This is a genomic window from Streptococcus sp. oral taxon 431, assembly GCF_023110115.1.
Taxonomy (GTDB): Bacteria; Bacillota; Bacilli; order Lactobacillales; family Streptococcaceae; genus Streptococcus.
The window spans coordinates 54,676-112,346 of sequence record NZ_JALDVP010000004.1 but is presented as its reverse complement, the minus strand read 5'-3'; the positions used below and the strand labels follow the sequence as shown (position 1 = coordinate 112,346).

49 protein-coding genes and 3 tRNA genes (2 of these 52 only partly in view) are annotated in these 57,671 nt (G+C 38.5%); 42 read left to right on the top strand and 10 right to left on the bottom strand.

The features are described from left to right. On the bottom strand, positions 1-661 hold the 5' portion of the coding sequence (locus M1F91_RS06740; RefSeq protein ID WP_247913092.1) for a S1C family serine protease. It extends 515 nt beyond the left edge of the window; only the first 661 of its 1,176 coding nucleotides appear in the window; its start codon is at positions 659-661; the stop codon falls past the left edge of the window. Between the two features lie 183 nt (positions 662-844). Here M1F91_RS06740 and rlmH point away from each other — a divergent pair, with 183 nt between their 5' ends. From rlmH to M1F91_RS06705, 7 genes are all read left to right on the top strand, one after another. Further along, positions 845-1,324 (top strand): 23S rRNA (pseudouridine(1915)-N(3))-methyltransferase RlmH, encoded by a 480-nt coding sequence (rlmH, locus tag M1F91_RS06735; RefSeq protein ID WP_247913091.1) that lies wholly within the window; start codon positions 845-847, stop codon positions 1,322-1,324. Between the two features lie 41 nt (positions 1,325-1,365). After that, positions 1,366-1,439, top strand: a tRNA-Arg gene (locus M1F91_RS06730). A 164-nt stretch (positions 1,440-1,603) separates the two neighbouring features. Beyond that, positions 1,604-1,729, top strand: a complete 126-nt coding sequence (comC, locus tag M1F91_RS06725) for a competence-stimulating peptide ComC (RefSeq protein ID WP_247913090.1) — start codon at positions 1,604-1,606, stop codon at positions 1,727-1,729. 17 nt (positions 1,730-1,746) lie between these two features. Continuing rightward, positions 1,747-3,066, top strand: a complete 1,320-nt coding sequence (comD, locus tag M1F91_RS06720) for a GHKL domain-containing protein (protein WP_247913089.1) — start codon at positions 1,747-1,749, stop codon at positions 3,064-3,066. Next, complete coding sequence (gene comE / locus M1F91_RS06715; RefSeq protein ID WP_247913088.1) at positions 3,063-3,815, top strand: LytTR family DNA-binding domain-containing protein; 753 nt, start codon at positions 3,063-3,065, stop codon at positions 3,813-3,815. The genes comD and comE overlap by 4 nt, the downstream gene beginning before the upstream one ends. A gap of 51 nt (positions 3,816-3,866) precedes the next feature. Next, a tRNA-Glu gene (locus tag M1F91_RS06710) sits at positions 3,867-3,938 on the top strand. Positions 3,939-3,943: 5 nt separating this feature from the next. Then, a tRNA-Asn gene (locus M1F91_RS06705) sits at positions 3,944-4,017 on the top strand. Positions 4,018-4,056: 39 nt separating this feature from the next. Here the strand turns inward: M1F91_RS06705 and M1F91_RS06700 are convergent. Further along, positions 4,057-4,599, bottom strand: a complete 543-nt coding sequence (locus M1F91_RS06700; RefSeq protein ID WP_004250951.1) for a TetR/AcrR family transcriptional regulator — start codon at positions 4,597-4,599, stop codon at positions 4,057-4,059. A 128-nt stretch (positions 4,600-4,727) separates the two neighbouring features. On the opposite strand from M1F91_RS06700, the gene M1F91_RS06695 reads away from it, so the two are divergent. After that, entirely contained in the window at positions 4,728-7,382 is a 2,655-nt protein-coding gene (locus tag M1F91_RS06695) for a YhgE/Pip domain-containing protein (RefSeq protein ID WP_247913087.1), read from the top strand. Between the two features lie 192 nt (positions 7,383-7,574). On the opposite strand, the gene M1F91_RS06690 is transcribed toward M1F91_RS06695, so the two are convergent. Then, a complete protein-coding gene (locus M1F91_RS06690) occupies positions 7,575-9,197 on the bottom strand; it encodes an ATP-binding cassette domain-containing protein (protein WP_006152836.1) in 1,623 nt (540 codons plus the stop codon). Positions 9,198-9,404: 207 nt separating this feature from the next. Here M1F91_RS06690 and trpS point away from each other — a divergent pair, with 207 nt between their 5' ends. After that, the gene (gene trpS / locus M1F91_RS06685) at positions 9,405-10,430 is read left to right on the top strand and encodes a tryptophan--tRNA ligase (protein WP_004250956.1); all 1,026 of its coding nucleotides are present in this window, start codon (positions 9,405-9,407) and stop codon (positions 10,428-10,430) included. A gap of 162 nt (positions 10,431-10,592) precedes the next feature. Next, on the top strand, positions 10,593-12,071 hold the full coding sequence (gene guaB, locus M1F91_RS06680; protein ID WP_247913086.1) for an IMP dehydrogenase: 1,479 nt from the start codon (positions 10,593-10,595) through the stop codon (positions 12,069-12,071). Positions 12,072-12,127: 56 nt separating this feature from the next. On the opposite strand, the gene recF is transcribed toward guaB, so the two are convergent. Beyond that, positions 12,128-13,219 carry a DNA replication/repair protein RecF gene (gene recF / locus M1F91_RS06675; protein ID WP_247913085.1) on the bottom strand — a complete coding sequence of 364 codons (1,092 nt, stop codon included), beginning with the start codon at positions 13,217-13,219 and terminating at the stop codon, positions 12,128-12,130. A 2-nt stretch (positions 13,220-13,221) separates the two neighbouring features. Next, positions 13,222-13,590 (bottom strand): S4 domain-containing protein YaaA, encoded by a 369-nt coding sequence (gene yaaA, locus M1F91_RS06670; protein ID WP_006153329.1) that lies wholly within the window; start codon positions 13,588-13,590, stop codon positions 13,222-13,224. Positions 13,591-13,749: 159 nt separating this feature from the next. On the opposite strand from yaaA, the gene M1F91_RS06665 reads away from it, so the two are divergent. The 12 genes from M1F91_RS06665 (at position 13,750) to tsf (ending at position 24,911) form a co-directional block, all read left to right on the top strand. Continuing rightward, a complete protein-coding gene (locus tag M1F91_RS06665) occupies positions 13,750-15,000 on the top strand; it encodes a pitrilysin family protein (protein WP_247913084.1) in 1,251 nt (416 codons plus the stop codon). Beyond that, entirely contained in the window at positions 14,997-16,277 is a 1,281-nt protein-coding gene (locus M1F91_RS06660; RefSeq protein WP_247913083.1) for a pitrilysin family protein, read from the top strand. Before M1F91_RS06665 ends, M1F91_RS06660 begins: the two co-directional genes overlap by 4 nt. Before the next feature lie 42 nt (positions 16,278-16,319). Continuing rightward, positions 16,320-17,147: a cytoskeleton protein RodZ gene (gene rodZ, locus M1F91_RS06655; protein WP_247913082.1), complete on the top strand. Its 828-nt coding sequence runs from the start codon at positions 16,320-16,322 to the stop codon at positions 17,145-17,147. 11 nt (positions 17,148-17,158) lie between these two features. Continuing rightward, on the top strand, positions 17,159-17,698 hold the full coding sequence (gene pgsA / locus M1F91_RS06650; RefSeq protein WP_247913081.1) for a CDP-diacylglycerol--glycerol-3-phosphate 3-phosphatidyltransferase: 540 nt from the start codon (positions 17,159-17,161) through the stop codon (positions 17,696-17,698). 2 nt (positions 17,699-17,700) lie between these two features. Then, complete coding sequence (locus M1F91_RS06645) at positions 17,701-18,528, top strand: energy-coupling factor ABC transporter ATP-binding protein (RefSeq protein WP_247913080.1); 828 nt, start codon at positions 17,701-17,703, stop codon at positions 18,526-18,528. Continuing rightward, a complete protein-coding gene (locus tag M1F91_RS06640) occupies positions 18,513-19,352 on the top strand; it encodes an energy-coupling factor transporter ATPase (protein ID WP_247913079.1) in 840 nt (279 codons plus the stop codon). The genes M1F91_RS06645 and M1F91_RS06640 overlap by 16 nt, the downstream gene beginning before the upstream one ends. Further along, positions 19,345-20,139, top strand: coding sequence for an energy-coupling factor transporter transmembrane protein EcfT (locus M1F91_RS06635; protein ID WP_247913078.1), 795 nt, complete (start codon positions 19,345-19,347; stop codon positions 20,137-20,139). The genes M1F91_RS06640 and M1F91_RS06635 overlap by 8 nt, the downstream gene beginning before the upstream one ends. Positions 20,140-20,170: 31 nt before the next feature. Next, complete coding sequence (gene mreC, locus M1F91_RS06630) at positions 20,171-20,992, top strand: rod shape-determining protein MreC (protein WP_247913077.1); 822 nt, start codon at positions 20,171-20,173, stop codon at positions 20,990-20,992. Then, on the top strand, positions 20,989-21,483 hold the full coding sequence (gene mreD, locus M1F91_RS06625; RefSeq protein WP_247913076.1) for a rod shape-determining protein MreD: 495 nt from the start codon (positions 20,989-20,991) through the stop codon (positions 21,481-21,483). Before mreC ends, mreD begins: the two co-directional genes overlap by 4 nt. A 93-nt stretch (positions 21,484-21,576) precedes the next feature. Further along, complete coding sequence (locus M1F91_RS06620; RefSeq protein WP_247913075.1) at positions 21,577-22,785, top strand: CHAP domain-containing protein; 1,209 nt, start codon at positions 21,577-21,579, stop codon at positions 22,783-22,785. A gap of 224 nt (positions 22,786-23,009) precedes the next feature. Continuing rightward, on the top strand, positions 23,010-23,792 hold the full coding sequence (gene rpsB / locus M1F91_RS06615; protein WP_004250981.1) for a 30S ribosomal protein S2: 783 nt from the start codon (positions 23,010-23,012) through the stop codon (positions 23,790-23,792). 78 nt (positions 23,793-23,870) lie between these two features. Continuing rightward, entirely contained in the window at positions 23,871-24,911 is a 1,041-nt protein-coding gene (gene tsf, locus M1F91_RS06610) for a translation elongation factor Ts (RefSeq protein WP_247913074.1), read from the top strand. A 98-nt stretch (positions 24,912-25,009) separates the two neighbouring features. On the opposite strand, the gene cysK is transcribed toward tsf, so the two are convergent. Both cysK and M1F91_RS06600 read right to left on the bottom strand, forming a co-directional pair. Continuing rightward, positions 25,010-25,936, bottom strand: a complete 927-nt coding sequence (gene cysK, locus M1F91_RS06605; RefSeq protein WP_006149073.1) for a cysteine synthase A — start codon at positions 25,934-25,936, stop codon at positions 25,010-25,012. Positions 25,937-26,091: 155 nt separating this feature from the next. Further along, positions 26,092-26,727, bottom strand: a complete 636-nt coding sequence (locus M1F91_RS06600; protein WP_247913073.1) for a YigZ family protein — start codon at positions 26,725-26,727, stop codon at positions 26,092-26,094. Between the two features lie 55 nt (positions 26,728-26,782). Here M1F91_RS06600 and M1F91_RS06595 point away from each other — a divergent pair, with 55 nt between their 5' ends. The 9 genes from M1F91_RS06595 to polA all read left to right on the top strand — a co-directional run bounded on the left by M1F91_RS06595 (position 26,783) and on the right by polA (position 37,521). Further along, on the top strand, positions 26,783-28,081 hold the full coding sequence (locus tag M1F91_RS06595; RefSeq protein ID WP_247913072.1) for a DEAD/DEAH box helicase: 1,299 nt from the start codon (positions 26,783-26,785) through the stop codon (positions 28,079-28,081). Next, on the top strand, positions 28,078-28,740 hold the full coding sequence (locus tag M1F91_RS06590) for a ComF family protein (protein ID WP_247913071.1): 663 nt from the start codon (positions 28,078-28,080) through the stop codon (positions 28,738-28,740). The genes M1F91_RS06595 and M1F91_RS06590 overlap by 4 nt, the downstream gene beginning before the upstream one ends. A gap of 79 nt (positions 28,741-28,819) precedes the next feature. After that, positions 28,820-29,368 (top strand): ribosome-associated translation inhibitor RaiA, encoded by a 549-nt coding sequence (gene raiA, locus M1F91_RS06585; RefSeq protein ID WP_006153348.1) that lies wholly within the window; start codon positions 28,820-28,822, stop codon positions 29,366-29,368. Between the two features lie 152 nt (positions 29,369-29,520). Further along, complete coding sequence (locus M1F91_RS06580) at positions 29,521-31,494, top strand: DHH family phosphoesterase (RefSeq protein WP_247913070.1); 1,974 nt, start codon at positions 29,521-29,523, stop codon at positions 31,492-31,494. Continuing rightward, positions 31,491-31,943 carry a 50S ribosomal protein L9 gene (gene rplI, locus M1F91_RS06575; protein WP_247913069.1) on the top strand — a complete coding sequence of 151 codons (453 nt, stop codon included), beginning with the start codon at positions 31,491-31,493 and terminating at the stop codon, positions 31,941-31,943. The genes M1F91_RS06580 and rplI overlap by 4 nt, the downstream gene beginning before the upstream one ends. 42 nt (positions 31,944-31,985) lie before the next feature. After that, positions 31,986-33,344 (top strand): replicative DNA helicase, encoded by a 1,359-nt coding sequence (gene dnaB, locus M1F91_RS06570; RefSeq protein ID WP_247913068.1) that lies wholly within the window; start codon positions 31,986-31,988, stop codon positions 33,342-33,344. Then, entirely contained in the window at positions 33,341-33,607 is a 267-nt protein-coding gene (locus M1F91_RS06565) for a Veg family protein (RefSeq protein WP_004250994.1), read from the top strand. Before dnaB ends, M1F91_RS06565 begins: the two co-directional genes overlap by 4 nt. Before the next feature lie 94 nt (positions 33,608-33,701). Continuing rightward, entirely contained in the window at positions 33,702-34,823 is a 1,122-nt protein-coding gene (locus M1F91_RS06560) for an SH3 domain-containing protein (RefSeq protein WP_247913067.1), read from the top strand. A gap of 64 nt (positions 34,824-34,887) precedes the next feature. Next, complete coding sequence (gene polA, locus M1F91_RS06555; RefSeq protein ID WP_247913066.1) at positions 34,888-37,521, top strand: DNA polymerase I; 2,634 nt, start codon at positions 34,888-34,890, stop codon at positions 37,519-37,521. A gap of 105 nt (positions 37,522-37,626) precedes the next feature. Here the strand turns inward: polA and M1F91_RS06550 are convergent, their stop codons facing one another. Continuing rightward, positions 37,627-39,075, bottom strand: coding sequence for an amino acid permease (locus M1F91_RS06550; protein WP_247913065.1), 1,449 nt, complete (start codon positions 39,073-39,075; stop codon positions 37,627-37,629). A gap of 428 nt (positions 39,076-39,503) precedes the next feature. Further along, a complete protein-coding gene (locus M1F91_RS06545) occupies positions 39,504-41,588 on the bottom strand; it encodes a GH92 family glycosyl hydrolase (RefSeq protein ID WP_247913064.1) in 2,085 nt (694 codons plus the stop codon). Between the two features lie 147 nt (positions 41,589-41,735). Here M1F91_RS06545 and M1F91_RS06540 point away from each other — a divergent pair, with 147 nt between their 5' ends. From M1F91_RS06540 to M1F91_RS06490, 11 genes are all read left to right on the top strand, one after another. Further along, a complete protein-coding gene (locus M1F91_RS06540) occupies positions 41,736-43,121 on the top strand; it encodes a hypothetical protein (RefSeq protein WP_247913063.1) in 1,386 nt (461 codons plus the stop codon). Positions 43,122-43,248: 127 nt separating this feature from the next. Beyond that, complete coding sequence (locus tag M1F91_RS06535; RefSeq protein WP_247913062.1) at positions 43,249-44,529, top strand: glycoside hydrolase family 125 protein; 1,281 nt, start codon at positions 43,249-43,251, stop codon at positions 44,527-44,529. Positions 44,530-44,715: 186 nt separating this feature from the next. Then, positions 44,716-47,361 carry an alpha-mannosidase gene (locus M1F91_RS06530; RefSeq protein ID WP_247913061.1) on the top strand — a complete coding sequence of 882 codons (2,646 nt, stop codon included), beginning with the start codon at positions 44,716-44,718 and terminating at the stop codon, positions 47,359-47,361. A gap of 84 nt (positions 47,362-47,445) precedes the next feature. After that, positions 47,446-48,315 (top strand): ROK family protein, encoded by an 870-nt coding sequence (locus M1F91_RS06525; protein ID WP_247913060.1) that lies wholly within the window; start codon positions 47,446-47,448, stop codon positions 48,313-48,315. Continuing rightward, entirely contained in the window at positions 48,309-50,189 is a 1,881-nt protein-coding gene (locus M1F91_RS06520) for a beta-N-acetylhexosaminidase (RefSeq protein ID WP_247913059.1), read from the top strand. Before M1F91_RS06525 ends, M1F91_RS06520 begins: the two co-directional genes overlap by 7 nt. Positions 50,190-50,301: 112 nt before the next feature. Then, positions 50,302-51,417: a DUF4767 domain-containing protein gene (locus tag M1F91_RS06515; protein ID WP_247913058.1), complete on the top strand. Its 1,116-nt coding sequence runs from the start codon at positions 50,302-50,304 to the stop codon at positions 51,415-51,417. 212 nt (positions 51,418-51,629) lie between these two features. Further along, positions 51,630-52,559 carry a sugar ABC transporter permease gene (locus M1F91_RS06510; protein ID WP_036756348.1) on the top strand — a complete coding sequence of 310 codons (930 nt, stop codon included), beginning with the start codon at positions 51,630-51,632 and terminating at the stop codon, positions 52,557-52,559. A gap of 13 nt (positions 52,560-52,572) precedes the next feature. Continuing rightward, on the top strand, positions 52,573-53,493 hold the full coding sequence (locus M1F91_RS06505) for a carbohydrate ABC transporter permease (RefSeq protein WP_247913057.1): 921 nt from the start codon (positions 52,573-52,575) through the stop codon (positions 53,491-53,493). A gap of 106 nt (positions 53,494-53,599) precedes the next feature. Next, positions 53,600-55,084, top strand: coding sequence for an ABC transporter substrate-binding protein (locus M1F91_RS06500; RefSeq protein WP_247913056.1), 1,485 nt, complete (start codon positions 53,600-53,602; stop codon positions 55,082-55,084). Between the two features lie 294 nt (positions 55,085-55,378). Then, positions 55,379-56,365 carry a rhodanese-related sulfurtransferase gene (locus tag M1F91_RS06495; RefSeq protein ID WP_247913055.1) on the top strand — a complete coding sequence of 329 codons (987 nt, stop codon included), beginning with the start codon at positions 55,379-55,381 and terminating at the stop codon, positions 56,363-56,365. Between the two features lie 121 nt (positions 56,366-56,486). Then, positions 56,487-57,347 carry a DUF4299 family protein gene (locus tag M1F91_RS06490; RefSeq protein ID WP_247913054.1) on the top strand — a complete coding sequence of 287 codons (861 nt, stop codon included), beginning with the start codon at positions 56,487-56,489 and terminating at the stop codon, positions 57,345-57,347. 105 nt (positions 57,348-57,452) lie between these two features. On the opposite strand, the gene M1F91_RS06485 is transcribed toward M1F91_RS06490, so the two are convergent. Further along, positions 57,453-57,671, bottom strand: the final stretch of a protein-coding gene (locus M1F91_RS06485) for a DUF6574 domain-containing protein (protein ID WP_247913053.1). It continues 786 nt past the right edge of the window; 219 of the gene's 1,005 nt are visible here — the last part of the coding sequence; the start codon falls outside the window, past its right edge; it ends in the stop codon at positions 57,453-57,455.

The window sequence follows — 57,671 nt, the reverse complement described above, 5'->3', positions numbered from 1 at the left end:
TAGCATTTGTTGAAATAGCTTGACCATCTTCAGATTTTAAAGAAACGTGTCTATTCAAGCTTGATACAATCCCTTGTGTAACTGTATTTGCATATTCTGAACCTAAAGGACTACCGATTGCGATAGCTGTTTCTCCAACAGCTAATTGACTTGAGTCACCAAACTCAGCTACTGTAGAAACCTTTTCTGAAGAAATTTTTACTACTGCAATATCGGAATAGGTATCAGAACCAACGATTTCACCAGGAACTTTTGTTCCGTCAGCTAAACGAATGTCAAGTTTTTTAGCTCCGTTAATAACGTGAGTATTGGTCACGAGGTAGGCATTATTATCATCTTTTTTATAGATAACCCCAGAACCTTCACTGTTAACTTGTTCAGTATTCGAATCTGTATCAGTATCATCAGATCCAACAAAACTACTTTGGGAATTTCCTGAGTAAGTGATAATAGAGACAACTGCGTCCTTAACTTTATCGACTGCTTGTGTAATTGAGTTTTCATTTTTTACAGCTGTCTTACTGACAGTAGTGGTAGTTGTCGTACCACTATTTTGTTTTTGACTGAGCTGCAATGTTGTAAAAGTACCTAAAATACCACTAAAAAAGCTAATGAGAATGACTAATAAAAGTTGTCCACATTTTTTTAAGTTTTTCTTCATAGAAGAATCCTCCAAATTTATTTTATAAAATTATAAAATTATTAACTTAATCCTAACTTAAAAAAGTTTAAATTTTTCACAATCTGTGGAAAATTGTTAAAAACTTGTGAATTTATCACTATTTTCCCTGTTTTTATTTGTGAATAAGATGTGAATAAAATACGATTGTGATAAAATAGAAGCATGAAAATTAAAATTGTAACAGTTGGAAAACTAAAAGAAAAGTATCTCAAAGATGGAATTGCTGAGTATTCTAAGAGAATTTCTCGTTTTGCTACTGTCGAAATGGTTGAATTAGCTGATGAGAAGACACCAGATCGTGCTAGCGATTCAGAAAATGAAAAAATCTTAGATTTAGAGGGAAATCGAATTCTTTCCAAAATTGGGGATAGAGAATTTGTTGTCGTTTTAGCTATTGAAGGGAAAACCTTGTCTTCTGAAGAATTCAGTAAACAGTTAGAACAAGCATCTATTAATGGTTATTCAACCTTAACATTTGTGATTGGTGGGAGTCTGGGTCTTTCTCCTCAAGTAAAAAATCGAGCGAATCTATCCCTTAGTTTTGGTAGACTGACTCTTCCGCATCAATTAATGCGTCTAGTTCTTGTAGAACAGATATACCGAGCCTTTACCATCCAACAAGGTTCTCCTTATCATAAATAGGATTGACTATTCTCGATTATTTTGATAAGATAAACTAGTTAGGTCTCATAGCTCAGCTGGATAGAGCATTCGCCTTCTAAGCGAACGGTCGCAGGTTCGAATCCTGCTGGGATCATATACTAGATTTAACGCTGGGGAAACCCAGCGTTTTTTGTAAAAATTAACAGTTCAGGTACAAAAATGTGCAGTTGAGAATGAAATGTTTTAAAACAGACTCCGTTTTGTATAATAGTTTTGTAAGTTAATTTACAAGAAAAAAACAATAAAGGAGAATTTAATATGGAAAAAACAGTTAAATTAGAGCAGTTCAAAAAACTTACAGAAAAAGAATTACAGGAAATCCAAGGTGGGGATTGGAGATTTTTAGGCTCAATACGTGAACTTATATTTCCAAAGAAAAAATAAATAAAAGGTAAAGAGTAATGGATTTATTTGGATTATTTATAGCTATTTTCTATTTTTTTATAATTAGCAAAAGTTATAGACGGATATGTAAAGTAACTAGAAAAGAACAATTTATTTTTCTATGTTATACACTTATTTCAGTGTTATTACTTGAGGAATTTATTAGTCTATTAAACTTAGGTGGCTTTGGTATATCTAAATTTTTATTTCCATTACTTATTTCCATTTACCTGATAAAATTAAAGAGATACAATAAGTATAAGGGGATATTTATCAGTCTGCTATTGTCTTTACTATATCATAGTACTCATACTTTTATAGCAGTAACCATATCTTCTATAACAGGTGATTCTTTTGTAACAAAATATGAAGATTTGTTTTTTGTAGTAGTTTTATTAATAACTTATTTTATTATTAAAAAAATTATTACTTATTTTCATCTTGAACTTAATTATTTTGACAAAGATTACCTTTATCCATTTTTAAAAAAAGTTATACTTGCTTTCTTTACTTTACATATTCTATCATTCATTTCAGATATGGTGAGTACTCATGCGCATTTTAATAGTTTTGGTAGTATTTTAGCAACAATTGTCTTTATTTGTTTACTACTAATCTTCTTTGCTATGAATTCTCATAAGGTACGGGTTGAAAAAGAAATTGCCCTAAAACAGAAAAAATTTGAACAAGAACATTTACAGACTTATACAGATGAAATTGTTGGTTTGTATAATGAAATTCGTGGTTTTCGGCATGATTATGCAGGTATGCTTGTTAGTATGCAAATGGCAATTGACAGTAGTGATTTACAGGAAATTGACAGAGTTTACAATGAAGTTCTAGTCAAAGCTAATCAAAAATTACGTTCAGATAAGTATACATACTTTGACTTAAACAACATAGAAGACTCAGCTTTACGAAGTTTGATTGCTCAATCTATTGTATATGCCAGAAATAATGACGTAGAGTTTACACTAGAAGTAAAGGATATTATCACAAGGTTGTCAATTGATTTGCTTGATCTTGTGCGTATTATGAGTGTTTTGTTGAACAACGCTGTCGAAGGTGCTGCAGAAAGTTACTCGAAACAAATGGAGGTTGCAGTGATTAAGATGGATTTAGAAACAGTTATCGTGATTCAAAATTCGTGTAAAATTACTATGACGCCTTCAGAAGACTTGTTTGAACTAGGTTTTTCTACTAAAGGTAGAAATAGAGGAATTGGTCTTAATAATGTCAAAGAGATTTTGGATAAGTATGAAAATATCATTTTAGAGACAGAGATGGAAGATAGTAAGTTTAGACAGATTGTTAGATTTAAGAGAGAGTTTGAATGAAAGTATTAATTTTAGAAGATGTTATTCAACATCAAGTCAGATTAGAAAGAACCTTGGATGAAATTTCAAAGGAATTGAATATTCCTATTTCTTATAAAACAACAGGTAAAGAACGAGAATTTAAGGAATATATCGAAAATGATGAAGTAAACCAGCTTTATTTTCTAGATATTGATATTCATGGCGTTGAGAAAAAAGGATTTGAGGTAGCACAGTTTATTCGTCGTCACAACCCCTATGCAATTATCGTATTTATCACTAGTAGATCAGAATTTGCTATCTTAACTTACAAATATCAAGTATCAGCCTTGGATTTTGTTGATAAAGATATCAATGATGAATTATTTAAAAAACGTATCGAACAGAGTATCTTATATACCAAAAGTATGCTGCTTGAAAATAAAGATGTTGTGGATTATTTTGACTATAATTACAAGGGAAATGATTTGAAAATTCCCTACCATGATATTTTATATATTGAAACAACAGGAGTATCTCATAAGTTAAGGATTATTGGTAAGAATTTTGCCAAAGAATTTTATGGTACTATGGCGGATATTCAAGAAAAAGATAAAGATACTCAAAGATTTTATTCTGCTCATAAATCATTTCTTGTCAATGTAGGAAATATTAGGGAAATTGATCGAAAAAATTTAGAAGTGGTTTTTTATGAGGATCATCGTTGTCCAATTACCCGTCTAAAGGTACGGAAATTAAGAGATATTCTGGAGAAAAAATCTAAAAAGTGATTGACAATTAGTAATAAATTGATATAATGGTTATATCTGCTACAGATAGATGGTCCGTTGGTCAAGGGGTTAAGACACCGCCTTTTCACGGCGGTAACACGGGTTCGAATCCCGTACGGACTATATTATCCGCCATAGCTCAGTTGGTAGTAGCGCATGACTGTTAATCATGATGTCGTAGGTTCGAGTCCTACTGGCGGAGTTAAACAAAAAGAACACCATTGGTGTTCTTTTTTTGTCTCTAATTTGCATCTCCCAACATTTTCATAAGAAAATTTGTCATTTCTTGTGGACTTTCTTTTTTTCCATGAGCAATCCAGGTTTGGCATACACCAAATAGAGCGTTTGTTAGATAAATACTGCTATACTCTAACTCAATATTGTTTAAATTTAATTGCATAAAGCGTTTTTGGAGGTCAGTGCTAAGCATAATGTGAAGTTTATTTCTCAGGAAGTTTTGTATCTCTTTTGTACCATTTTCAGATAGAAGAGCAGCTAGTAAAGGTTCAGACTCTAAGTATTCAAACACTTCTAGAATAGCATCTCTTTTATGGTTTGCGTGTTTTTGGAAAATATACTCAAAGGTATGAAAAAGCTTACTTTGGTAATGTTCAATCATATCATACTTATCTTTGTAATGAGTATAAAAACTAGAACGACTAATTCCGGCTTTTTCTGCCAGCTTAATAGTGCTAATTTGATCAAATGGTTGTTCCGTTAATAATTGAACCATGGCGTTCTCAATAGTACGTTTGGTTTTTAAGCGTTTGTTGCTCTCTTTCATAGTTCCTCCTTGTGAACAAAAATAGACTCAGTGTCTAAAAATGATAATTTTGACTTGTAAATAAGAATTTTTAATGTATAATCTATTATATCAAAATTTTAGACAATATGTGTAAAAAAGGAGACAATATGTTTAAAGAATGGAAAGCAATTTTTAAAAAACCAACCTTTATCATTGTAATGATAGGGATTTCTCTTATTCCTGCTTTATACAACATCATATTTTTATCATCTATGTGGGATCCATATGGCCAATTATCTGAGTTGCCTGTAGCGGTCGTTAATAATGATAAAGAAGCATCTTATAATGGAAACACAATGACTATTGGAAAAGACATGGTGTCCAATTTAGAGCAAAATAAATCATTAGATTTTCATTTTGTCAGTGAAGAAGAAGGTAAGAAGGGTCTAGAAGACGGTGATTACTATATGGTAGTAACTTTACCAAGTGACTTATCTGAAAAGGCTGCTTCTATTCTATCAGATCACCCAGAACAAATGAATATTAACTATCAAACTTCTAGCGGGCATAGTTTCATTGCTAGTAAGATGAGTGATTCTGCCATGACACAGTTAAAACAAAATGTTTCTGCTAATGTAACCGAAACCTATACGAAAGCTTTATTTCAAAAGATGGGAGATTTAAAATCTGGTTTAACGAAGGCAGCTGATGGAAGTGAACAATTGGCCAATGGGGCTAGTCAGTTAGCTGTAGGAAGTCAGACATTGTCTTCTAATCTTGATACTTTAGCTAGTTCAAGTTTAACCTTTTCTGATGGCACAAATCAATTTACAAAAGGGTTGACAACGTATGTAACAGGAGTAAAGCAACTGAATAGTGGTTTAGGTACATTTAATGATGGTTTACAGAACTATACAAGTGCAGTTTCACAGGTTGACACTGGACTTAATCAATTATCTTCCAAGACTCCAGAATTAGTAGCAGGTGTCAATCAGCTAAATACTGGAATGAAGTCATATGTAGGAGGAGTTTCGCAACTGAATACAGGTCTCAATCAATTTTCAGTTGGTGTCAATGCTTACACAAGCGGTGTTGACAAACTATCTATTGGGGCAAATCAATTATCTAGTCAATCAGATACATTGAGAGACGGTATTACCCAATTAAATAAAGGGATTAAAGAAATTTCGACTCAATTGAATACTTCATCTCAACAAAAAGAGGAAATCACTCAATTAGCAACTAGTTTAGATGAATTGAATAAAGCACTTCAAGCTGTAACTATTTCAGATAATACTGAACTTAAAAGTACAATATCTAATGATTTAACGAATATATCTACTCTTGCTCAAACTATTGTGACTAATAGTCAAACAGAGCAAGAGAAAACTCTTACCAATCTTCAAGCAACAGCAACTTATCAATCTCTTACTGATACTCAGAAGCAAGAACTGACTGCAGCTGTTTCAAATAATTCTAATTCTACGATAGAGTCAGCAAAAGCAATTTTAACGACGGTAGGAGATTTAAAAGAAAATTTGGGGAGTGTAAACCAACCAGTCTCTAATCTTTCTACTTTACAGACTAAAGCAAATCAAGTATTACCTGTGGCGTCTAGTTCCTTGACATCTATGTCAAGTGGATTTACACAGTTGCAAAATGCTGTAGATAATCAGTTAGTTCCTGGAAGTCAATCGATTGAAAATGGAGTTAATGATTATACTAAAGGGTTGGATACTATTTCTTTAGGTGTAAACCAACTAAGTGAAAAGAATACAACTTTAACAACAAGTTTGGATCAATTGGTTTCTGGATCAAGTAAGTTGACAAAAAACTCTTCAACCTTGACAACTGGTTTGGATTCGCTAGCTGGGAAAACTCCAGAATTAGTAACAGGTATCGAAAAACTCTCATCTGGTTCTAATCAATTAAACAGTAAGAGTTCAGATTTAATTGCTGGACTTGATAAGATACAGCTAGGTTCTAGTCAATTAACAGACAAATCAAATCAATTGCTTTCAGCTAGCTCTCAGTTAGGAAGTGGAGCAGTGAAAATTGCTGATGGTGCTGGAAAACTAGCAGATGGTGGAACAACTTTAACTGCTGGTATTGAAAGTTTACAAGTAGGAGCTACTAGACTAGAACACGGATTGAACACTGCTAGCAATCAACTAAAAACAGCATCAACAGAGTCTAATAATGCAGAAGTATTATCTGAGCCCTTGAGTCTTTCAAAAACAGACAATGATCAGGTTCCTGTAAATGGGATTGCTATGGCTCCTTATATGATATCTGTGGCCCTCTTTGTTGCTGCGTTATCAACAAATATGATTTTTGCTAAGTTACCTTCAGGTCGTCATCCTGAAAGTCGTTGGGCTTGGGTTAAATCTCGTTTCGAAATAAATGGAGTTATAGCTGTTTTAGCAGCTGTCTTAGTCTATGGAGGAGTTCATCTTATCGGTCTAACGGCAAATCATGAAATGAGAACCTTGTTCTTAATCATCATCGCAAGTTTGACCTTTATGTGTATGGTAACCGCGTTAACGACATGGAATAGTCGCTTAGGTGCTTTCTTCTCTCTTATTTTACTATTATTACAATTAGCATCAAGTGCAGGAACTTATCCGCTTGCTTTGACTAATGATTTCTTTAAGGCTGTTAATCCTTGGTTACCAATGAGTTATTCAGTTTCAGGATTGAGACAAACGATTTCTATGACAGGGAATGTTCATTATCAGGTAATTTTCCTTCTCGTAACTTTGGTTTTATTCATAGGATTAGGTATGCTAGCTTATCAACCTAAAAAAATGGAAGAAGATTAAAAAAATCGACCAATTTGGTCGATTTTTTATGTGCATAAATCTTGTCAAGAATTTATCAGTCTCATAATAGAATGTTTCACGTGAAACAATGAATAGGTTGAATAGAATCAGATTGACAGAACTATCAACTAAAAATTCATAAGAAATAAAAAAACTCAGTTGGGCTCCCAACTGAGTTTTTTTAAGTTTTACCTAATCTTTCCAAAGTTCTTTGACTTTTGCTTGAACTTCAGCATTTTCTAAAAATTCATCATAGGTTTCATCAATACGATCGATGACGCCGTTTTTAGATAAGACAATAATGTGGTTAGCCAAAGTTTGAATAAACTCATGGTCGTGACTGGCAAAAATGATGGACTCTTTAAAGTTTTTCAATCCATCGTTCAAGCTTGAGATAGATTCCAAGTCTAAGTGATTTGTAGGATCGTCAAGTACAAGAACGTTTGATTTTAAAAGCATGAGTTTTGAGAGCATCACGCGCACCTTTTCTCCCCCTGACAAGACGTTTACAGGTTTGTTAACTTCGTCTCCAGAGAAGAGCATACGACCTAGGAAACCACGCAAGAAAGTGTTGTCATCTTCTTCTTTACTTGCGAATTGACGGAGCCAGTCAAGGATAGATTCACTGCCAGCAAAATCAGCTGAATTGTCTTTTGGCAAGTAAGAGCGACTAGTTGTAACTCCCCACTTGACAGTCCCTTCATAGTCAATTTCACCCATAATGGCACGAATCAAGGCAGTTGTTTGGATGTCATTTTGTCCGATAAGAGCTGTCTTGTCACCTGGACGCAAGATGAAGCTGATGTTGTCAAGAATAGTTTCACCGTCAATCTTTACAGATAGATTTTCTACTGTCAAGAGGTCGTTCCCAATTTCACGTTCAGCTTTAAAGCTGATGAATGGATATTTACGACTAGAAGGAACAATTTCCTCTAGCTCAATCTTGTCAAGCATTTTTTTACGTGAAGTTGCTTGTCTTGATTTAGAAGCATTAGCAGAGAAACGAGCAACGAATTCTTGAAGTTGTTTGATTTTTTCTTCTGCTTTAGCATTACGGTCTGCTAGCAATTTAGCAGCAAGCTCAGAAGATTCCTTCCAGAAGTCGTAGTTTCCGACATAGAGTTTGATTTTTCCAAAGTCCAGGTCAGCCATGTGAGTACATACTTTATTTAAGAAGTGACGGTCGTGGGATACGACAATGACAGTATTATCAAAGTCGATTAGGAAATCCTCTAGCCAAGTGATGGATTGAATATCCAGACCATTGGTTGGCTCGTCCAAAAGAAGGACATCTGGTTTACCAAAGAGGGCTTTAGCAAGGAGAACCTTTACTTTGTCGCCATTTGCTAGTTCACTCATATTTTGGTAATGAAGTTCTTCTGGAATATTCAAATTTTGTAATAGTTGTGAAGCTTCACTCTCAGCTTCCCAACCACCTAGTTCAGCGAATTCTCCTTCAAGTTCAGCTGCGCGAACACCATCTTCTTCTGAAAAATCTTCTTTCATATAAATGGCGTCTTTTTCTTTCATGATGTTGTATAGTTTTTCATTACCCATGATAACAACATCAATAACACGCTCATCTTCGTAGTCAAAGTGATTTTGACGAAGTACTGAAAGACGTTCGTCTGGTCCAAGAGAGATATGGCCAGTTGTCGGTTCAATATCCCCAGCTAAGATTTTTAAAAAGGTTGATTTTCCAGCACCGTTGGCACCAATCAAACCATAGGTATTTCCTTCTGTAAATTTGATGTTTACATCATCAAAAAGTTTACGATCACTAAAACGTAGTGAAACATCAGATACTGTTAGCAAAGTTTTTCTCCTATTATATGTAATACTCTAATTCTACTAGAAAATCATCAATTATTCAAATTTTTATTTGTCAATTTTTTGTAAACAAAGTTGACAACCCCTTTACGATTGAAAGGGGTAACATCTCTATTGTTTCAATAAAAAAATTATCTGTCTTTTTATTAAAAAAATGCTATAATTGAAAGGACCATATCAAAGGAGAATAAGATGAGTAAACCCATTATTTTAACAGGAGATCGTCCAACGGGGAAATTACATATTGGGCACTACGTTGGTAGTTTGAAAAATCGTGTCTTACTACAAGAAGAGAATAAATATGACATGTTTGTTTTTTTAGCTGACCAGCAAGCACTAACAGACCATGCAAAAGATCCACAAACTATTGTAGAGTCTATTGGGAATGTTGCTTTGGACTATCTTGCAGTGGGATTAGATCCTAATAAAGCAACGATTTTCATTCAAAGCCAGATTCCAGAATTGGCAGAGCTCTCTATGTATTATATGAACCTAGTTTCATTAGCTCGCTTGGAACGAAATCCAACCGTAAAGACTGAAATTGCTCAAAAAGGCTTTGGAGAAAGTATTCCAACTGGATTTTTAGTTTATCCTGTTGCGCAAGCAGCAGATATTACAGCATTTAAGGCTAACCTGGTTCCAGTAGGGAATGATCAAAAGCCGATGATTGAACAAACACGTGAAATTGTGCGTTCTTTCAACCATGCCTATAACTGTGATGTTTTAGTAGAACCAGAAGGAATTTACCCTGAGCATGAAGGTGCGGGACGTTTACCAGGTCTTGATGGTAATGCCAAAATGTCGAAATCACTTAATAATGGAATTTACTTAGCTGATGATGCGGATACTTTGCGTAAAAAAGTAATGAGTATGTATACAGATCCAGACCATATTCGTGTTGAGGATCCAGGTAAGATTGAAGGAAATATGGTTTTCCATTACTTGGACGTATTCGGTCGACCTGAGGATGCTCAAGAAATTGCTGAAATGAAGGAACATTATCAACGTGGAGGCCTTGGTGATGTTAAGACTAAACGTTACCTACTTGAAATCCTAGAACGTGAACTTGGTCCAATCCGTGAACGTCGCCTAGAATATGCTAAAGATATGGGTGAGGTTTATAATATGCTCCAAAAAGGTAGTGAAAAAGCTCGAGAAGTTGCTGGGCAAACACTATCAGAAGTAAAAGCTGCAATGGGTCTAAATTACTTTCACTAATGGATAAAATATGAACTATAAAACTATTTCTTCTTTAAAATAAGAGGGATAGTTTTTTATTTATTCTCTTATAAATTTAATTGACAAATTTTCATAGAATGGTATGATAGATACAATACAAAAAGCGTTTAGCTCAATAAAGAAAGAAAAGAGGAAACTTCAATGTCTAATTGGGGCACTAAATTTTTGAAAAAAGGTTTTACCTTTGATGATGTATTGCTAATTCCAGCAGAGAGTCATGTGTTGCCTAATGATGCGGATTTAACAACAAAATTAGCAGATAATTTGACTTTAAATATCCCAATTATTACAGCTGCAATGGACACTGTAACAGAAAGCCAAATGGCCATTGCAATCGCGCGTGCAGGTGGACTTGGAGTTATCCATAAAAACATGTCTATTGAGCAACAAGCTGACGAAGTCCGTAAGGTAAAACGTTCTGAAAATGGTGTTATCATTGATCCATTCTTCTTGACTCCTGAACATACAATCGCTGAAGCAGATGAACTCATGGGCCGTTACCGTATCAGTGGTATCCCAGTGGTTGAAACTCTAGAAAACCGTAAGTTAGTTGGTATTTTGACCAACCGAGATCTGCGTTTCATTTCTGACTACAACCAACCAATTTCAAAACACATGACTAGTGAAAACCTAGTTACTGCTCCGGTTGGTACAGATTTAAAAACTGCTGAGAGTATTCTTCAAGAACACCGTATTGAAAAACTACCTCTAGTTGACGAAGAGGGTCGTCTTTCTGGTTTAATCACCATTAAAGATATTGAAAAAGTGATTGAGTTCCCAAATGCGGCAAAAGATGAATTCGGTCGTCTTCTAGTTGCTGGTGCGGTAGGTGTTACTTCTGACACATTTGAACGTGCAGAAGCCCTCTTTGAAGCAGGAGCTGATGCTATTGTTATCGATACTGCCCATGGTCACTCAGCGGGTGTACTTCGTAAAATCGCTGAAATTCGTGCTCATTTCCCAGACCGTACACTGATTGCTGGGAACATCGCTACTGCTGAAGGTGCGCGTGCTCTTTATGATGCAGGTGTTGACGTTGTTAAAGTCGGTATTGGCCCAGGGTCAATCTGTACAACTCGTGTTATTGCTGGTGTAGGAGTTCCCCAGGTAACAGCAATTTACGATGCAGCAGCAGTTGCGCGTGAATATGGTAAAACAATTATCGCTGATGGTGGAATCAAATATTCTGGAGATATTGTAAAAGCCCTTGCTGCTGGAGGAAACGCAGTGATGCTCGGATCAATGTTTGCAGGAACAGATGAAGCTCCAGGTGAAACTGAAATCTTCCAAGGACGTAAGTTTAAGACATACCGCGGTATGGGTTCAATTGCTGCTATGAAGAAGGGTTCAAGCGACCGTTACTTCCAAGGTTCTGTCAATGAAGCAAACAAACTGGTTCCAGAAGGTATCGAAGGTCGCGTTGCTTATAAAGGTGCAGCAGCTGATATTGTTTTCCAAATGATTGGTGGTATTCGTTCTGGTATGGGTTACTGTGGTGCTGCTAACTTAAAAGAATTACATGACAATGCTCAGTTTATCGAAATGTCAGGTGCGGGTCTAAAAGAAAGCCATCCACACGATGTGCAAATCACTAATGAAGCACCAAACTATTCAATGTAAAATAAAAAAATCTCCTGTTAAACGGGAGATTTTTTTATTTTACAAAGATGTAAAGTTTAATTTACAGTCAATTGACCATTATCTACTGTAAAGACGCTCAAGTTATCAGGTAAGTTTTGAATATGGTCTAAACTAGTAGTTGTAATAAAAGTTTGAATGTTATGAGAAATAGTTTCCAATAATTTAAGTTGACGAGTATTGTCAAGTTCACTCATAACATCGTCAAGCAAAAGAATGGGAGATTCTTTGGTAATGCTCTCCATCAATTCGATTTCAGCAAGTTTTATAGAAAGCACCAAGCTACGATGTTGCCCTTGACTTCCGAAACTTGCTTCCATTCCATTAATCAAGAAAATCATATCATCCCGATGAGGACCAACTCCAGTATTCTTCTTAAATAAATCTCTGGATCTACTTTTTTGAAGTGCTATATAGAAAGATTCAGCCAAATGTTCCTTGTCAACAAAGTTTACAGAAGGTTGATAATAGATTGACAGTTCTTCTAACTGATCTGAGATGTCAAAATGTTTTTTCTTGCCAAAGAGTTCCATTTTCTGGATAAAGTCAGCTCGATGATTCATTACACGACAGCCATATTCTACTAGTTGGTCATCAAGAACAGATAGGAAAGTCTCATCTATGTTTTGTGTAGATTTGAGATAGGTATTTCTCTGTTTAAGGACGTGGTTATAACTTGACAGGTCTGACAAGTAAATCGGTTTAATTTGCCCTAATTCTATGTCAATGAATTTACGACGAATAGCCGGAGCGCCTTTGACAAGTTGTAAATCTTCTGGAGCGAATAAGACAACATTCATATGACCAATATAGTCTGATAGACGAGCTTGTTTTAAGTAATTCACTTTAGTAATTCGACCTTTTTGTGTTAAGTCAATTTCAAGTGGAATGCTTGCTGTTTTCTTTTGCAAGATTCCAGAAACTTGCAGTTGTTCTTCTTCAAATTGAATTAAATTTTTATCAGTCTTTGTTCGATGACTTCTTGTTAAGGCTAAAAAGTAAATACTTTCGAGAAGATTGGTTTTTCCTTGAGCGTTTCGGCCAACAAATACATTTAATTTTGGATTAAAATTAACTTCGACATCTCGATAGTTACGAAATTGTTTAATGGATAGATTTTTCAGCCACATATTTATCTACCTGGGAAACGTGGTGTAGGTTTTGTTTTTGTTGCTTGAGCTTTTTTTGTTGGCTTTTTTTGAACTTTTTTATTCATTTCCTTGACAAGCTTAGCTACACGTTCTTTCTCAAGTTTTTCTAGACGAAACTCCTCTAGTTCTTCTGATGTTGGTTTAACTAGAATAATTTGAGTTTTTAAATCAGGGATTTCAATAGAATCCCCGATTCTAATTTTCTTGCCTCGACGATTTTCTAATTCTCCATTAAAATATACAAGATGGTCCGCCAAAAAAGATTTAATAGCACCGCCACTTTGGATGATTCCAAGATCTTTCAAAAGAGCTTGGAGAGTAATAAATTCTTCAAATAATTTGTATTCCATAGTTTACCTCAATCTTTGGTATTATACCATATTTTGCACAAAATAGTTGAGAAGAAACAACTGATATGAAAACGATTTTAATTTCAAAAGAGTCAAAGAGAACGGGAAAAATTTTCGTTTTCATGGTATAATAGAACTCTATGTAAAAGGAGGTAAAAGATGGAGTTATTCCCTGGAATTGCAGTGCATTTTATCCAATCTAAAAAGTTTAAGACAAATAAAATAACCATGCGTTTCACAGCTCCATTATCTCTGGATTTAATTTCTGGTCGCATGCTAAGTGCCAGTATGCTTGAAACTGCTAATAAAGGCTATCCAACTGCTCAGGTTCTTAGAAAACATCTGGCAGCATTGTATGGAGCAGATTTGTCAACTCATGCGTATAGAAGGGGGCAAAGTCACTTAGTAGACGTGAGTTTGACTTATGTTCGAGATGAATTTTTAAGTAAGAAAAACGTATTAACTGCTCAGATTTTAGAATTATTGTATCAAGTCATATTTAATCCATTGTCAAATGAAGATGAATTTGAGAACAATGCCTTTGAAATTGAAAAAAAACAATTGTTGGCGAGACTAGAATCAGAATTAGAGGATCCTTTCTTCTTTGCCCATAAAGAATTGGATCAGTTGTTTTTTCAAGAAGAATCAATGCAGTTAGTTCCTAGAGATTTAATTGCCAGAATTTCTGAAGAGACTTCTAAATCTTGCTATTCAAGTTTTCAAAAAATGCTGAAAGAAGATAGAATTGATTTATTCTTTTTAGGTGATTTTAATGAAATTGAAATCTTAGAAAACTTGAAGAAATTTAACTTGATAGGTCGTAAAGAAACTGTAAACATTCAATATCAGCAAGGTTATTCAAATGTTCTTAGAGAAGGAATTGCTAGGAAAAACCTAGGTCAGTCTATTCTAGAAATGGGTTATCATAGCACAATTGGTTATGGAGATGTTCAAAAGATGGCCTTGCTTCTCGTGAATGGTTTGCTTGGAGCTTTCCCGCACTCTAAACTGTTTACCCAAGTTAGGGAAAAGGAAGGGTTGGCTTACACTGTTTCTAGTCACTTAGATCTCTTTAGTGGATTTTTAAGATTGTTTGCTGGGATAAATCGTCAAAATCGAAACAAGGTAAGAAAATTGATGAATGATCAATTGTTAGCTATCAAAAATGGTAGATTTACAGATTCTGAAGTTAATCAAACTAAGGAAATGATTCGTAGGACGATGTTGTTGAGTCAGGATAATCAAGATTCGATTATAGATAGAGAATACTTAAGCCTCTTTTTTGGTAAATCGGTTTTAGACCTGGATACTTTGATAGAGAGACTAGAGCAAGTTGACAAGGATGAAATCTGTAGGGTGGCATCTAGTTTGAAATTGCAGGCTATCTATTTTATGGAAGGAGCAGAATGACTAGAGTTACTTTTCAAGAGAAATACTATCCTGCTGTAAAGGAAACTCTTTATCAAGCAAAATTAGAAAACGGATTGACAGTTTCTTTACTTCCTAAAAATGATTTTAACGAAGTTTATGGTGTAGTAACTGTCTATGTTGGTTCAATTGACACTGAGTTTACAGCTAGAGATAGTAAAAAGAAAACATATCCTAAGGGGATTGCTCATTTTTTAGAACATAAACTTTTTGAAAGAGAAAATTCTGAAGATATCATGGCTGCATTTACCAAATTAGGTGCAGATAGTAATGCCTTTACAAGCTTTACAAATACAAGTTATCTTTTTTCAACCTCTGACAATGTCGCTGAGTGTTTGGACTTGCTTGACGAGCTTGTTACTAGCTTTAACATTACTGAAGAATCTGTTGAACGAGAAAAGGATATTATTCAACAAGAACGCGAAATGTATCAGGATGACCCTGATTCTTGCTTGTTCTTTAAAACACTTGCAAATCTATATCCGGCAACTCCACTAGCTTCAGATATTGTTGGGACTGAAGATTCGATAGAAGATATTAGTTTAGAGGATCTACGGGACAATTTTGATGAATTTTACACTCCTGTCAATAGCCAAATTTTCCTCGTTGGAAATTTTGATTTAGAGTTGATACAGAATTATTTCTTGCAAAAGGATGTTGGAGGTTGTATAGTTCAAAATCCAAAAGAACCAATCGCTTTACACCCTGTAAAGAAGGTTGAGAGCATTCGTATGGATGTTGCATCACCTAAATTAGCAATAGGAGTTCGAACGAATTCTGATATGGGTCATCAGGACTGCTATCGATATAGCGTTCTATTAAGAGCGTTATTTACGATGATGTTTGGTTGGACCTCTAAAAGATTTCAGAGTTTGTATGAAACTGGGAAATTAGATTCTTCATTATCTTTAGAAGTTGAGATCAATCGACGTTTTAACTTTTTGATGCTGACAATGGACACGAAGGAGCCTGTTGCTATTTCGCATCAATTCCGAAAGGCAATTCAGAGCTTTGTTACTGATGCAGATATTTCGGAAGAACATCTTGATTTAATCAAAAGTGAAATTTATGGAGAATTTATCCATAGTATGAACTCTTTAGAATTTATTGCGACCCAGTATCAGTCACATTCTGACGAAACAACCCTGTTTGATTTACCAAAGATTATACAGGAAATGACCTTGGATGATGTTCTTGAGGTAGGACATCATTTTATCGACAATAGTGAAATAGTTGAATTTACGATTTTTCCACTATAGTCATCGAAATATAAAATAAACTAGAAAGAAGGCATGGTAAGTATGAGAAAAAAAACAATTGGTGAAGTGTTACGTTTAGCAAGAATCAATCAAGGTTTGAGTTTAGAGGAATTGCAGCGCAAGACAGACATTCAACTGAATCTGCTTGAGGCTTTAGAATCAGATGATTTCGACCAATTGCCAAGCCCTTTTTATACACGTTCTTTTTTGAGGAAGTATGCTTGGGCAGTTGAGTTGGATGAAAACCTTGTTTTAGATGCATATGATTCAGGGAGTATGATTACCTATGAGGAAGTTGATGTTGATGAGATAGAACTATCAGGTCGTAGACGTTCTAATCGCAAGAAACGTTCCTTGCTCCCTCTGTTTTACTTTATTCTCTTCTCATTATCTATTATAATTTTTGTTTCTTATTATGTTTGGAATTACATTCAAACACAACCGACAGCAACAACTTCAGCCAACTATAATGTTGTGACTACGACAACAAGTGCAACAAGTAGTGAAACGACAACTAGCAATCAAACCACTAGCCCATCAAGTTCGAGCGACGCATCAACTGTGACGGTTTCTGGTCAGGGAGATGTTATATCGGTAGAATATAAAACTGCTAAAGATACAGCCGAACTTCAACTGTCTGTGACGGATGCAACAAGCTGGATTAGTGTTTCAGATACTGAATTGGCTGGAGGAACTACTCTTGAGCCTAATAATAAGATGGTCAAAACAACAGTTTCTAAAGGCTCTCCAGTAACTATCACATTAGGTGTTGTCAAAGGCGTGAAAATCAAAATCGATAATCAGGAAATTGATACTTCGAAATTAACTGGTCAAACTGGCTGGATTACATTGAAATTAAGTTCAAATTAAGGAAGGATAACATGAAAAAAGAGAATATTCCTAACATACTTACGCTTGGTAGAATTTTATTTATTCCGATTTTTGTTCTCCTTCTATCATTTGGACAGTCTCCTGTGTTACATAAAATAGCAGCAATTATTTTTGCCGTTGCCAGTATCACTGACTATCTAGATGGCTATTTAGCTAGAAAATGGCAAGTAGTTAGCAATTTTGGGAAATTCGCAGATCCAATGGCAGATAAGTTGTTAGTTATGTCGGCATTTATCATGCTAGTAGGTCTAAATATGGCTCCTGCTTGGGTAGTAGCTATTATCATTTGCCGAGAACTTGCAGTTACTGGGTTGCGCCTACTCTTAGTTGAAACTGGTGGAACTGTTTTAGCTGCAGCAATGCCAGGAAAAATAAAAACATTTAGCCAGATGTTTGCGATTATCTTCTTGTTATTTCATTGGAATTTACTTGGTCAGATAACTCTTTATATCGCTTTGTTCTTTACAGTTTATTCTGGTTATGATTACTTCAAGGGAAGCGCGTATTTGTTTAAAGGAACCTTTCGCTAGATATGGAATCGATTATTGAAATTAAGAATCTGTCATTTCGATATCAGACAGATCAAGAACACTATGATGTTCATAACATTTCGTTTCACGTGAAACGTGGAGAATGGTTGTCTATCGTTGGTCATAATGGTAGTGGAAAATCAACAACTGTTCGCTTGATTGACGGTTTGCTAGAAGCGGAATCGGGAGAAATTTGGATAGACGGTGATTGCCTAACTCCGGAAAACGTCTGGGAAAAAAGACGTAAGATTGGTATGGTATTTCAAAATCCTGATAACCAATTCGTGGGGGCAACCGTAGAAGATGACGTTGCTTTTGGACTAGAAAACCAAGGGATTCCACTTGAAGAGATGAAGAAGCGAGTTACTGAAGCTTTATCATTGGTTGGTATGGCTGAATTTTCTAAAAAGGAACCAGCTCGCTTATCGGGAGGCCAGAAGCAGAGAGTGGCTATCGCAGGCGTTGTCGCCTTGCGACCAGATATTTTAATTCTGGATGAAGCTACAAGTATGTTGGATCCAGAGGGGCGTTTAGAGTTGATTAAGATCGTCCAAAAGATTCGTCAAGATCACCAAATGACAGTGGTCTCCATTACGCATGACCTAGATGAGGTGGCCATGAGTGACCGTATTTTGGTGATGAAAAAAGGAGAAATCGAATCAACTAGTACTCCTAGAGAACTATTTTCTAGGTCAGATTTAGATCAAATTGGTTTAGATCAACCCTTTGTCAACCAATTAAAAGAATCGCTACGTACTAGTGGCTTGAAATTACCAGAGCACTACCTGACCGAAGAGGAGCTCGAGGAGGCTTTATGGGAATTATTCTAGACAATGTGAGTTATACGTATCAGGAAGGAACCCCCTTTGCCTCAGCTGCCTTGTCCGATGTTAATTTGTCAATAGAGGATGGATCTTATACAGCAATTATTGGGCATACAGGAAGCGGGAAATCTACAATTCTACAACTTTTGAATGGTTTGTTGGTTCCCACAAAGGGAAGTGTTCGTGTCTTTGATACATTAATTACATCAACATCCGTCAATAAGCAAATTCGTCAAATTCGCAAACAAGTGGGCTTAGTCTTTCAGTTTGCAGAAAATCAAATCTTTGAGGAGACTGTCTTAAAAGATGTGGCTTTTGGACCTCAAAATTTTGGAGTTTCTGTAGAAGAGGCAGAAGCTATTGCGCGTGAAAAACTAGCTTTAGTAGGGATTGATGAGTCACTCTTTGGACGTAGTCCCTTTGAGCTTTCAGGCGGACAAATGAGAAGGGTTGCGATTGCTGGTATTTTGGCGATGGAGCCTAGCATTTTGGTCTTAGATGAACCAACCGCTGGTTTAGATCCAATTGGTCGAAAAGAGTTAATGAACTTGTTTAAAAAGCTTCATCAGGATGGTATTACGATTGTTTTAGTGACCCATCTGATGGACGACGTTGCTGAATTTGCTGACCAAGTTTATGTGATGGAAAAAGGAAAGTTGGTCAAGGGTGGGAAGCCAAGTCTTGTTTTTCAAAATGTCGAATTCATGGAAAAAATCCAATTAGGTGTTCCAAAAATCACAAGATTTGCTCAAAGGCTAGCTGAACGAGGAGTTTCTTTTAAACAATTGCCGATAACAATAGAGGAGTTTAAGGAGTTCATCAATGGATAACATGATTTTAGGTCGTTACATACCAGGAAATTCGATTGTTCATCGTTTGGATCCTCGTAGTAAGTTAGTGGCAATGATTTTATTGATTATGATCGTTTTTTGGGCCAATAATCCAATAACTAATCTGATCCTTTTCGTTGTAACAGGTATATTTGTAGCCTTATCTGAGGTTCCCTTATCCTTTTTCATAAAAGGTTTGCGGTCCATGTTTTTTCTGATTGCTTTTACAACCCTTTTTCAACTTTTCTTTATCTCTGGTGGAGATGTCTTGTTCGAGATGGGGTTTATTAAAATCACGAGTCATGGCATTGAGCAGGCGGGAATCATTTTTTGCCGCTTTGTGTTGATTATCTTTTTCTCAACTTTGCTTACCTTGACAACCATGCCATTAAGCTTGGCTACAGCAGTTGAGTCCTTGCTTGGACCCTTGAAAAGATTTAAGGTTCCTGTTCATGAAATCGGGCTCATGTTGTCTATGAGTTTACGTTTTGTACCAACCTTAATGGATGATACGATTCGAATTATGAACGCTCAAAAGGCGCGTGGTGTTGATTTTGGAGAAGGGAATATAATCCAAAAAGTTAAGGCTATGATTCCTATTTTGATTCCTTTATTCGCTACGAGTTTGAAACGAGCGGATTCTCTTGCTACAGCCATGGAGGCTAGAGGATATCAAGGTGGGAACGGACGCAGTCAGTACCGGCAGTTGAATTGGATGAATAAAGATAGTGTGGCCTTACTCCTGGTATGTGTGTTGGGTTTGATTCTATTTTTGTTGAAATCCTAAAGTGAAGTATAGAATGAGATAGGGTAGAGGTATGAACCGTTTTAAAAAATCAAAATATATCATTGTTCTATTTGTCGTTGTGTTAGTAGTTTCTGTTCTTTTAGTAATGACGAAATCAAGTACAGTTGTGACAAAAGCTGGAGATGGCATTTCTCTGATAGATAGAATTGTGCAAAAACCATTTCAATGGTTAGAATCTACAAAGTCAGATTTAGGAAATTTGACGAGAGCTTACAATGAGAATGAAACTCTCAAAAAAGAATTCTATCAAATGGAAAAGGAAAAGAATGAAGCAGATCGCTTAAAAGAAGAAAATGAACAACTGCGTCAATTACTAGATATGAAGTCAAAATTGAATGCGACTAAGCTAATTGCTGCGGATGTTATCATGAGAACTCCGGCGACTTGGAAACAAGAATTAACAGTTAATGTTGGTTCGCAACAAGGTGTAACAACTAGTATGCTTGTTGTTTCTGGTGGAGGATTGGTTGGAAGCGTTGAAAACGTAGAAGAGAACTCAACTGTGGTCAATTTATTAACAAATGCTGAAAATACAGAGAAAATTTCTGTTAAAATTCAGCATGGATCTAGTAGTATTTATGGTATTATCGTTGGCTATGACAAGGAAAAAGAACTACTGAAAATTAGTCAGCTAAATAATAGTGGAGATATTAGTCAAGGTGATAAAGTGGTAACTGGAGGTTTGGGGAACTTCAATGTCACAGATATTCCTGTAGGAGAAGTCGTATCTGTGACCCCTACCAATGATTATCTGACAAGAGAAGTTATGGTTAAAATGCATGCTGATCCAATGAATCTTAAAGTCGTAGAGTTAGTGGGGAATCCATCATGAGACTTTTTAAGCAAATAGGGATGTTTTTGCTCTTGCCCGTAATCATTTTAATAGATAGCCACTTAGGACAATTTGTAAATAGCTTTTTTCCACATCTTCAAATTGTAAGCCACTTTATTTTCATCTTCTTATTATTCGAGACAATAGAAGTATCAGAATATTTGTTTTTGGCCTATTGCTTGGTTCTAGGACTTATATACGATATCTATTTCTTCCATCTGATAGGGATAGCTAGTCTTCTTTTTGTGATTATTGGAGCAATCGTATATAAAAGCAACTCTGTTATTTTATTAAATAGATGGACAAGATTATTAGCTATTTTAATGATGACTTTTACATTTGAATTTGGTAGCTTTATCCTAGCACACGTGGTAGGATTGACTGCAGAAAAACTACCTGTTTTTATAGTTTATAGTCTGGGTCCTACTATGATATTGAATTTTATATGGATGATAGTTTTCCAATATATTTTTGAAAAAATATATCTATAAGAAAGAAACAAAACTGTAATAAAGGCGTAATATTTATTAGGCCTTTTTTTGATATACTAGTATTGTCTTTTTTAAGAAGGAGTATTTACACATATGAAGAAAAAAATTCTAGCATCACTTTTGTTAAGTACAGTATTGGTTTCACAAGGAGCTGTTCTTTCAAGTGTTAAAGCTAACACAACAGATGAAAAAATTGCAGCTCAAGATAGCAAAATTAGTGAGTTGACAACGCAACAAAAGGAAGCTCAAAAACAAGTTGATGAGATTCAAACTCAAGTTACAGCTATTCAAACAGAACAAGAAAAGTTGCAAACTGAGAATGAAACTCTTCAAGAAGAATCTAAAAAACTTGAAGGTGAAATCACAGAGCTTTCAAAAAATATCGTAGCTCGTAATGAATCGCTTGAAAACCAAGCTCGTAGTGCACAAACTAACGGAACTGCTACAAGCTACATTAATACAATTATTAACTCTAACTCAATCACAGAAGCTATTTCTCGTGTAGCAGCTATGAGTGAAATTGTATCAGCTAACAACAAAATGTTGCAACAACAAAAAGAAGATAAAAAAGCTATTGCTGAGAAACAAGTTGCTAACAATGAAGCAATCAACACAGTTATTGCCAACCAACAAACACTTGCAGATGACGCCCAAGCTTTGACAACAAAACAAGCTGAATTGAAAGTGGCTGAGTTGAATCTTGCAGCAGAAAAAGCTACTGCAGAAAGTGAAAAAGCTACCTTGCTAGAGAAAAAGGCGGCAGCTGAGGCAGAAGCGAAAGCAGCGGCAGAAGCAGAAGCAGCTTACAAAGCTCAACAAACAAGTCAACAACAAACAGTTGCAGCTTCAGCAAACACAACATTTGCAGCACAAGTACAAGCAACTTCAAGTTCTTCATCTTCATCAGATGATGACTCAAGTTACACACCTGCACCAACTCCTGTAAGCCAACGTCCTACATATAGTACAAACGCTTCAAGTTATCCAACAGGTGAATGTACATGGGGAGCTAAAACATTGGCACCTTGGGCTGGAGATTACTGGGGTAACGGAGCGCAGTGGGCAACAAGTGCAGCTGCAGCAGGTTTCCGTACTGGTTCTCAACCACAAGTTGGTGCGATTGCATGTTGGAATGATGGTGGCTATGGACACGTAGCGGTTGTTACAGCTGTTTCATCATCATCAAGTATCCAAGTATCAGAATCTAACTACGGTGGAGATCGTACAATCGGTAACAAACGTGGATGGTTCAACCCAACTACAACTTCTGAAGGTTATGTTACGTACATCTATCCAAACTAATGAAAAAATTGAGACTCTTTCCGAGTCTCTTTTCTTGTCATTAAATAGAGAAGTTCTGCTAAAAAACTATCAAAATAGCTTGATAATATTGAGAAATTATGGTAGAATGAAACTTGTCGTGTGAACGATAATACTCATTCTTGATGAATTGTGAAACTGTTGCCTTTGGGTTGTTTTGCAAGCTGAAATCGAGAAGAGGAAAAAACGAAAAAGGAGAAATACTCATGGCAGTAATTTCAATGAAACAACTTCTTGAGGCTGGTGTACACTTTGGTCACCAAACTCGTCGCTGGAACCCTAAGATGGCTAAGTACATCTTCACTGAGCGTAACGGAATCCACGTTATCGACTTGCAACAAACTGTAAAATACGCTGACCAAGCATACGACTTTATGCGTGATGCAGCAGCTAACGATGCAGTTGTATTGTTTGTTGGTACTAAGAAACAAGCTGCTGACGCTGTTAAAGAAGAAGCAGAACGTTCAGGTCAATACTACATCAACCACCGTTGGTTGGGTGGTACCCTTACTAACTGGGGAACAATCCAAAAACGTATCGCTCGTTTGAAAGAAATCAAACGCATGGAAGAAGAAGGAATCTTCGACGTTCTTCCTAAGAAAGAAGTTGCACTTCTTAACAAACAACGCGCTCGTCTTGAAAAATTCTTGGGTGGTATCGAAGACATGCCTCGCATCCCAGATGTAATGTACGTAGTTGACCCACATAAAGAGCAAATCGCTGTTAAAGAAGCTAAAAAATTGGGTATCCCAGTTGTAGCAATGGTTGACACAAACACTGATCCAGATGATATCGATGTAATCATCCCAGCTAACGATGACGCTATCCGCGCAGTTAAGTTGATCACAGCTAAATTGGCAGACGCTATCATCGAAGGTCGCCAAGGTGAAGATGCTGTAGCAGCAGTTGAAGCAGAATTTGCAGCTTCAGAAGCTCAAGCAGACTCAATCGAAGAAATCGTTGAAGTTGTAGAAGGCGACAACGCTTAATTCAAATAAGTAATCATTACCTAGGAGGGCGGGGCTTAGCCCGGCTCTCCTATTTTTAAAAAATATAGGAGAATCAAAATGGCAGAAATTACAGCTAAACTTGTTAAAGAGTTGCGTGAAAAATCTGGTGCTGGTGTTATGGACGCTAAAAAAGCACTTGTAGAAACTGACGGTGACATCGAAAAAGCAATTGAATTGCTTCGTGAAAAAGGTATGGCTAAGGCAGCTAAGAAAGCTGACCGTGTTGCTGCTGAAGGTTTGACTGGTGTTTATGTGAACGGTAACGTTGCAGCAGTAGTTGAAGTAAATGCTGAAACTGACTTCGTTGCGAAAAACGCTCAATTCGTTGAATTGGTAAATGCAACTGCAAAAGTAATCGCTGAAGGAAAACCAGCTAACAACGAAGAAGCTCTTGCTTTAACAATGCCTTCAGGTGAAACTCTTGAAGCAGCTTATGTGTCTGCAACAGCAACTATCGGAGAAAAAATCTCATTCCGTCGCTTTGCTTTGATTGAAAAAACAGATGCACAACACTTCGGTGCTTACCAACACAACGGCGGACGTATCGGTGTTATCTCTGTAATCGAAGGTGGAGACGAAGCACTTGCTAAACAAATCTCAATGCATATTGCTGCGATGAAACCAACAGTTCTTTCATACAAAGAATTGGATGAGCAATTTGTTAAAGATGAGTTGGCTCAATTGAACCACGTAATCGACCAAGATAACGAAAGCCGTGCAATGGTTAACAAACCAGCTCTTCCACACTTGAAGTATGGATCAAAAGCACAATTGACTGATGAAGTTATTGCTCAAGCTGAAGCTGACATTAAAGCAGAGTTGGCTGCAGAAGGAAAACCAGAAAAAATCTGGGACAAAATCATTCCAGGTAAAATGGATCGCTTCTTGCTTGACAACACTAAAGTTGACCAAGCATACACACTTCTTGCACAAGTCTACATCATGGATGACAGCAAGACAGTTGAAGCATACCTTGAATCAGTTAACGCTTCAGTAGTTGAGTTCGCTCGCTTTGAAGTTGGTGAAGGTATCGAAAAAGCTGCAAACGACTTTGAAGCTGAAGTTGCAGCTACAATGGCAGCAGCTTTGAATAACTAATAACAAAAAGAGGAAGCATCTTTGCTTCCTTTTTCATATAGAAAAACTTTATAAAAAAATTAAAAGCCCTTGTTAAAGGGCTTTGTGTATTTAGGAGACTATACTTCGAACTCATAGAGCGCTGTAGATAGGTAACGTTCTCCGTTATCTGGTGCAAGCGCAAGGACTTTTTTACCTGCCCCAAGTTTTTTAGCAACTTCGATTGCTGCATAGATAGCTGCGGCAGAAGAAATACCTACCAAGAAGCCTTCTTTTCCACCAATTTCGCGACCAAGTGCAAGAGCATTGTCTGATGTCACGCGAACGATACCATCATAAGCTTCTGTATCAAGTGTTTCTGGGATGAATCCTGCAGAGATACCTTGAATTTTGTGAGGTCCTGGTTTTTCACCTGACAAGATAGCTGACTCGTCTGCCTCAACTGCAAAAACTTGAATGTTTGAGTTAGCAGTTTTAAGAGCATGAGAAACACCTGAAATAGTTCCTCCAGTACCTACACCAGCAACAAAGGCATCTAAACCATCAGCTCCGAAATCAGCTAGAATTTCAGCTCCTGTTGTTCTTTCGTGAACTTCTGGGTTAGCTTGGTTATTAAACTGTAATGGTAGGAAACCATCGCGTTCAGCAGCAATTTCTTGCGCTTTTGCAATCGCACCTTTCATTCCTTCACTACCGGGAGTGAGGACTAGTTCAGCACCATAAGCTTGGATGATCTTGCGGCGTTCAACACTCATTGTTTCAGGCATAACGATGACAACTTTATAACCTTTAGCAGCACCAACCCATGAAAGACCGATACCAGTGTTCCCGCTTGTTGCTTCTACAATAGTAGAGCCTGGTTTCAGTTTACCCTCTTGTTCTGCTTTTTCAATCATACTAAGAGCGATGCGGTCTTTAACGGATGAACCTGGGTTAAAAGCTTCTAGTTTTACGTAAACGTCTGCTGCACCTTCTGGTACAATGTTATTCAATTTAACAATCGGTGTTTTTCCGATAAGTTCCGTGATATTGTTATAAATAGCCATGTTAGCACCTCTTTATATAAGATGCTTCTAGTATAACGCTATCTTAAACTTTTGTAAAATATAGAAATCCTATCGAAGCGATAGGATTTTTTTATAACAATCAGAAAAATAGTTAGTGTAAATCTAAAAATTGAGGGAAGATATTTAAAAGTGCTTTACACAAGGTTTACAGGAACTTCAACTTCTCGTAAGCCTTGATCTGTTAGAATAACTTTCCCATTAAAAAATTCTATGAGGGCAGATTTGGTATCCTCTTTAACTTCTTTATCGACAAAGATAATTGTGTCAACTTGATCTGTAAAGTTGGTTTCGAGTTCCATAAGATTATGTTCTTTAAGAAAATTTCCATACTCTTGATATTGAGCATAGCTCATTTGAATTTGAATCCCTGCTTGTTCTTTAATTTCAGCAATTCCAATTTCTTTGACAGCTAAGGCAACACTACCTGCATAAGCGCGAATAAGACCTCCTGCTCCCAGTTTGATACCACCAAAATATCTGGTAACAACTACACAAACATTGGTCAAATTGTGATTTTCTAGAACTCCTAGCATAGGTACGCCAGCAGTTCCACTTGGCTCCCCATCATCACTGGTTCGCTTGATTTCACTGCGCTCACCAATAATAAAAGCAGAGCAGTTGTGGGTAGCCTTATAGTGTTCTTTTTTGATAGCAGTGATAAAGGCACGAGCTTCTTCTTCACTATAGACACGTTTTGCATGACAAATAAATCGTGATTTTTTGATTTCTTCTTGGACTTGTCCGTCCTCTTTTATCGTTCTAAATTCCATATTTTTATTGTACTAAAAAATAGTCTAAACTTCTAGATTTTACGAATAAAGAAGTATGAAAATAAATCAAAATTATCTTGGTCGACTTTTTACAGAACAAGAATTAAGCCCTGAAGAACGACAACTGGCGGAGAAGCTGCCAAGCATGAGAAAAGAGAAGGGGAAACTCTTCTGTCAACGATGTGATAGTATGATTCAAGATGAATGGTCTCTACCTATTAATGTTCATTACTGCCGAGAATGTTTGTTGATGAAGCGAGTTCGGAGTGATCAGGCCTTATATTATTTCCCTCAAGAAGATTTTCCTAAACAAGATGTTCTTAAATGGAAGGGACAATTGACTCCATTTCAAGAGAAAGTATCAGATGGCTTACTTCAAGCAATAGAGAACCAGCAACCGACTTTAGTTCATGCAGTGACTGGCGCTGGGAAGACAGAGATGATTTATAAAGTTGTTGCGAAAGTTATTAATGATGGTGGCGCAGTTTGTCTGGCAAGTCCACGGATAGATGTTTGTTTGGAATTGTATAAGCGATTGCAGAATGACTTTGCTTGCGAAATAGCTTTACTGCATGGAGAGTCTATACCATATTTTCGAACCCCTCTGGTTGTTGCGACAACACATCAATTATTAAAGTTTTATCACACTTTTGATTTACTAATAGTAGATGAAGTAGATGCATTCCCCTATGTTGACAACAAGATGCTTTACAAAGCTGTAAATAATTGTGTAAAGGAAAACGGACTAAGAATTTTTCTCACTGCAACTTCTACAGATGAGTTGGATAAGAAGGTTCGCTTAGGGGAGCTAAAACGACTAAGCCTGCCAAGGCGGTTCCATGGAAATCCTTTAATTATTCCCAAAACGGTTTGGCTATCTGATCTTGATAAATGTTTGGATAAGTTTCGCCTACCACCAAAGCTAAAAAGATATGTTGAAAACCAGAGAAGAACTGGCTACCCCTTACTAATATTTGCATCAGAAATTACAAAGGGAGAGAAGTTGAAGGAAATCTTACAAGAGACATTCCCAAATGAGAAAATTGGTTTCGTATCCTCAGTTACTGAAGATAGATTAGAGCAAGTTCAAGCTTTTAGGGATAGGGAATTGACCATATTGATAAGCACAACAATATTGGAGCGCGGAGTTACCTTCCCTTGTGTTGATGTCTGTGTCGTAGAAGCAAACCATCGTCTTTTTACAAAATCAAGCCTCATTCAAATTGGAGGACGTGTAGGTCGTAGCATGGATAGACCTACAGGAGATCTAATTTTCTTTCATAATGGATTAAATCGTTCGATTAAGAATGCTATAAAGGAAATTAAACTGATGAACAAGGAGGCAGGCCTATGATTTGTTTACTATGTGCCCAACATTTGAAGAAAAATCTAACCTTTGGAGAGCTTCTTTTTTTGAAAAAGGAGGAGAGCACACTTTGTTTAGCTTGTTACTCAAGTTTTGAAATGATTGGGGAAGAACATTGCCCAAATTGTCATAAAAAAGGAGTGTCAAGTTCGTGTCAAGATTGTAAACTTTGGTGTAAAGAAGGGGTTGAAGTAAGTCATGAAGCGATTTTTAGTTATAATCAAGCCATGAAAGACTTCTTTAATCGTTACAAATTTGATGGCGATTATATTCTCCGAAAAGTTTTTGCTATGATTTTAAATGAGAATTTAAAAAAATACAAGGATTATCATTTTATTTTAATACCGTTAAGCCCTGAGAGGTATGCAAAAAGAGGTTTTAATCAGGTTGCAGGCCTAATAGAAGCGGCAGGATTTTCCCATCTGGATGTATTAGGGAAAAGAGAAGAAAAAGCAAGTTCTTCTAAAAATCGTTCAGAGCGGTTGGCCACGGAACTTCCGTTTTTTATTAAAGATGGCGTCACGGTCCCCAAAAAGATTTTATTGATTGATGATATTTATACCACAGGAGCGACTGTTAACCGTGTCAAGAGTATGCTAGAGAATGCAGGAGCAGAAGAGGTTAGAACATTTTCCCTCGTAAGATGAGGAAAAAGATTGCAAAAAGATTATGAAAGCGTTATAATAAATGTAGAAAAACAAATATGTTTAGAAAGAAGGTACTTATATGATTAAATATAGTATCCGTGGTGAAAACCTAGAAGTAACTGAAGCAATTCGTGATTATGTAGTTTCTAAACTCGAAAAGATCGAAAAATACTTCCAAGCAGATCAAGAATTAGATGCGCGTGTCAATTTGAAAGTGTATCGTGAAAAGACTGCTAAGGTAGAAGTAACAATTCCGCTTGGGTCTATAACTCTTCGTGCAGAAGACGTTTCTCAAGATATGTATGGATCTATTGATTTGGTGACAGATAAGATTGAACGTCAAATCCGTAAAAATAAAACTAAAATTGAACGTAAGAACAGAAATAAAGTTTCTACTAGCCAACTATTTACAGATGCCTTGGTAGAAGAGACAGATGCTGCTCAACCTAAAGTTGTTCGTTCAAAACAAATTGATTTAAAACCAATGGACCTTGAAGAAGCACTTCTTCAGATGGACTTATTGGGCCATGATTTCTTCATTTATATCGATGTTGAAGATGAAACAACAAATGTCATTTATCGACGCGAAGATGGAGATATTGGTCTTCTTGAAGTGAAAGAATCATAATACTTAATATGCTTAGATTAAAAAGGTGGTTTACACTAGTGTAAACTACCTTTTGTGTTCATGAATACTACATTTGAGCACAAGTGCTATTCCTTCTTTAAAGGTCGCTTTTTCAGTGCAAATATGGTATAATATTGCGCAAGAGGTTTGTAATGAAAAAAAATGAAATGAATCCCTTTTTTATATACTTATTTGTTGGGATTGCTTTTATAATCATGACTGTATTGGTTATTTTTCTTCAAAATAACCTAGTCACAATAGCATGCTTATTTTTCTTGATGGTGGCATTTCTTTTGCTATTTTATTTTCAGAAGAAATCTTATCAAAAAACAGAAATTGAACAAATTCAGTACGTAAACCATCAGGCGGAAGATAGTTTAAGTTCACTCTTAGAACAGATGCCGGTTGGAGTTGTCAAACTAAACATGGAAAGTAGTGAGATTGAGTGGTTCAATCCCTACGCAGAGTTAATGCTGACAACGGAAGATGGAGAAATTGATCTTCCTCAAGTTCAAGAAATTATAAAAACATCCATATCTTCTCCTGGAATTTATGCAAATGTGGGAGAAAAACGTTATGCTGTACATCTAGATAGAAATTCTGGTGTACTCTACTTTTTTGACGTTTCTGGAGAGTACGAAGCCACAGTAGAATTGGTTACAAGTCGCCCTGTTATTGGTATTATTTCGGTAGATAATTATGATGATTTAGAGGACGAAACATCTGAATCTGACATCAGTCATATTAATAGTTTTGTCGCAAATTTTGTATCAGAATTTACTGGAAAATATCAGATGTTTTCTCGTAGAGTGACCATGGATCGTTTTTACTTATTTACCGACTATACGGTATTAGAGCAATTGATGCAGGATAAATTTTCTGTAATTGATACCTTCCGTGAAGAAGCTAAGCAGAGAGATTTAGCCTTAACCATGAGTATGGGCTTGTCATACGGTGATGGCGATCATGAGGGTATTGGTAAAGTTGCTTTATCAAATCTCAACCTTGCAGAAGTTCGAGGTGGAGACCAGGTCGTTGTAAAAGAAAATGATGAGACGAAAAATCCAATTTATTTTGGTGGTGGTTCTGCAGCTTCTATTAAGCGAACAAGAACACGTACAAGAGCAATGATGACGGCAATCTCTGAAAAGTTGAGAAGTGTTGACCATGTTTTCGTAGTTGGTCATAAAAACTTAGACATGGATGCTTTAGGCTCTGCTGTTGGTATGCAATTGTTCTCGAGTAACGTCTTGGATGAAAGTTATGTAGTCTATGATGAAGAACAAATGTCTCCGGACATTCATCGTGCCATTCAATTCTTAGAGAATGAGGGAGTAACAAAACTCATCCCTCTAACTCAAGCTATGGGAATGGTCACTAATCGTTCCTTGCTAGTGATGGTCGACCACTCTAAGACAGCTTTAACCTTGTCAAAAGAGTTTTATGATTTGTTTACACAAACCATCATTATTGACCACCATAGACGAGATCAAGATTTCCCGGAAAATGCTGTTATCACCTATATCGAGAGTGGAGCAAGTAGCGCGAGCGAGCTTGTAACAGAGTTAATTCAATTCCAAAACTCTAAGAAAGCACGCTTAAGTCGTATCCAAGCTAGTGTTCTTATGGGCGGTATGATGCTGGATACTAAGAATTTCACTTCTCGTGTAACTAGCCGAACCTTTGACGTGGCAAGTTATCTAAGAACACGTGGTAGTGATAGTATTGTAATTCAAGAACTTGCGGCGACTGACTTTGAAGAGTATCGATTGGTTAATGAGCTAATCTTGCAAGGACAGGCCGTACAACCTTCTATTCTTGTAGCTCAGGCCAAGGATGATAAGGAGTATGATATTGTAGTGATTAGTAAAGCGGCTGATACTATGTTAGCTATGTCAGGTATTGAAGCTAGCTTTGTCATTGCTAAAAACAGCCAAGGGGATATTTCCATTTCTGCACGAAGTCGAAGTAAGATCAATGTGCAACGGATTATGGAAGAATTGGGAGGTGGAGGCCACTTCAACTTGGCAGCTGCCCGACTGACAGATATGACTCTGCAAGAAGCAGGTGAAAAACTAAAAACCGTTATTTCTAATGAAATTAGAGAAAAGGAGACAGAAGAATGAAAGTAATCTTTTTAGCAGATGTAAAAGGCAAAGGAAAAAAAGGCGAAATCAAGGAAGTGCCAACAGGTTATGCGCAAAACTTTTTGATTAAGAAAAACCTTGCTAAAGAAGCGACTTCACAAGCAATTGGTGAGTTGCGCGGGAAGCAAAAATCTGAAGAAAAAGCACATGCTCAACTTCTTGCAGAAGCACAAGAAATTAAGGCGAAACTTGAAGCAGAAGAAACAATTGTCGAGTTTGTTGAAAAAGTTGGTCCAGATGGAAGAACTTTTGGTTCAATTACTAGCAAGAAAATTGCGGAAGAGCTCCAAAAACAATTTGGAATTAAAATTGATAAACGTCATATTCAAGTTCAATCTCCAATTCGAGCAGTTGGCTTGATTGATGTTCCAGTAAAAATTTATCAGGATGTAACTAGCGTCATCAATCTTCGTGTAAGAGAAGGCTAAGCTAGATTTGAGTAATGATTTTGTAAAAGGAAGGAAAATCTGATGGCAGAAGTAGAGGAACTACGAGTTCAGCCCCAGGATATTTTGGCAGAACAATCTGTATTGGGAGCTATATTTATCGATGAGAGTAAACTCGTATTTGTTCGAGAATATATAGACTCTCGAGACTTCTTTAAGTATGCTCACCGTTTGATTTTTCAGGCCATGGTTGATTTGTCAGATCGAGGCGAAGCCATTGATGCAACGACTGTTCGTACGGTATTAGATGATCAAGGTGATTTGCAAAATATTGGTGGCTTGTCCTACCTTGTTGAGATTATCAACTCTGTACCAACCTCTGCAAATGCTGAATACTATGCAAAAATTGTAGCAGAGAAAGCCACGCTTCGTCGTTTGATTGCCAAGTTGACAGAGTCTGTAAACCAAGCTTATGAAGCCTCTAGTCCTGCAGATGAAATCATTGCTAGAGCAGAAAAAGGTTTGATCGATGTCAGTGAGAATGCAAATCGTAGTGGTTTTAGAAACATTCGTGACATTTTAAATCTTAACTTTGGGAATCTGGAAGTTCGTTCACAACAAACGTCGGATATTACGGGGATTGCTACTGGTTATCAAGATTTAGATCATATGACAACTGGTTTGCACGAGGAGGAGTTAATCATCCTTGCTGCTCGTCCTGCGGTTGGTAAGACTGCTTTTGCCTTGAATATTGCTCAAAATATCGGAACCAAGCTAGACAAGACCGTTGCAATTTTCTCACTCGAGATGGGGGCAGAGAGTTTGGTCGATCGTATGTTGGCTGCCGAAGGGCTAGTAGAGTCTCACTCGATCCGTACAGGGCAATTGACTGAGGAAGAGTGGCGTAAATATACGATAGCTCAAGGTAATCTTGCAAAAGCAAGTATCTATATCGATGATACACCAGGGATTCGAATCACAGAGATTCGTTCTCGTGCGAGAAAATTGTCTCAGGAAACAGGCAATCTTGGATTGATCTTGATTGACTACCTGCAGTTAATTACAGGGACTGGTCGTGAGAACCGTCAGCAAGAGGTTTCAGAGATTTCACGTCAGTTGAAAATTCTGGCCAAGGAACTGAAGGTGCCTGTTATCGCGCTAAGTCAGCTGTCGCGTAGTGTTGAGCAACGTCAAGATAAAAGACCGGTGCTATCAGATATTCGTGAGTCTGGATCTATCGAGCAGGATGCGGATATCGTAGCCTTTCTCTATCGAGATGACTATTATGAACGTGGTGGCGAAGAAGAGGAAGGTCTTCCGAATAACAAGGTAGAAGTTATTATTGAGAAGAACCGTAGCGGTGCGCGTGGAACGGTAGAATTGATTTTTCAAAAAGAGTATAACAAGTTTTCAAGTATTTCGAAGAGAGAGGAACAAAGATGACAGATGCATTTACAGATGTAGCCAAGATGAAAAAAATCAAAGAAGAAATCAAGGCGCATGAAGGACAAGTCGTGGAAATGACCTTGGAAAATGGTCGTAAACGCCAAAAGAATCGCTTAGGAAGACTTATTGAAGTCTATCCATCACTCTTTATCGTTGAATTCGGGGATGTTGAAGGGGATAAACAGGCCAACGTCTACGTTGAATCCTTCACGTATTCTGATATTTTAACAGAAAAGAATTTGATTCACTATTTGGATTAAGGTTGAAAGTGGGAGTTTTCTCACTTTTTTCTTTTTCTTTCGAATGATATAAATGAGGTCAACCTCAAAAATTTATCTATTCGAAGGAGAATGAATGACATATAGTAAAAAGGGAACTTTTCTTAAGAGAACGACAGTGGGGACAGCTTCCCTACTGTTAGCAGGTGCTTTTTTGTTTGGTGGAGGAGCTGTTCATGCCAATCAGGCAAACAATGGCTCACTGGCACGAGGAGATGATTATCCCTATTATTATAAAAATGGAAGTCAAGAAATTGATAAATGGCGTCTATACTCCAGACAGTGTACATCTTTCGCTGCCTTTCGTTTAAGTAGTGTCAATGGTTTTGAGTTACCTGCTGCGTACGGGAATGCTAAGGATTGGGGTTATCGTGCTAAACGAGAAGGTTATCGTGTGGACAAGACTCCAACAATTGGTTCGATTGCTTGGGACGGAAGCGGAGACTATGGCCACGTTGCATGGGTTTCTAATGTTTTTGGTGATATGATTGAAATTGAGGAGTACAATTATGGTATTAGAGAGAAGTACAATCGTAGACTTGTGAAGGCAAGCTCTATGTCTGGTTTCATTCATTTTAAAGATGTCGGACATGCTGGCTCAGGGAATCATCAGTCGACGTCACTATCTAGCGGAACACATGTTTTTACAGAAAAAGCTGCTATTATGAATCAGCCATCACAAGTGGCTGAGATTATTGACTATTACTATCCTGGAGAAAGTGTTCATTACGATCAGACTCTTGAAAAAGATGGCTATAAATGGATTAGTTATCTATCCCGAACTGGAAATCGCAGATATGTCCAGCTAGCTAAAACAGCAACTGCTAAGAATGGATGGGAAAAACAGGGGATAACATGGTACTACTATGAAAATGGGAAAGTCGCTCTTGGTTGGAAAAAGATAAACGGCAGTTGGTACTATTTCCAAACTAATGGTTCAATGAGAACAGGTTGGCTAAAAGACGGTTCCAAGTGGTACTACTTGAAATCATCTGGAGAAATGCAGACAGGTTGGTTGAAGGATAAAGGTATTTGGTATTATCTGGAAAGTTCTGGAGCTATGAAAACTAGTCAGTGGTTCCAGGTTTCAGGGAAACATTATTACGTGAACGCATCTGGAGAATTGGCAGTAGATACAACAATCGATGGTTTTCAAGTTGACAGCAATGGTGCGCGAGTAGAAGAATCACCTCAATAAGCCTTGACCGAGAATCTAACTCTTAGCAATGGTATTTTTCCCTTCTTTCCTTTATAATGGGTGTATGGACAAGAAAAAATTATTATTGATTGATGGATCTTCAGTTGCTTTTCGAGCATTTTTTGCACTTTATCAGCAACTGGATCGTTTTAAAAATGACAATGGACTACATACCAATGCAATCTACGGATTTCATCTGATGCTAAATCACCTACTGGAGCGTGTCCAACCGAGTCATATTTTGGTTGCTTTTGATGCGGGGAAAACGACTTTCCGTACAGAGATGTATGCAGACTACAAGGGTGGTCGTGCGAAGACTCCGGATGAGTTTCGTGAGCAATTCCCCTTCATTCGTGAGTTGCTAGATCATCTTGGCATTCGCCATTATGAGTTGGCTCAGTATGAGGCGGATGATATTATCGGGACTCTTGGTCGCTTGGCTGAAAAGGAATCTTTTGATGTAACAATCGTTAGTGGAGACAAGGACTTGATTCAGCTGACGGATGAGCATACAGTGGTTGAGATTTCTAAGAAAGGTGTGGCTGAGTTTGAGGCCTTTACACCAGAATATCTCATGGAAAAGATGGGAATCACACCAGCTCAGTTTATTGATCTTAAGGCACTCATGGGGGATAAGTCTGATAATATCCCTGGGGTGACCAAGATTGGTGAAAAGACTGGGATCAAGCTCTTGTTAGAACACGGATCGCTGGAAGGTATTTATGAAAATATCGATGGCATGAAGGCTTCCAAGATGAAGGAAAATCTTGTCAATGACAAGGAACAAGCCTTTCTGTCTAAAACACTAGCAACCATCGACACGAAAGCGCCAATCGAGATAGGTCTAGATGATTTGGTCTATAGTGGACCAAATGTGGAAAACCTTGGGAAATTCTACGATGAGATGGGCTTTAAACAACTCAAGCAGGCTTTGAATGCTTCTCAGACTAACCAAGCTGAGACTTTGAATTTCACCGTGGTGGACAAAGTGAGTGAAGACATGCTGAGTGCCGACTCTATCTTCCACTTTGAACTTTTTGGTGAAAACTACCATACAGATGAATTGATTGGTTTTGCTTGGTCATGCGGAGACAAGATCTATGCTACAGATAGGCTGGAACTTCTGCAGGATCCGATTCTTAAGGATTTTCTAGAAAAAACGCCTCTGAAAGTATATGACTTTAAGAAAGCTAAAGTTCTCTTAAATCGCTTTGGTTTGAACTTGCAGGCTCCTGCTTTTGACAGCCGCTTGGCCAAATACCTTCTCTCTACTGTAGAGAATAATGAAATTTCAACCATCGCTAGTCTCTACGGCCAAACTTACCTAGTCGATGATGAAACCTTCTATGGTAAGGGTGTCAAGAAAGCTATTCCAGAGCGAGAGAAATTTTTGGAGCACTTGGCTCGTAAGGTTGCTGTATTGGTTGAGACAGAGCCTGTCTTACTTGAGAAATTAAGTGAAAACGGACAATTGGACCTCCTCTATGATATGGAGCAACCTCTGGCTTTTGTTCTTGCTAAGATGGAAATCGCTGGGATTAAGGTTAAAAAAGAAACTCTACTCGAGATGCAAGCTGAAAATGAGCTTGTCATTGAAAAGCTAACTCAAGAGATTTATGAATTGGCTGGTGAGGAGTTTAACATCAACTCGCCTAAGCAGTTGGGCGAACTACTTTTTGAAAAGCTAGGTCTCCCTATAGAATACACCAAAAAAACCAAGACAGGTTATTCAACAGCAGTGGATGTGTTAGAGCGCCTAGCTCCTATTGCCCCAATCGTCAAGAAAATTTTAGATTATCGTCAGATTGCTAAGATTCAATCGACTTATGTGATTGGTTTGCAGGACTGGATTTTAGCGGATGGCAAGATTCACACGCGCTATGTGCAGGATTTGACTCAGACAGGGCGTCTGTCTAGTGTGGATCCAAACTTGCAAAATATTCCTGTTCGCTTGGAACAAGGTCGCCTCATTCGTAAGGCTTTCGTGCCAGAGTGGGAGGATAGTGTCCTCCTCAGCTCGGACTATTCACAGATTGAGTTGCGCGTTTTGGCGCATATCTCTAAAGATGAGCACTTAATCAAGGCCTTCCAAGAGGGAGCTGATATCCATACCTCGACAGCCATGCGTGTCTTTGGAATTGAACGTCCTGAGGATGTGACTCCAAACGACCGTCGCAATGCCAAGGCTGTCAACTTTGGAGTGGTTTACGGAATTTCAGACTTTGGTTTATCCAATAACCTAGGTATCAGCCGTAAAGAGGCTAAAGCATACATCGACACTTACTTTGAACGCTTCCCAGGTATTAAAAACTACATGGATGAAGTGGTTCGTGAGGCGCGTGATAAGGGTTATGTAGAGACTCTCTTCAAACGTCGTCGTGAGTTGCCAGATATCAATTCGCGTAACTTTAACATTCGTGGTTTTGCAGAACGCACAGCTATCAACTCACCTATCCAGGGATCGGCTGCAGATATTCTCAAAATCGCCATGATTCAGCTAGATAAGGCCTTGGTTGCAGGTGGTTATCAAACTAAGATGCTGTTACAAGTGCACGATGAAATTGTTCTTGAAGTGCCTAAGTCAGAATTGGTAGCTATTAAAAAACTTGTCAAACAAACCATGGAAGAAGCCATTCAACTCAGTGTACCCTTGATTGCTGATGAAAATGAAGGCGTGACTTGGTACGAAGCTAAGTAGAAATGGCCTATCAGACAAAAAAGAAATCCCCTTGAACATTATGGTTCAAAGGGATTTTTCTTTCAGGAAAAGACAAAAGTGAAACTATCTAGCTAATAGTAGGATTTATTTGATTTGTTTCTTTTGTTCTTTTTTTGCAAGGATTGGTAGAATAACACCTAAACCAATCAGAATAATTGGGGTCAAGATGTTTGTAAGAAGAGAGAATTGCCAAGCAGTTGGATTCTCAGCATAGCTAATTTTTGGAACCATACCTAGGATACAAGCAAAGGCAGTGAAGAGGAAGCACCAAGTACCGATCACAAAGCCAAGTTTAGGATTGTTAACAAACTTGTATTCCGCATTTTTGTATGTTTTCCAAGCGCGATTGAGCATCATATAGGCAAGGAATACCCAGAGATAACGCATTGGCATTACGATAGAATTGAGGTTGGTCATCCATTTTACAAGTCCGTCAATTTCTTGGATACCAAAAATTGGAAGGATGATGATAAGGCTAACAAGGACGCCTGTAAGGAGGTAGCCGTTAATGAGGACACCTTTTTCAGTACGTTTACGAAGCCAGCTTGGGATGTAGTTTTCATCAGCGTTATTGAGTAGGATTTGTAATGGTGCGTCAATAGAGAAGGCAAGCGCCGCGATTTGTCCGACCATATTTGTAAGAGAGTAAATCACAACGAAAAGATTTCCAACTCCCCAAGAATTTCCTAACATTTGGAAGGCTTGATAAGCACCATTACGCATGAGGTCTTCAGGGATGTTATTACCATCAAATAGCATTCCCATGGCAACTGAACCAAGGATAGCAGAGAGTCCTACCATGATGGCCATGACAATCATACCTTTTGGAAATTCTTTTGCAGGATTGCGAGTTTGATTCACATAAGGGGAAATTTTTTCACAACCACCAACGGCAAAGACCAGTAATGAGATCGTTGTGAAATAAGAAAAATCAAAGTTTGGAATGTAGGTGCTCAGTTGATCCATGTGTGGTGTCGCAAACTGAATATCTGGCTTGATGAAAGGCAGGCCAACAGCCAAAAGCACAAAGAGTAAAGACATAATCAACATGGCACTTCCTGCCAAGCTACCGATGACTTTCAGTGTTGTCAATCCTTTTGTAGAAAGGTAGAGGAAAAGTCCAAAGATTAGCAAGCAGAGAATAACAATCCAGTGGATGTCGATTTGTTTTAGAAATTGTCCGTTACCCTGCAAGGCCCATCCGAGCGGAATCAGGATTCCTTGAGGCTTTTGTGCGAGGTAAGGAATGTGCACAACCCAGTAGGTCCAAGCGGCAAAGTAGGCGAGACGTTTGGTTGATGTTTTTTCAACCCAGTCACTAACACCGCTTCCGCTTTCCTTGAAGGTAGAACCTAGTTGTCCAACGATGAGTGAATATGGGATAAAGTAGAGTGCAAGGATTAAAACCCAAGATACGACTACTGAAATCCCTTGTTGAGAGTAGTTGTTGACGACGTTTCCTAGCCCCCAAACCATGTTGAAAGCAATCAGAGAAACCATCAGCCAATTAAGTTGGTGTTGATCTTTTTTCATAATGTCTCCTTTTCTGATAATTTCAGTATATCATGATTTTTTGAAAGCGCCTAACAAAATTTGAAATTTACTATAAAAAAAGTAAAAGATAGCTAACAGATAGGGAATAGGGCTTGTTGGTTTAGAAAAAGATTATCCACAGCCTGTGGATAACTCAAAGTATCAACAACAACTGTCTCTTTGTAATTTTAATAGGAAAAAGAGAGACGAAATTTATAGAATTGGAAACAAATCAATCTTTTATAAAGCTTGTTAGGACAAGGTTTATAGACTTTATTCTCTTGTACATCCTATGAACTTGGATTGGAAAGATATTTTGGAAAAACTTGAAAATCTTTTCCAAAAAAAGGTTGAAGATTATTCACAGTTTGTGGATAACTTTATATGGATAAGAAAACCCCTTTGTGCATGACAAAGGGGTTAGGTTATTAATGCTTTGGCAACCAGCTGAGGGTAAAGTCAAGAGTCTTAGCATTGAGCAATTCCTGATGGCTGATGCTTTGTTTTTCTTTCCCGTCCAGTCGACAGTCTTGTACAAAGTGGAAGTGTTCATAATTTTGCTGAGTACGAACATCCAACCACTGATTTTTTTCTGTCAGATAGACACGAAGGTGGTCAAAGAGTGGAATTCCAAGGTCATAGCTTGCTTTTCCTGGGCAGGTTGGGTAAAGTCCGAGAGCAGACCATACATACCAAGCCGATAGACTACCATTATCCTCATCTCCTGGATAAGCATCCCAGCTAGCTCGGAAGGCTTTCTGACGGAGAGTCTTGACCAAGAGACTGGTATATTGGGGATAATTACTGTAGCGGAACAGATAAGGGATGTGGAAACTTGGTTGGTTGGAAATGGCTAGTTGACCAAATGGTGCTGTTGCCATTTCGCTCATCTCATGTATTTCATAACCATAGCCCGTCGTTTCAAAGAGTGGGAGACTTTGACAAGTTTTCAAAAGATAGTTGCTAAAGGCTTCTTTTCCACCCATTAGTTGGCTAAGTCCAGAAATATCGTGTAAGACACCGAGACTGGCTTGAATAGCTGAACACTCAGCGTAGTCACGACCCCAACTATAGGGAGAAAAGTCAGGACGGAAGTTGCCATCTACATCACGCGCCCTCATGTAACCCGTCTCAGAGTCAAATAGATTCTGATAGTTTTTAGAATATTGAGCATAGGTTTGGGCTAGCTCTTCTTGACCTAATTTTGTTGCACATGTAGAGATACAAAAGTCACTGTAGGCATAATCTAGCGTATGACTGACACTTTCGTGGTAGTCTGTGGATAAATAGCCCAGTTCTTGGTATTGGCTTAGGCCGTGTCGCCCGTTGATAGCTTTTGGATCTGCCTTAGTCGCAGTTTCAATCATGGCTTTGAGAAATTCTTCTTCAAACTCAGGTGCCATGTCTTTGCAGGCACTATCTGCAAGAAGGCCATCAATCAAAGTCCCAGGCATCATTCCTCTTTCGTCAGGAGCCAACCACTTAGGGAGATACCCGGTATCTCTATAGCTATTGAGGAAACCTTCAAGAAACTGACGATAGTGCTCTGGAATAATCAAGGCAAAGAGAGGGAATGAAGTGCGGAAGGTATCCCAAAAACCATTGTTGGTATAGAGTAGACCAGGCTTGATCGTTCCTGAAGCAAGGTCTATATGAATATTCTCGCCTTGTTCATTTACCTCATAGAAGGTTTGTGGGAAAAGAAAGAGTCTATAAAGACAGTGATCAAAAAATGTTCGGTCTACAGAGCCAGTTTCCACGACATCAAAACGGCCTAGAAGATCTTCCCAACTTGCTTTAGCCTCTGATTTCGTTTCTTTAAAGTCTTTTCTAGGCAGATTAAAGATGGCCTGTTCTTTAGAAATAAAAGAAGTAGCCAGTTGAACTAGAGCTTCTGCTCCAGCCAAGTCGATACGCCAGTCTTGCCCCACTTGATAGATAGATAGAATATCCGTAGAGAATACGAGAGCAGTAAACATAACGAGAGGACTCTTATTGGTTTCGGTTAATCCGCTTTGACCAAGGCTGACAGTACGCTCATCTACTTGCTCTAATGATAAATCATCAGCTGCATGCAGATAGAGTGAGATCTTCTTGCCTTGTACCTGTCTTAGTTGAATAGAAGCCCCATAGCAAGTAGGTGTGAGTTGAGTTTCAATCTGGTAACGTTCAGAAAAAATCTTTAGAAAATGAGGATTGAAAATAGCACGATCAAGGTTATAAGAAGACTGACGATGGAAGAGGGTGTCGCCACTGATTTCTCCTGTAACAGGAGTCAGTAGCAACCAAGAATAATCGCCAATCCAAGGACTAGGTTGGTGGGTTTGTCGAATACCCTGAAATATGGGAAGATGGGGATCAAAAAACCAAGACCCTTCCTGGTCACTAGTTTGTGGAACAAAGTAATTCATCCCAAAAGGCACGCCAGTGTAAGGTAGGGTATTTCCCCGAGAAAAGGCATGCTTGCTCGCGGTGCCAAAGCGGGTATCAATGGTTTCAAGTATAGGTTTCATAGCGATTTCCTTCTGTAGGAGTTTTGTATTCAGTATATCATAAAAATAAAGAAAGACATCTAAAAGTTGAAATAGTGTATAAATATATATTTAAAATTTACAAATAGGTTCTTTTCTGCTAGAATGAGGGTAAGAAAGGAGATTATTATGAGTAATATTGATGAACAATCTACTAATGAAGAGTTAGTAGAAAAAGAGGAGTTGCAACCTACGGAAGTAGCAGAAGAGGCTGTGAAGGAAGAAGTGCAACCTTCAGAGATAGCTGAACCTACAGTTGAAAAAGAAGAGGCACCATCTTCTACTGAGATTCCAGAATCTGCAACAGAGGAACCAGCAAAAGAGGCGGTAGTTACACCTGCAACTACTAAAGGTTTTGATGTAAATGAACTTGTGGAGAAAGCAAAAGATTTGTTCCAAAAGAGAAAAATTGCAGTTATCGGAGCTCTTGCAGCAGTTGCTGTGCTGATTGTTGCACTTGTTGGATTTAAGGTATATGATTCTCAACCAAAGAGTTTGTTAAATGTTGTTCAAGTACAGTTTTCAGGCTACGAAGAATCTGGAACATTGACATACAATAGTGAGGAAGTTCTTGCTAAACTTCGAGAAATAGCTTATAAGAAGGCTGGATTTAGCTCAAAACAAGCAACAGGCTTGGCACAAAATGATCCAGTTACTTTTTCAGAAGTGACTAGAGATCCAAAATATGCTACAAAATATGCTATGGCAGATGCTTTGATTAGAAGTGTACAATTTAGCTTTGATAAAACAAGTGGCCTAAAAAATGGAGATGAGGTTACTTTTAGTGTCGTCACTAATTCTAAGAGAGCACCAGTTAAGGCTGAAAAGAAAACCTTCAAAGTTGAAAATCTTAAAGAATACGAAAAGGTTTCAGCTTCTGATTTGTTGACTGAAACACCGGTGATATTCACTGGGCTTAATGGTTCTGGTACTATTACAATCACAAAAAATTCTAAGGATGAAGCCTACTTTGATTTTGAAAATGGGGAACGTCCAAGAAGTTTGAAAAATGGTGACAAAGTCACTTTGAAAGTGAAAGACGCAAGTATTGATTCTTTGAAAGCAGAAGGAAAAGTGATAGACTCTAAAACTGTAGAAGTGACAGTTGAAGGCCTAAAAGATGCAAAAGATGTGAAGAATTTAACTGATGTATTGAAGAAAAACGATGCATACAGTAAGGACGCAAATAAGAATAGTACTTACGAAACCTATACTATAGAACCTCAGGGTAGTTACGTTGCTATCACTACAGGAATAGCAAATACCTCGAGTGCTAACATTGATATAATTACGGTGTATAAAGTAATGCGTAAAGGTAGTTTATTTACAAATGTTAGTTACAAGTACTATGGCTTCGGTGGTTACGAATTAAAAGATGACAAATTAGTCGCTAAGAAGGGTATAAGTCCAATCGATGGTGGAGGGCTAGAAGATTTTGAAGTGTTAAAGGAAGAACTTCAAAGAAAAGAGTATCATTTGATAGAGATTCAAAAAGACGAAAAGAAAAGTGAATAAAAAGTTGGGCTTGCCCAACTTTTTTTCATAAGATTGTTTCAAAACGACTTTAGTTTGTGTATATCTTTTGGACCTATTTTTTCTTATACTGAAAATGAAAATCTGTTTGAAAGAGGCAAAATAGTTTATGGTTTATTCAAAAGAAATTGTCAGAGAGTGGCTAGATGAGGTAGCGGAGCGTGCTAAAGATCATCCGGAATGGGTTGATGTCTTTGAACGTTGCTACACAGACACTTTAGACAATACAGTTGAAATCTTAGAAGACGGCTCGACCTTTGTACTAACTGGAGATATCCCAGCTATGTGGCTTCGGGACTCGACTGCTCAGCTTAGACCATACCTTCATGTGGCAAAAAGAGATTCTCGTTTGCGCCAGACCATTGCTGGTTTGGTTAAACGCCAGATGACTTTGATTCTCAAGGACCCCTATGCCAACTCTTTCAATATTGAGGAGAACTGGAAGGGTCATCACGAGACAGACCATACAGACCTCAATGGCTGGATTTGGGAACGTAAGTATGAAGTAGATTCGCTTTGCTATCCCTTGCAATTGGCTTACCTTCTCTGGAAGGAAACTGGTGAGACTAGCCAGTTTGACGAAACTTTTGTTACGGCGACCAAGGAGATTCTTCATCTTTGGACGGTGGAGCAAGATCACAATAACTCACCATACCGTTTCGTCCGTGATACCGATCGTAAGGAAGACACTTTGGTTAATGATGGTTTTGGACCTGATTTTGCGGTGACAGGGATGACCTGGTCAGCCTTCCGTCCAAGCGATGACTGCTGTCAGTATAGCTACTTGATTCCATCAAATATGTTTGCAGTCGTTGTCTTAGGTTATGTCCAAGAAATCTTTGCTACATTGAGTCTAGCTGATAGTGAAAGCATCATTGCTGATGCTAAACGTCTGCAAGCTGAAATCCAAGAAGGAATCGAAAATTACGCCTACACGACTAACAGCAAGGGCGAGAAGATCTATGCCTTTGAAGTAGACGGTTTAGGAAATGCTAGCATCATGGACGACCCTAACGTACCAAGTTTGTTAGCTGCTCCATATCTTGGTTACTGTGATGTCAATGACGAAGTGTATCAAGCAACTCGTCGCACCATTCTGAGCCCTGAAAATCCTTACTTCTATCAAGGAGAATACGCTAGCGGTCTCGGAAGCTCTCATACCTTCTATCGTTATATCTGGCCGATTGCCCTATCAATTCAAGGCTTAACAGCTACAGATAAAGCTGAGAAAAAATACTTGCTAGACCAACTAGTTGCCTGTGATGGCGGAACAGGTGTCATGCACGAAAGCTTCCACGTGGATGACCCGACTCTATACTCTCGTGAATGGTTCTCATGGGCCAACATGATGTTCTGCGAATTGGTCTTGGATTACCTAGATATTCGCTAATACTCTTCGAAAATCAAATTCAAACCACGTCAGCTTCACCTTGCCGTACTCAAGTACAGCCTGCGGCTAGCTTCCTAGTTTGCTCTTTGATTTTCATTGAGTATAAGGAGTACGTTTTCGATCAACTGATTCTAGGAAAGAATCACAAATATATTTTTAAATTTAAGTTAGAATGAGGTTTTACTCATGGAAAATGTTGTTGTACATATCATCTCTCACAGTCACTGGGATCGTGAGTGGTATCTACCTTTTGAAAGTCACCGTATGCAATTGGTGGAACTTTTTGACAATCTTTTTGATCTTTTTGAAAATGATCCTGAGTTCAAGAGCTTCCACCTAGATGGACAAACCATTGTCCTCGATGACTATTTAGAAATTCGCCCTGAAAACCGTGACAAGGTGCAGCGTTATATCGACGAAGGCAAATTGAAGATTGGGCCTTTCTATATCTTGCAGGATGATTACTTGATTTCCAGTGAAGCTAACGTCCGCAATACCTTGATTGGACAAGCGGAATGTGCTAAATGGGGCAAATCTACTCAAATTGGTTACTTCCCTGATACCTTTGGAAATATGGGGCAGGCTCCTCAAATCCTTCAAAAATCAGGGATTCACGTAGCAGCCTTTGGTCGCGGTGTCAAGCCAATCGGATTTGACAATCAAGTCCTTGAAGATGAACAGTTTACCTCTCAATTTTCTGAGATGTACTGGCAAGGGGCTGATGGTAGCCGTGTACTCGGCATTCTTTTTGCTAACTGGTACAGTAACGGGAATGAAATTCCAGTGGATAAAGACGAGGCTTTGACTTTCTGGAAGCAAAAATTAGCGGACGTCCGTGATTATGCATCGACCAACCAATGGTTGATGATGAACGGCTGTGACCACCAACCTGTTCAGAGAAATCTGAGCGAAGCCATTCGTGTGGCAAATGAACTCTTCCCTGACGTGACCTTTATTCATAGCTCATTTGACGAATATGTCCAAGCAGTGGAAAGTGCCCTTCCTGAACAATTATCAACGGTCACAGGTGAGTTGACCAGTCAGGAAACGGATGGTTGGTATACTCTTGCCAATACTTCTTCTTCACGCGTTTACCTCAAACAAGCCTTCCAAGAAAATAGCAACTTGTTAGAGCAGGTCGTGGAACCATTAACCATTATCACTGGTGGACATAACCACAAGGATCAATTGACCTATGCTTGGAAAGTACTTCTGCAAAATGCACCGCACGATAGTATCTGTGGTTGTAGTATTGACGAAGTTCACCGTGAAATGGAAACTCGTTTTGCCAAGGTTAATCAAGTCGGGAATTTTGTTAAGACTAATCTTCTTAACGAATGGAAGGGTAAATTAGCTACTCAAAATGCGCAAAGTGGCCACCTCTTTACCGTTGTCAACACAGCTTTACATGACAAGGTTGATACAGTTAGTGTTGTAGTGGATGTTGTGACTTGTGATTTCAAAGAATTGCATCCGACTGAAGGTTACAAGAAGATGGCAGCCGTGATCTTGCCAGATTACCATGTTGAAGATTTGGATGGCCATGTCCTTGAAGCCAAGGTTGAAGATTTGGGAGCAAGTTTTGGCTATACTTTGCCTAAGGATAAATTCCGCCAACCCTATATTGCACGCCAAGTGCGCGTGACAATTCCAATCCACCTTGCACCGCTTTCTTGGGCAAGTTTCCAATTGGTCGAAGGTCAAGTAGATCACCGTGATGGTATTTACCAAAACGGAGTCATTGATACCCCATTCGTAACAGTGAGTGTAGATGAAGGAATCACAGTCTATGACAAGACTACTAATGAAGCTTACGAAGAATTCATCCAATTCGAGGACCGTGGAGATATTGGTAACGAGTACATTTACTTCCAGCCGAAAGGAACTGAGCCAATTTATGCTCAACTGAAAGGTTATGAAGTCTTAGAAAACAATGCTCGCTATGCCAAAATCTTGCTCAAACATGACTTGACCATTCCAGTCAGTGCAGATGAAAAATTGGATGCTGAACAAAGAGGTATCATCGAGTTCATGAAACGAGATGCAGGTCGTTCAGAAGAGTTGACAACCATTCCTCTTGAAACAGAAATGACTGTCTTTGTGGACAATCCACAGATTCGCTTCAAGACTCGCTTTACCAACACAGCCAAGGATCACCGCATCCGTCTCTTGGTGAAAACTCATAACACCCGTCCAAACAATGATTCTGAAAGCATCTATGAAGTTGTAACAAGACCAAATAAACCAGCAGCTTCTTGGGAAAATCCTGAAAATCCACAACACCAACAAGCCTTTGTCAGCTTGTATGATGATGTTAAAGGAGTGACAGTATCCAATAAAGGATTGCACGAGTATGAAATTCTTGGAGATGACACCATGGCTGTAACTCTTCTTCGTGCTTCAGGCGAACTCGGTGACTGGGGCTACTTCCCAACGCCGGAAGCTCAGTGCTTGCGAGCTATCGAAGTTGAATTTGCAGTAGAATGTCACCAAGCAGGGGAACGCTTCTCAGCTTTCCGTCGTGCCAAAGCCTTCCAGGTGCCATTTACAGCTCTTCAAGTTGCAAAACAAGAGGGTAGCGTTGCAGCAACGGGTAGCCTCTTTAACCATCCGGCACTGAACTTGCCACAAGTCTGCCCAACAGCCTTTAAGGTGGCTGAGAATGAAGAAGGTTATGTCCTTCGCTACTACAACATGAGTCAAGAAAATATCCGTGTGTCTGAAAAACAACAAACTATTCTTGACTTGTTGGAACGCCCATACCCAGTCCATTCAGGACTATTGGCACCACAGGAAATTCGTACAGAATTGATTCAAAAAGAAGAAATTTAATTTCAAAAAGTAAACATAAAAAGAAAGGAGGAGCGAAAAAGTAAGAACCAACTGCTGATTCGCTCCTTTTTGCAGGTGAAAGCAATGACCATTGCAACGATTGATATCGGAGGGACTGGCATTAAGTTTGCTAGTCTAACTCCTGATGGAAAGATTTTAGATAAGACCAGCACCCCAACTCCAGAAACTCTAGAAGATTTGTTGGCTTGGTTGGACCAACGCTTGTCAGAACAGGACTATCGTGGGATTGCTATGAGTGTTCCAGGAGCGGTCAATCAAGAAACAGGAGTGATTGAGGGGATTAGTGCCATTCCTTATATCCATGGTTTTTCATGGTACCAGGCCCTTGCTCATCACCAGCTACCTGTCCATCTAGAAAATGATGCCAACTGTGTTGGACTTAGTGAACTGCTAGCTCATCCTGAGATTGAAAATGCAGCCTGTGTTGTCATTGGCACAGGAATTGGCGGGGCTATGATTATTAATGGCAAAATTCACCGTGGTCGCCATGGCTTGGGTGGAGAGTTTGGTTACATGACAACTATCGAACCAGCAGAAAAACTCAATAACTGGTCACAACTAGCTTCTACAGGAAACATGGTTCGCTATGTCATCGAAAAATCTGGTCAAACCGACTGGGATGGCCGTAAGGTTTACCAAGAGGCTGCAGCAGGCAATGCCCTTTGCCAAGAAGCCATTGAGCGGATGAATCGTAATCTTGCTCAAGGCTTGCTCAATATCCAGTATCTAATCGACCCAGATGTCATTAGCCTAGGTGGCTCTATCAGTCAAAACCCAGATTTTATCAAAGGTGTGCAAAAAGCAGTAGACACCTTTGTGGAAAGATATGAAGAATATACAATTGCGCCAGTCATTCAAGCTTGCACCTATCATGCAGATGCCAATCTCTACGGTGCCCTTGTCAACTGGTTACAGGAGGAAAACCAATGGTAAGTTTTACAGGACTTAGTTCCAAACAAGCGCAAGCTATCGAAGTATTAAAAAGTCACATTTCTCTATCAGATGTAGAGGTGGCAGTCGCTCAATCTGACCAAGCTTCTATCTCTATCAAGGGTAAGGGCGGAGAATATCAATTGACTTATCGCAAACCTCACCAACTCTATCGCGCCTTGTCTGTTCTCGCAACAGCTTTGGTAGAAGGTGATAAGGTAGAGATTGAAGAACAAGCGGCTTATGAAGATTTAGCCTACATGGCTGACTGTTCGCGAAATGCAGTTTTAAATGTTGCATCTGCCAAGCAGATGATTGAAGTCTTAGCTCTGATGGGTTATTCAACCTTTGAACTCTACATGGAAGACACCTATCAGATTGAAGGCCAACCCTACTTTGGTTATTTCCGTGGAGCGTATTCAGCTGAAGAGTTACAGGAAATTGAAGCATACGCCCAGCAGTTTGACATGACCTTTGTCCCATGCATCCAGACCTTGGCCCACTTGTCAGCCTTTGTCAAATGGGGCGTCAAAGAAGTGCAAGAACTCCGCGATGTAGAGGATATTCTCCTCATCGGTGAAGAAAAAGTCTACGATCTGATTGACGGTATGTTTGCTACTTTGTCTAAACTACAAATTCGCAAGGTCAATATCGGGATGGACGAAGCTCACTTGGTTGGTTTGGGACGTTACCTTATCTTAAACGGTGTTGTGGACCGTAGCCTCCTCATGTGTCAACATTTGGAGCGCGTGCTGGATATCGCAGACAAGTATGGTTTCCACTGCCAGATGTGGAGCGATATGTTCTTCAAACTCATGTCAGCAGATGGCCAGTACGACCGTGATGTCGAAATTCCAGAAGAAACTCGTATTTACTTAGACCGTCTCAAAGACCGTGTGACCTTGGTTTACTGGGATTATTATCAGGATAGCGAAGAAAAATACAACCGTAACTTCGGTAATCACCACAAGATTAGCCAGGATATTGCCTTTGCAGGTGGTGCTTGGAAGTGGATTGGTTTTACACCACACAACCATTTCAGTCGTCTTATCGCTATCGAAGCAAACAAAGCCTGCCGTGCCAATCAGATCAAAGAAGTCATTGTGACTGGTTGGGGAGACAATGGTGGTGAAACAGCTCAGTTCTCTATTCTGCCAAGCTTGCAAATCTGGGCAGAACTCAGCTACCGCAATGATTTAGACCGTTTGTCTGCACATTTCAAAACCAATACAGGTCTATCCGTTGAGGACTTTATGCAGCTTGATTTGGCCAATCTCTTGCCAGATCTACCAGACAATCTCAGTGGGATTAATCCCAATCGCTATGTCTTTTATCAGGATGTTCTCTGTCCAATCCTTGATAAGCACATGACTCCTGAACAGGACAAGCCTCACTTTGCCCAGGTGGCTGAGACTCTTGCTGCTATTAAAGAAAAAGCTGGAGTCTACGCTTATCTCTTTGAGACTCAGGCTCAGTTGAATGCCATTTTAAGTAGTAAAGTGGATGTGGGACGACGCATTCGTCAAGCCTATCAAACAGGTGATAAAGAGAGCTTGCAACAAATTGCTAGGGAAGAATTACCAAAATTAAGAAGCCAGATTGAAACCTTCCACAAGCTCTTTAGCCAGCAATGGTTGAAAGAAAACAAGGTCTTTGGCTTGGATACAGTAGACATCCGTATGGGTGGACTCTTGCAACGCATCAAGCGAGCAGAAAATCGGATTGAAGACTATCTAGCCGGTTCTATCTCACGTATCGAAGAATTAGAAGTAGACATCTTGCCATTTAATGATTTCTACGGAGATAAGGACTTCGCAGCAACGACAGCCAACCAGTGGCACACCATTGCGACAGCTTCGACTATTTATACGACCTAGAAATTTATCACAGATAGCCAAACATCTCCTTTTAAATACATGGAGATGTTTTTTGATTTGGAGATAGGGAAGGAGTATAATGAAGGTATAAGGATAGTTTGGAGGTGTGATCATGAAAAAGCTACTACTAGTCCTAGGTGCGAGTGTGCTAGTTTTATCTGCTTGCCACAAGGCAACAGAAGATAGCGTAACTAGTCAGTCAACATCAAGGGAGCAACAAACCAAGGAAGTAACCAACTATTTTCACTACCTAGCGGATTCCTATCAAAAGGCTCTTGCACACGAAAAAGAAGCCAAGGATACAACTGTTCAATCCCCCATGTCTGCCACCGTTGTAGCTATGGAAGAACTCCAGTTATCTAATCCGACTGACCAAGCTTTGGTTATGAAGAACTACTCGGATTTTCAGAAGCTAATCCAATACAATACCGAAAAGTGGCAGGAAGAGTTTGCAAGCTGGGCTTCTTCTATGGGGCAGTCCTATCATAGACTGGAGCATAGAAACTTTGACCAAAAAAATGAACTCATCAAAAAAATAGAAACAACAACTGTTTCTAAGAAAAGAGTCCGATGGAATATTTTCGGGGTGTCCAGTGATAATGCATATGATTACTTGGTTTTGGATGCCTACTATGACGATCAAGCCAGACATTTCTACCTATTTACACTCAAGGACGGGCAAGCACAGGTCTTGTATGCCGATAAGACACTAGAAACTATCAGTGCTGCGAATTTTGAAGAGAATGAAAACACAGATTTAGCGCAAGGTTTTAAGGAATTTCTATTAAAAACAAGCGTAGTTACAGAGAATGAGTCAGATACAGACTATAGTGCTCTAACAGACAAGATAAAAATAGCCATGGAATCCTATTCAGATAGTAAAGGTGAAAGATTTAAGTCGACTAACCTAGCAACATATGGTCGTTATTATGGACTTGCAGTTCCGAATCAGATGATGCAATTTGGACAAGTGGATGGAGAGAACTATACTTTTAAATGGTTCGACCATATTGCTGGTGTTGGTGAAAAACGGTTTGAAATCTTAGCCTGCTATGTGAATGAAGTAGGGACAGAGGTGATTCTCTTTGGATACAAGGATGGTCGCCCTACTATTTTACATACTGAGGGGCAACCAGAGATTGAGAAAAACGAAGCAGGTACCATTATAAATGCCCAAGTTCATTTTGTTAGATTTCACCAACCGATATTGGAAGGAGTTTTCAATTAGTAGAGATGGGGAACACCTCTTGCAGGCAAAGTGTTTCCCGTGAAACCCACTTCTCATATAAAAAAGTTCTCCACATAAAATAATTTGTGGAGTTTTTTCTATAATTTGTAGTTTAAACTGTCCTAAAAATAAGAGTATACTATTTTTGTAAACGTTATCAAGACTAAAAATGTGAGATTATGAAGTTTTAGAAAATAAAAAGGGAGGAAATTATGAATAAGTTTTCAAAAACTTTAAGAGATAATTGGATTTTTCTCTTAATGGTTTTACCAGGAACAATTTGGTTGATTTTATTCTTCTACATTCCAGTTTTTGGGAATGTGGTTGCCTTCAAAGACTACCATATGACTGGTGAAGGATTCGTCCACAGTATTATAAATAGTAGATGGGTCGGACTAGATAACTTTAAATTCTTGTTTAGTTCCAAGGATGCCTTCGTCATCACTCGAAATACGGTCCTTTACAACCTTGGATTTATCTTTATTGGTTTGATTGTATCAGTTGGTATTGCCATTATCCTTAGTGAACTTCGCTCTAAGCAAATGGTTAAAATCTACCAAACATCTATGTTGTTCCCTTACTTCCTATCTTGGGTTATCATCAGTTTCTTTACAGATGCTTTCCTAAACATCGATAAAGGGCTTATCAACCACACCTTAGAAGCCCTTGGAATGAAGGGTATTAACTTCTACGCTGATGTCAGTATCTGGCCTTACCTTCTCCTTTTCCTAGGTATCTGGAAAGGCTTTGGGTATAGTAGTGTGATGTACTACGCAACTATCATGGGTATTGACCCAACTTACTACGAAGCAGCGACAGTGGATGGTGCTAGCAAATGGCAACGTATCCGTAACGTAACCATCCCTCAGTTGACACCACTTGTGACAGTATTGACCATCCTTGCAGTCGGAAACATCTTCCGTGCAGACTTCGGTCTCTTCTACCAAATCCCTCACAACGCAGGTCAGCTCTATAGCGTAACAAACGTATTGGACGTCTATGTCTTTAACGGATTGACTCAGACAGCAGATATCGGTATGGCTTCAGCAGCCGGTCTCTACCAGTCAGTCGTCGGTTTGATTCTCGTTATCCTATCAAACTTACTTGCAAGACGTGTTGATCCTAACTCAGCACTATTCTAGAAAGGAGGAGCATATGGCAAAAAAAATTCAAAAAGAAAAAATTGATAATGTTGGCATACACTCCTTCAGCAAAAGGGCAGATATCTTCTTTAGTATCATATCTGGTTTGCTGGCCTTCTCTTGTATCTTGCCTTTCATCTTCGTAATCATTATTTCAATTACAGATGAGAAGAGTATTGTTCAATATGGATATAGTTTCTTCCCTTCCAAGTTTGGTGTAGATGGATTCCAATTCTTGGCTCAGTTTAAAGACAAAATTTTACAAGCGCTCTTTATCTCAGCCTTTGTGACAGTTGTCGGTACATTGACAAACGTATTCATCACAACGACATACGCTTATGCCATTTCACGTACAACATTTAAGTATCGCAAATTCTTTACAATTTTTGCTCTTCTTAGTATGTTGTTCAATGCTGGTTTGGTACCAGGCTATATCGTGGTAACTCAGTTACTTCACTTGGGTGATACTATTTGGGCCTTGATTGTTCCAATGCTTCTATCACCATTCAACATCATGTTGATGCGGTCTTTCTTCAAGAAAACCATTCCAGAAGCAATCCTCGAATCAGCCCGTATCGATGGTGCTAGCGAGGCGCGGATCTTCTTCCAAATCTGTTTACCACTCTCTCTTCCAGGGATTGCGACTATCACACTGTTGACAGCACTTGGATTCTGGAACGACTGGTTTAATGCCCTTCTTTACATCAAGAGTGACAACTTGTATCCATTGCAATATTTGCTCATGCAAATTCAAAACAACATGGATTACATTGCTAAGTCAGTTGGGATGTCAGGACAACTTGCAGTTGCCTTACCAAAAGAAACAGGTCGTATGGCCATGGTCGTAGTTGCGACTGTTCCAATTGCGATTCTCTATCCATTCTTCCAACGCTACTTTGTAAAAGGTTTAACTATCGGTGGTGTTAAAGAATAAGAGACGCTGAGAAACAAGCTTTCTCTACCCTATCTAACTTTTCTTTGTTGAAAAGTAGATCACTAAAATTGTTTTAAATTTAAAAATAAAAAAAGGAGTTTTTATCATGAAAAACTGGAAAAAATATGCTTTTGCATCTGCTAGCCTTGTAGCTTTAGCTGCTAGCCTCGCTGCTTGTGGAAACCTTAAAGGTAACAACCAAAAAGCTGCTGACTCAGCTTCAGGTGACAAAACTGTTATCAAAATGTACCAAATCGGTGACAAACCAGACAACTTGGATGAGTTGCTAGAAAATGCAAACAAAATCATCGGAGAAAAAGTTGGTGCTAAATTAGATATCCAATACCTTGGATGGGGTGACTACGGTAAGAAAATGTCAGTTATCACTTCATCAGGTGAAAACTATGATATCGCATTTGCAGATAACTACGTTGTAAACGCTCAAAAAGGTGCTTATGCTGACTTGACAGAATTGTACAAGAAAGAAGGAGCTGAGCTTTACAAAGCGCTTGACCCGGCTTACATCAAAGGTAACACTGTAAACGGTAAGATTTATTCTGTTCCAGTTGCAGCTAACGTTGCATCTTCACAAAACTTTGCTTTCAACGGCCCACTACTTGAAAAATATGGAATCGATATCTCAGGTGTAACTTCATACGAAACACTTGAACCAGTATTGAAACAAATCAAAGAAAAAGCTCCAGATGTAATGCCATTCGCTGTTGGTAAAAACTTTATCCCATCAGAAAACTTTGACTACCCAGTTGCAAATGGTCTTCCATTCGTTATCGACCTTGAAGGTGACACTACTAAGATCGTAAACCGTTACGAAGTTCCTCGTTTCGTAGAACACTTGAAGACTCTTCACAAATACTATGAAGCAGGATACATTCCAAAAGACGTAGCAACAAGTGAAACTTCATATGACCTTACTCAAGATACTTGGCTTGTTCGTGAAGAAACAGTAGGACCAGCTGACTACGGTAGCAGCTTGCTTTCTCGTGTTGCTAACAGAGACATCCAAATCAAACCATTTACTAACTTCATCAAGAAAAACCAAACAACTCAAGTTGCAAACTTTGTAATCTCAAACAACTCTAAGAACAAAGAAAAAGCAATGGAAGTGTTGAACCTCTTGAACACTAACCCAGAACTCTTGAACGGACTTGTTTATGGACCAGAAGGCAAGAACTGGGAAAAAGTTGCAGGTAAAGAAAACCGTGTTAAAGTCCTTGATGGATACAAAGGAAACACTCACATGTCAGGATGGAACACTGGTAACAACTGGATCCTTTACATCAACGAAAACGTTACAGATGAACAAATTGCACAATCTAAGAAAGACTTGGAAACTGCAAAAGAATCTCCAGCGCTTGGATTCATCTTCAACACTGACAACGTGAAATCTGAAATCTCAGCTATCACTAACACTATGCAACAATTCGATACAGCTATCAACACTGGTACTGTAGACCCAGAAAAAGCTATTCCAGAATTGATGGAAAAACTTAAATCTGAAGGTGCTTACCAAAAAGTATTGGATGAAATGCAAAAACAATACGACGAATTCTTGAAAAACAAAAAATCTTAAGATAGATTGATTTCGTGTATTCATTCCTAAAAGATGCGATCACTGCCTTGTCTGGAGTTTTCCAGACGGGGTGGTGATTCTTTTTTGGTATCATGATAGGTATTTTAGTCAAGACAGGCCATGGATATCTTTTTGTTAACTTTTCTTCATCGAATATTTAATTAAAACAAGATCTGAAAATGGGTCTTGTTTTTTACTTTTCGGTCAAATAAATTGCATTCGCTTTCTTGGGAGAGTATACTGGTATAGTTGAATGAAAAATTCTGATAATTTAATCTTAGAAAAGAGAAGCACATGTCAAAAGATATTCGAGTTTTACTTTACTATAAATATGTTCCCATCGAAAACGCGGAACAATTTGCTGCAGACCACTTGGCTTTCTGTAAATCAATCGGCCTCAAAGGTCGTATCCTAGTCGCTGATGAAGGGATCAACGGAACCGTTTCTGGTGACTACGAAACAACGCAAAAATACATGGACTACGTTCACAGCCTTCCAGGGATGGAAGACCTCTGGTTCAAGATTGACGAAGAAAGTGAGCAAGCCTTCAAGAAGATGTTTGTTCGCTACAAAAAGGAAATCGTTCACCTTGGTTTAGAGGATGATAACTTTGATAACGACATCAATCCTCTGGAAACAACAGGTGCTTACTTGTCACCAAAAGAATTTAAAGAAGCCCTCCTAGATGAAGATACGGTGGTCCTTGATACTCGTAATGACTATGAGTACGACCTTGGACACTTCCGTGGGGCTATCCGTCCTGACATCCGCAACTTCCGTGAATTACCACAATGGGTTCGTGATAACAAGGAAAAATTCATGGATAAACGTGTCGTTGTTTACTGTACAGGTGGAGTCCGCTGTGAGAAATTCTCTGGCTGGATGGTTCGTGAAGGTTACAAAGATGTCGGTCAATTGCATGGAGGAATTGCGACTTACGGGAAAGATACAGAAGTTCAAGGGGAACTTTGGGATGGGAAAATGTACGTTTTTGACGAGCGTATTGCAGTCGATGTCAACCATGTCAATCCAACCATTGTAGGGAAAGATTGGTTTGATGGAACGCCATGTGAACGCTATGTCAACTGTGGAAATCCATTCTGTAACCGCCGCATCTTGGCATCAGAAGACAACGAAGACAAATATCTCCGTGGTTGCTCGCACGAGTGCCGTGTTCACCCACGTAATCGTTATGTTTTAGAACATAAATTGACACAAGATCAAGTCATCGAGCGTCTAGCAGCGATTGGTGAGAACTTGGATCATTCTGAAGTTGTATAAAAGTAAGACAGTCCTTAGTGGCTGTTTTTCTATGCTTTTGACTAAAAAATCTTAAATTTGTTTCTGCATCTTTCAGGAAAATGGTGTATACTATATGTAAACGATTTCAAAGGAGACCATTATGGTGAAGACATTTTTTATCCCAAATAAACAAAGTATTTTAGGAGAACAGGAGATTCTTACAGCTAAATCAATTTTAGGCTTAGTAGATGGCTTAGAGTCACATAGTTATGATGCTGTTTACCTCCGTCAACCTCTCAATCGCCTTGAGTATATCGAGTGTGGAATCGTAGGCAAGTCTCAATTTCTCTTTAAAGTTCGATATCTAGATGCTCAAAAAGGCTATCAAGTAATCATTCCTGACTTGATTACAAGAGCTGATTGGGAGATTGTAGAAGCCCTCTTACAAGCCTTGTCTAGCAAGGTTGGTGAAGCTGTTGAAGGATTGGCAGACTTTGATTTGGAAAACTATTTCCAAGAAACGGTTAAGAGCTATCTAGCGGATAAGGCTGCTCGTTTAGGTTTCTGTCAGGGTATTCTATCAACTATTTACTTTGATAAGAAGGATTTGGAAAGTTTCTTGGAAGAAGATGGCTTGGCACGTTTTGAAGAGTTGGTCAAGAAAGTTCAAGGGTCTGATGCCTATCCTTCCAGTGCTAAATTCTATCCAGATGGTGAAGGTAAGGTTCATGGGGTCTATCACCTAGCTCAGGGAGTAAAAACCATTTTGCCAAAAGAACCGGTGATTCCTGCTCCTTACGTTGAGCAATTGGTAGGCAAGGAACTTGTTTGGGAGATTGATTTGGTAAAAATCTCTGGGGATGGCTCAAAACCAGAAGATTATGAAGCGATAGCTAGACTGGATTACCAAGCGTTTTTAGGAGCTTTGCCAAAAGAACTTTATCAGGACTTAGATGCTAACCAAGTAGAAGTAGGCCCTGTTTTAGGTGAAGATTTTGAGAACGTAGTAAAAGGTAACTAGAGGCATAAATGAAAGATATTGGTTTTAAATAATGTGAAAAGGCAGATCGTTTGATCTGCTTTTTGTGGACACAAAAAAATCCTGTCAGAGTGACAGGATTTTATCTTACATAAAAGCAAGGATTCGAAGATAGTCAAAAACAAGAGCCATTTCTGCTAGAAAGAAGAGAAATAGTACACCACCGTTGACTAGGAAAGCTAAGAGAAGGCGATAGAAGGGATCGGTTTGACTATCCTTGCTAGGTCTTGAGATGAAGTAGAGATTGGCCAAGAGAGTCAGACCAATGCTAATCAAGCAAAGCAATACTGCAAATCGTAGACCATT

Excerpts from the sequence above, each read along its gene's own strand:
- rlmH (WP_247913091.1), top strand. The coding sequence starts at position 845 with ATGAAAATTAAAATTGTAACAGTTGGAAAACTAAAAGAAAAGTATCTC.
- comC (WP_247913090.1), top strand. The coding sequence starts at position 1,604 with ATGGAAAAAACAGTTAAATTAGAGCAGTTCAAAAAACTTACAGAAAAA.
- comD (WP_247913089.1), top strand. The coding sequence starts at position 1,747 with ATGGATTTATTTGGATTATTTATAGCTATTTTCTATTTTTTTATAATT.
- comE (WP_247913088.1), top strand. The coding sequence starts at position 3,063 with ATGAAAGTATTAATTTTAGAAGATGTTATTCAACATCAAGTCAGATTA.
- M1F91_RS06700 (WP_004250951.1), bottom strand. The coding sequence starts at position 4,599 with ATGAAAGAGAGCAACAAACGCTTAAAAACCAAACGTACTATTGAGAAC.
- M1F91_RS06695 (WP_247913087.1), top strand. The coding sequence starts at position 4,728 with ATGTTTAAAGAATGGAAAGCAATTTTTAAAAAACCAACCTTTATCATT.
- trpS (WP_004250956.1), top strand. The coding sequence starts at position 9,405 with ATGAGTAAACCCATTATTTTAACAGGAGATCGTCCAACGGGGAAATTA.
- guaB (WP_247913086.1), top strand. The coding sequence starts at position 10,593 with ATGTCTAATTGGGGCACTAAATTTTTGAAAAAAGGTTTTACCTTTGAT.
- recF (WP_247913085.1), bottom strand. The coding sequence starts at position 13,219 with ATGTGGCTGAAAAATCTATCCATTAAACAATTTCGTAACTATCGAGAT.
- yaaA (WP_006153329.1), bottom strand. The coding sequence starts at position 13,590 with ATGGAATACAAATTATTTGAAGAATTTATTACTCTCCAAGCTCTTTTG.
- M1F91_RS06665 (WP_247913084.1), top strand. The coding sequence starts at position 13,750 with ATGGAGTTATTCCCTGGAATTGCAGTGCATTTTATCCAATCTAAAAAG.
- M1F91_RS06660 (WP_247913083.1), top strand. The coding sequence starts at position 14,997 with ATGACTAGAGTTACTTTTCAAGAGAAATACTATCCTGCTGTAAAGGAA.
- rodZ (WP_247913082.1), top strand. The coding sequence starts at position 16,320 with ATGAGAAAAAAAACAATTGGTGAAGTGTTACGTTTAGCAAGAATCAAT.
- pgsA (WP_247913081.1), top strand. The coding sequence starts at position 17,159 with ATGAAAAAAGAGAATATTCCTAACATACTTACGCTTGGTAGAATTTTA.
- M1F91_RS06645 (WP_247913080.1), top strand. The coding sequence starts at position 17,701 with ATGGAATCGATTATTGAAATTAAGAATCTGTCATTTCGATATCAGACA.
- M1F91_RS06640 (WP_247913079.1), top strand. The coding sequence starts at position 18,513 with ATGGGAATTATTCTAGACAATGTGAGTTATACGTATCAGGAAGGAACC.
- M1F91_RS06635 (WP_247913078.1), top strand. The coding sequence starts at position 19,345 with ATGGATAACATGATTTTAGGTCGTTACATACCAGGAAATTCGATTGTT.
- mreC (WP_247913077.1), top strand. The coding sequence starts at position 20,171 with ATGAACCGTTTTAAAAAATCAAAATATATCATTGTTCTATTTGTCGTT.
- mreD (WP_247913076.1), top strand. The coding sequence starts at position 20,989 with ATGAGACTTTTTAAGCAAATAGGGATGTTTTTGCTCTTGCCCGTAATC.
- M1F91_RS06620 (WP_247913075.1), top strand. The coding sequence starts at position 21,577 with ATGAAGAAAAAAATTCTAGCATCACTTTTGTTAAGTACAGTATTGGTT.
- rpsB (WP_004250981.1), top strand. The coding sequence starts at position 23,010 with ATGGCAGTAATTTCAATGAAACAACTTCTTGAGGCTGGTGTACACTTT.
- tsf (WP_247913074.1), top strand. The coding sequence starts at position 23,871 with ATGGCAGAAATTACAGCTAAACTTGTTAAAGAGTTGCGTGAAAAATCT.
- cysK (WP_006149073.1), bottom strand. The coding sequence starts at position 25,936 with ATGGCTATTTATAACAATATCACGGAACTTATCGGAAAAACACCGATT.
- M1F91_RS06600 (WP_247913073.1), bottom strand. The coding sequence starts at position 26,727 with ATGGAATTTAGAACGATAAAAGAGGACGGACAAGTCCAAGAAGAAATC.
- M1F91_RS06595 (WP_247913072.1), top strand. The coding sequence starts at position 26,783 with ATGAAAATAAATCAAAATTATCTTGGTCGACTTTTTACAGAACAAGAA.
- M1F91_RS06590 (WP_247913071.1), top strand. The coding sequence starts at position 28,078 with ATGATTTGTTTACTATGTGCCCAACATTTGAAGAAAAATCTAACCTTT.
- raiA (WP_006153348.1), top strand. The coding sequence starts at position 28,820 with ATGATTAAATATAGTATCCGTGGTGAAAACCTAGAAGTAACTGAAGCA.
- M1F91_RS06580 (WP_247913070.1), top strand. The coding sequence starts at position 29,521 with ATGAAAAAAAATGAAATGAATCCCTTTTTTATATACTTATTTGTTGGG.
- rplI (WP_247913069.1), top strand. The coding sequence starts at position 31,491 with ATGAAAGTAATCTTTTTAGCAGATGTAAAAGGCAAAGGAAAAAAAGGC.
- dnaB (WP_247913068.1), top strand. The coding sequence starts at position 31,986 with ATGGCAGAAGTAGAGGAACTACGAGTTCAGCCCCAGGATATTTTGGCA.
- M1F91_RS06565 (WP_004250994.1), top strand. The coding sequence starts at position 33,341 with ATGACAGATGCATTTACAGATGTAGCCAAGATGAAAAAAATCAAAGAA.
- M1F91_RS06560 (WP_247913067.1), top strand. The coding sequence starts at position 33,702 with ATGACATATAGTAAAAAGGGAACTTTTCTTAAGAGAACGACAGTGGGG.
- polA (WP_247913066.1), top strand. The coding sequence starts at position 34,888 with ATGGACAAGAAAAAATTATTATTGATTGATGGATCTTCAGTTGCTTTT.
- M1F91_RS06550 (WP_247913065.1), bottom strand. The coding sequence starts at position 39,075 with ATGAAAAAAGATCAACACCAACTTAATTGGCTGATGGTTTCTCTGATT.
- M1F91_RS06545 (WP_247913064.1), bottom strand. The coding sequence starts at position 41,588 with ATGAAACCTATACTTGAAACCATTGATACCCGCTTTGGCACCGCGAGC.
- M1F91_RS06540 (WP_247913063.1), top strand. The coding sequence starts at position 41,736 with ATGAGTAATATTGATGAACAATCTACTAATGAAGAGTTAGTAGAAAAA.
- M1F91_RS06535 (WP_247913062.1), top strand. The coding sequence starts at position 43,249 with ATGGTTTATTCAAAAGAAATTGTCAGAGAGTGGCTAGATGAGGTAGCG.
- M1F91_RS06530 (WP_247913061.1), top strand. The coding sequence starts at position 44,716 with ATGGAAAATGTTGTTGTACATATCATCTCTCACAGTCACTGGGATCGT.
- M1F91_RS06525 (WP_247913060.1), top strand. The coding sequence starts at position 47,446 with ATGACCATTGCAACGATTGATATCGGAGGGACTGGCATTAAGTTTGCT.
- M1F91_RS06520 (WP_247913059.1), top strand. The coding sequence starts at position 48,309 with ATGGTAAGTTTTACAGGACTTAGTTCCAAACAAGCGCAAGCTATCGAA.
- M1F91_RS06515 (WP_247913058.1), top strand. The coding sequence starts at position 50,302 with ATGAAAAAGCTACTACTAGTCCTAGGTGCGAGTGTGCTAGTTTTATCT.
- M1F91_RS06510 (WP_036756348.1), top strand. The coding sequence starts at position 51,630 with ATGAATAAGTTTTCAAAAACTTTAAGAGATAATTGGATTTTTCTCTTA.
- M1F91_RS06505 (WP_247913057.1), top strand. The coding sequence starts at position 52,573 with ATGGCAAAAAAAATTCAAAAAGAAAAAATTGATAATGTTGGCATACAC.
- M1F91_RS06500 (WP_247913056.1), top strand. The coding sequence starts at position 53,600 with ATGAAAAACTGGAAAAAATATGCTTTTGCATCTGCTAGCCTTGTAGCT.
- M1F91_RS06495 (WP_247913055.1), top strand. The coding sequence starts at position 55,379 with ATGTCAAAAGATATTCGAGTTTTACTTTACTATAAATATGTTCCCATC.
- M1F91_RS06490 (WP_247913054.1), top strand. The coding sequence starts at position 56,487 with ATGGTGAAGACATTTTTTATCCCAAATAAACAAAGTATTTTAGGAGAA.